Here is a 56854-nt window from a genome sequence, read left to right on the forward strand (position 1 = left end):
GGGATTCCCGAAAGGACGAGTTCACCCGTACCGTCATCGATTCGTTGGCGCGGTACGCCCCGAACCTGGCGGACAGCATCGTGGGCACTTACACCATCACGCCGCTCGATCTGGAGCGCGACTACGGGCTCACCGGCGGAAACATCTTCCAGGGCGCCATGTCGCTGAACCAGCTGTTCTCCTCGCGGCCCGCTCCCGGGCTCGGCGGCTATGAGACACCCGTGCCGGGTCTGTACCTGTGCGGAGCGGCGACGCATCCCGGTGGCGCGGTCATGGGGGCGTGCGGGCACAACGCCGCCCAAGCCGTCATCGCCGATCTGGCCGGCACGCCCAGGCCCCGGGTCACCGCCCGAAACGCGGGCGGGCGCCTCGACATCGTCGACCGCCTCGCCAGCCACCCCGGCCTCAAGCGCCTCCGCAACTGGGCGATGCGGCAGAAGTCGCTGCGTGGCGTCGTCAAGGTCGGCAAACGGATGTAAGAAGCCGCCGACCAGAACAACGTGGCCGCCGCCATTCGCTGCGGTGTCCGGAAACCCGGACGGTGTCGTGAACCCAGGCGGCATGCCTCCCACTTCAACGAACTCCGATTCCTACTGCCCACAATCCAGTGCGCGAACGAGGTGCAGATCAATGTGGCTGCGAGAAAAGAGCTCGTCCGGCGCGGCCGGTGCGTCCGTTACACCACCCGGCGACAGTGTCGCCGTCGACCGCGGGAAGTTGCGCGGGAACACCATCGGGGCAGGGCACATCGTCTTCTTCGTGGTGTCCGCGGCCGCCCCGCTTTCGGGGATCGTGCTCGGGGTCCCCGTCATCGTGGGGCAGGGGAACGGGACAGGCGCCGCCGGCACCTTCGTCCTCGTCACCGCCGTCCTGCTGCTCTTCGCCGTCGGCTACAGCGCGATGAGCCGCCACATCGTCAACGCGGGCGCCTTCTACACGTACGTGGCGCATGGCCTCGGCCGTATCCCCGGGCTGGGCGCGGCGACGCTCGCCCTGTTCGCCTACACGGCCATCCAGGCCGGGATGTTCGGCGCGCTGGGCGCATACGTCGACCGGTTCGTGCAGCGATATCTCGGCGCGGGCCTGCCGTGGTGGCTCTACTCACTGGCGGGGACGGCGCTGTGCCTGGCGCTGGGCGTCCGCAAGGTCGAGGTCGGCGCTCGCGCCTTGGGGGTGATGCTATTGCTGGAAAGCGCACTGATCATCGTCCTCGACGTGGCCATCTTCGCCACGGGCGGGGCCAGTGAAGGCGGTCCGGCGGGCCTGTCGTGGGAGCCCTTCTCACCGGCCGCCGTGTTCAGCGGCGCGCTCGGCATCGCGCTGGTGTTCGCCTACACCTCGTTCATCGGTTTCGAGGCCACCGTCATCTACGGAGAGGAGGCGCGCGATCCCCGGCGGACGGTGCCGAAGGCGACCTATATCGCTCTTATCGGCATGGGCGTGTTCTACTCGATCTCGGCGTGGTTGCTGACGAACTCGTTCCGGGCCGACAGCGTCGTCGCGGAAGCGGGCGACGACCCCGAGTCGTTCGCCGCGAAGGCGCTGCGGTCGCAGCTCGGCGCGATCAGCAACGACATCATGTCCGTGCTGATCATCACCAGCATCTTCGCCGCGGTCCTGGCGTTCCACAACACGCTGGCCCGGTACCTGTTCGCCCTCGGCAGGCAGGGGCTCGTCTGGGGACGGCTCGGACGCACGCACCGGACCCGCCAGTCGCCGCACGTCGCGTGCCTGGTGCAGGCGGCGACGGCCACCGTCGTGATCGGCGTGTTCGCGGTGTCCGGCGCGGATCCCTACGGGGGCCTCTACGTGTGGGCGACCGGGCTGGGCGCCATCGGCGTGATCATCCTGCAGTCGATCGCGTCCGTGGCGGTCTTCGTGTTCTTCCGCCGGCGGAGTGCCGACAAGCGGGTCTGGCACACCGTCCTCGCGCCGGCACTGAGCATGCTCGGTCTGCTGGGTCTGGCCGCCGTCAGCTTGAGCAACTTCGGGCTGCTGATCGGCGATCCCGGTGCGGTCGCGACGGTCGGGATGGCGGCGACGCTGCCCTGCGCCGCGCTGGTGGGCATGGGCCGGGCCGCGTGGCTGCGCCGGCGTGACCCGGTGAAGTACGCGCGAATCGGCGATCTCCCCGACGACACGACGTCCCCGGCCCGCCCCGGGTGAGCCGGCCGGTTGACGGCGCCAAAGCCGTCCCGTACAACTGGAACGTTAAAGCTTCCAAGCCGCCGCTCCCGGAACACCACGACGGCCGGCACCTTTCCCGTACCGCTCCCCTTCCTCTAGGAGTTTCGATGCCCAAGTCCCCCGAGGGGGTCCTGCCCGTGCTGGCCACGCCCTTCACCGCCGATGGCGACATCGATGCGGCCGCGCTCGCGGATGAGATCGAGTGGGTCCTGGCCCAGAAAGTCGACGGCGTCGTCCTCGGCATGGTGTCGGAGGTGTTGCGCCTGTCCAGCGAGGAACGGGACCGGCTCACCGAGGCCACCTGTGCGGCGGTCGACGGCCGGGCCACGGTCACCGCCAGCGTCGGGGCGGAGAGCCTGCACACCGCCGTCCGGCATGCCCGGCACGCCGAGGCGAGCGGGGCGACGGCGCTGATGGCGATCCCGCCGCTGGCCACCGCTTGCGACGACGACGAACTCTTCCGCTACTACGCGGGAATCTTCGACGCGGTCGGCATTCCCGTGGTCGTCCAGGACGCCAGCGGGTACCTCGGCCGGCCGCTGTCCATCGAGTTGCAGGCGCGGCTGCTGCGCGACTACGGCGACAGGGCCTTGTTCAAGCCGGAGGCCCAGCCCATCGGCCCGCGACTGAGCGCGCTGCGGGACGCCACGGACGGCAGCGCCCGCGTCTACGAGGGCACGGGCGGGCTGGCGCTCGTGGACAGTTTCACCCGGGGCATCGCGGGCACGATGCCGGGACCGGACATCTGCTGGGCGCTGGTCGCGCTGTGGAAGGCCCTCGAAACGGGGGACGCCGCGCTGGTCGACGCGCTCAACGGGCCGCTCAGCGCGCTCGTGTCGATCCAGAACAGCCTGGACTCGTTCGTCTCGGTGCAGAAGCACCTGCTGCGCAGGCAGGGGGTGCTTACGCACACGTACTCTCGCGGCCCGGTCGGATACCTGGTCGATCCGGAGACCGAGCGCGAGGTGGACCGGCGGTTCGATGTCCTGGCCGAGGCCTATGGGGCAGGTGTCGTCATCTGATGGTTCTGCGTAGTTCCCGGTGGTTCGCCCGGGACGACGAGGTGGGGCTCGAGCATCGTGCGGCCATGCGCGCGGCCGGGCGTCCCGTCTCCCGGCACGAGGACCGCCCGGTCATCGGCATCCTGAACTCGACCAGCGACCTGAACCCCTGCAACCTCCCCCTTCGCGGTCTCGCCGCCGCGGTGCGGTCGGCGGTCGAGACGGCCGGAGGAATCGCGGTGGAGCTGCCCACGATCTCGCTCGGCGAAGATCTGATGAAGCCCACGGCGATGCTGTACCGGAACCTGATGGCCATGGAGGTGGAGGAGACGATCCGCGCCCACCCTCTCGACGGGGTGGTGCTGCTGGGGAACTGCGACAAGACGATTCCGGCGCAGCTCATGGGCGCGGCCAGCGCCAATCTCCCGGCCCTCCAGCTGAGCGGCGGCTACCGCAGGACCGGCCGCTTCCACGGCGCCGAGGTGGGTGCCGGCACCGATCTGTGGAAGTACTGGGAGGAGCGGCGGAACGGCAGGATCGACGACCGGGACTGGCAGGGCCTGGAAGCCGCGCTGGGCTGTTCGCAGGGCGCGTGCAACGTCATGGGGACGGCGCTGACGATGTCGATGATGGCCGAGGTCCTCGGCATGATGGTCCCGGGCGCGAGCACCCTGCCGTTCGACGATCCCCGGCTTGAGGCGAAGGCCGGGGAAACCGGCTCCCTGATCGTCGAGATGGTGCGCCGCGGCGCCGCGCCGGACCAGGTCCTCACCCCGGACTCGTTTCGAAACGCGTTGATGGCGCTCGCCGCCGTGGGCGGGTCGACGAACGCGGTCATCCACCTGTGCGCATTGGCGGGCCGGCGGATGATCCCCCTCGGCCTCGAAGAGTTCGACAAGGCGGCCGCCGCCACACCGGTGCTGGCCGACGTCGCGCCGATCGGCCGCCATACCATCGCCGCGTTCGACCGGGCCGGCGGGATCCAGGCGGTGCTGGCGAACCTTCGTCGACACCGATCGGGGCTCCCCGGGGACGGCGCGAAAGGCGATCGGGCCATCCGTACGGTGGACGACCCTGTCACCGACTCCCCCGCGCTGGTCGTCCTGCGCGGCAATCTGGCGCCCGATGGGGCCGTCCTCAAGACGGCCGCGGCGAGTCGAAGGCTCGTCCGGCACACAGGGCCGGCCGTCGTCTTCCACGGCCACGCGGACATGATGCGACGCATCGACGATCCCGGCCTCGGGGCCACGGCGGATTCCGTCCTCGTCCTCACCGGCTGCGGCCCGCGCGGCGGCGACGGCTTCCCGGAGTGGGGGATGATCCCCATTCCACGCCGGCTCGCGGCCGAGGGCGTGACGGACATGGTCCGGGTCAGTGACGCGAGGATGAGCGGCACCAGCTTCGGCACCTGCGTGCTGCACGTGGCGCCGGAAGCGGCCGCCGGGGGACCTCTCGCGGCGGTGCGGGACGGCGACATCGTCACATTGGACGTGTCACGGCGTCTACTCGAAGTGGATCTCCCCCCGGAGGTCGTTGCGGAGCGGATCGCGGCACGGGAGCCACAGCCGATACGGCATCACCGCGGCTGGCCCGCGCTCTACCAGGAGCACGTTCTGCAAGCGCCCGAAGGCGCGGACTTCGACTTCCTGGTTCCACGGACGGCTGAGGCCCTGCCCTTCGTCGATCCCGTCGTGGGCAGAAGCTGAAATCGCCGGCGCTGTCACCTGCCCAGATTCCTGTGAGGAAAGGACTTCCATGACCGAGTCTTCCGTGCGCGGCCGAGCGCTGGTCGTTCGCAGTCCGGGCGATGTGGTGCTTCAGGAACGCGTCGTCCCGCCGCCCGGTTCGGGCGAGGTTCTCGTCGAGCCGCATTTCGTCGGCCTGTGCGGAACCGATCTGGAGATCATCGACGGGGACCTCGACCCGGCCTATGTCCGGTACCCCCTGGTCCTCGGGCACGAGTGGTCGGGCAAGGTGCTGGCCACGGGTGAGCAGGTGGACGGTCTGGCCGCCGATGACCCCGTCGTCGTCGAGGGCATCGTGCCGTGCTCGTTCTGTCACGCCTGCCGCAGCGGCAGGACCAATCTGTGCGAGAACTACGACGAACTCGGATTCACTTTGGACGGAGCCGCGGGGCCCGCCGTCCGAGTACCCGCATATTTGGTCCACCGCCTTTCCGGCGGCATTCCTCTCGACAGCGGGGCGCTCGTGGAGCCGGCGGCGGTCGTGCTGCGCGCGCTGAGCGAGACCGACCTCGTTCCAGGTATGAGCGTCCTGGTCATCGGGGACGGCACGGTCGCGTTGCTGGCCGCGCATCTGGTCCGGCTGTGGTCCCCTTCGGGCGTGACCGTGTCGGGGAGGCGACCCGAACAAGAGGATCTCGCCGTCTCCATGGGCGCGGACCGGTTCACGGTGAAGCCGCCCCAGGAACGGGCGTACGACATCGTGATCGAGGCGGCCGGGAGCACGGAGGCCTGCGAGACCGCGTTCCGCTCCGCTCGGCGCGGCGGCCAGGTCCTGCTGCTGGGCATCTCGGGCCATGGTGAGACGGCTCGGCTGCCGGTCGATGACGTCGTCAACAACGACCTGCGGATCCGCGGCAGCTTCAGCTACACGGCCGCGGCGTGGGCGCAGACGGTTCGGCTGCTCAACAGCGGGATCTTCCAGCCGTCGCGGCTGGTGACGCATCGCTTCCGCCTCGATCGGTTCGCATCGGCCCTGAGCGTGCTGGCCGATCCGAGCAGCGGTGAACCCCGCGGCAAGGTCCTCATCGAAATGCGCGGCGAAGGGTGACACCGATGGACCCACTGGACGCCGGCACCCTTCGTGACCACGGCTGTATCGCCATTCTCCGGGCGAACAACGCTGAGCATTTTCCCGCCGTGACCCGGACGCTCGTGGACTCCGGCATCCACATCATCGAATTCTCGCTGACGACTCGGGGGGCGTTGACCGCCGTCCAGGAGCTTGCCGGTACCCTGCCCGCCCACGTGCAGCTCGGTGCCGGAACGGTGACCACCGTCGCGGAAGCCAAGGCCGCTGCCGACGCCGGCGCCCGGTTCCTCGTCACTCCGGCAGTGAGCGTGCCCGTCATCGAGTACGCGGGCACTGTCCCGTTGCCCATCGTGGTCGGAGCGTTCACTCCGACGGAAATCCTTACCGCGTGGACGTCGGGCGCCACGGCGATAAAGATCTTCCCGGCCGCGCTGGGAGGACCGGTGTATCTCCGGTCGCTGCGCGATCCATTCCCCGAGATTCCTCTGGTACCTACCGGCGGTGTCGATCTCTCCGCGGCTTCCGCCTATATCGCCGCGGGCGCGACGGCACTCGGCATGGGAAGCCCGTTGCTGGGATCGGCGCCCGAAGGCGGCTCGCTTGCCGAGCTCTCTGCCCGAGCCCGCCAACTCCGGTCGGCGTTGTCCGCCGTCCAGTGACAGTCCATCGTTTTCAGCGCTCCGGCGAAAGAAAAGTTCCCATGGCAACCCTGCTCACCTTCGGTGAAACCCTCGGCGTGGCGTCCACCGCCGCCGGGACTCCGTTGAAGAACGCCGTCAACCTTCACCTGTCGACGGCGGGAGCGGAATCGACCGTCGCCATCGGGATGCGGCGGCTGGGCCATGCCGCTTCTTGGGTGGGCGTGCTGGGCTCGGACGAGATCGGCGCGCGGGTCCATCGCGACCTGACCGCGGAGGGAGTCGATACCCGGTTCGCCAGATTCGCGCCGGACGTGCCCACCGGTTTCATGTTGCGCGACCACCGGACCAGGGATTACGTGTCGGTGCTGTACTACCGCAAGCACGGTTCCGGCGCGCGACTGGACACAGATGACGTCGAAGCCGCTTTCGCGGCACTCGACAGGGTCGACCTCCTCCACGTCACCGGCATAACGCTCGCCCTGAGCCCGAGCTGCCGAACCGCCGTGTTCCGCGCCCTGCAACTGGCGCGAGAACGGGACACGGTCGTGTCCTTCGACGTCAACTACCGCCGGGCTCTGTCCGGACCGACGCCGGCCGATATGCGCGAGGTCCTGCCGCACATCGATGTGCTCTTCGTCGGCCACGACGAGCTCCATCTCGTCACAGACGAGACCGAGCCCGGGCGCGCGGCACGGGAACTCCTGCAACGCGGTCCCGCAGAGGTGGTCGTCAAGCAGGGGAAGAACGGCGCCTGCGCGGCGGCCGACGGCGAACTCTTCGAGATCGCGGGGATGGACGTCACGGTATTGGACGTGATCGGGGCGGGTGACAGCTTCGTGGCGGGTTATCTCGCGGCGCGGGGCCATGGCTTGCCGATCCCCGAAAGGCTCCGGTGGGGCACGATCTGCGCTGCCTGCACCGTCGGCACGCGGGGCGACTGGGAAGGTCTGCCGACCCTATCCGAATTGGAAAGTCGCATGGAAATTCACACTACGGTTCGTTGAACTCTCTGCGATAGAGGATCGCTATATCCACGATGACCGGGAAGGGCGGGAAATGAAGGAGTATGTGGCCGAAGTCGCCTCAGTCGACGCCTATCAGCTAGCGGAAGGGCCGGTCTGGGACGATACAGGTGAACGCGTGCTCTGGGTCGACATCGCCGGGGGCAACGTGTATATCGGGACGCTGGACGGCGATAGCGTCACCGTGACGGCATCCCATCACGTCGATGACACGGTCGGCGCGGTGGCACCCACCGATTCGGGAGATCTGCTCGTCGCCGGCCACCATGCCGTTCACCTGTTGACCGGCGAGGGGCACCTGACCGAGGTCAGCCGCCCCCTGCGTCCAAGCGAGCGGCGCCGGTTCAACGACGGGGCATGCGACCCGGGCGGCAGGTTCCTGGTCGGCACCCTGTCACTTGGCGAGCCCGCACGCAGGGAGTCGCTGTACCAGATCGATCCCGTCGCCGGAGTTTCAGTTCTCGACGACGATCTGGCCCTGTCGAACGGCATCGCGTGGTCACCGGACGGGGCCGTCCTTTACACGGTCGACACCACGCCGGGCACCATATGGGCCCGTTCCTATGACGCGACCTCCGGAAAATGCGGAGAACGCCACGTGGCCTTCAGTGTCCGGGACGGGTCGCCCGACGGAATCTGCGTCGACACCGACGGCAACCTCTGGGTGGCGATCTGGGGCCGCGGAGAGGTCAGGTGCTTCTCCCCTCGGGGGCAACTCCTGGCCACCGTGCTGGTGAAGGCACCGCACGTGTCGAGCGTCGCCTTCGTGGGCCCCGGTCGTGACCGGCTGCTGATCACGACCGCCAGGGACGAACTGTCGGCCGACGACCTCGCCGCACATCCCGCCTCCGGCCACCTGTTCCTTGCGGACGTCCCCGCCCGAGGGGCGACCACCTTCGCCTGGTCCTGACAACCGACCGAACGACCAACGACCTTGTGCCCGCTGCTGGAAGGAACGAAATGACCTGGAACAACACCGCACAGGTGAACGGCTTCGACATCGACGTCATCACATTGGAGAACGACTTCTGCAGGGTCGTGCTGACCAACTTGGGTGCCCGGCTGCTCGAACTTCACGTTCCAGATAGGAACGGCAGTCTCGCCGATGTCGTGCTGGGCCGCGCCACTCTTGATGAGACCGCGGCGGATCCCAACTACATGGGGTCGACAGCGGGGCGGTATGCCAACCGGATCCGTGCGGGCAGGTTCTCCCTCGACGAGAAGGTCTGCGAGGTCACCAGGAACGAAGGAAACAACCATCTACACGGCGGCAAGCGCGGATTCGACCGGCAGATCTGGAGCACGCAGCACATGGACGGAAACCACGTGCGTTTCTGGCGGGTGTCGCCCGACGGCGAGGAGGGGTTCCCCGGGACACTGACAACGCAGGTCACCTATCGACTGGAAGGCCGCAAACTCGAAATCGACATCGAGGCCATCACGGATCGGACCACCGTCGCGAACATCGTGAACCACGCTTACTTCAACCTCGCCGGCCATTCCTCCGGCTCCGTCCTCGACCACATCATGCAGCTGAACAGCACGTACTACGTCCCGGTCGATGAGGAGCTGCTTCCCACCGGCGAAGTGCGAGCCGTCGAGGGCACGCCGTTCGATTTCCGCGCACCCACGCCGATCGGGAAGAACATCGATAAGGTCTCCCATTCCGGGGCCGGACGTGCCATCACCGACGCAGGGGCGGGTTACGACCACAACTGGGTTCTGGACGGCCACGGCCTGCGCGAGGTCGCGTCCATCATCGACCCGAACAGCGGCCGGCGCCTTACCCTGTCGACGAACCAGCCGGGCGTCCAGATCTACACCGGCGGCTACCTCCAGGGCGTCAGTGCGAAGGCACCGGCAGGGCGATACAACGCCTTCGCCGGCTTCACCCTGGAGACGCAGACCTTTCCGGACTCGGTGAACCACTCGCACTTCCCGGACCCGGTGCTGCGCCCCGACGAAAGGTACCTGAACAGCATCCGCCTGGAGTTCTCGACGGCCTGATACCAGGCTGCCGACCGTCATGATGCTGTAACCTTAAAGTGACGCAGGCATCATGCAGAGGATCGCCAAGTGACGACTAAGCCGCCAGCGAAACGATCAGGGCTCAAGGCCGTGGCCGCCCTAGCGGGAGTCTCGGTTCAGACCGTGTCGAACGTCGTCAATGCACGCGTTGGCGAAATGAGCACGGAGACAAGGCTCCGCGTGGAGAAGGCCATGCGGGACCTGAACTACACGCCGAACTCCCAGGCGCGCGGTCTCCGCATCCAGAAGACGAACACGCTGGCGTTCTTGCTGCTGGATCCCGACGAACGCTATCTCGCCGACCCGATGACCGACCTCATCATCTCCGGGGTCGGCGCGGTGGCACGGGAACGCGGGTACATGGTGCTCGTCCACGCCGCCAAACCGGGGGATTTCGATTCGGGCCTGCTCCTGCCGATCCGCCAGAACCGGGTGGACGGCGCGTTGCTGCTGCTGTGCGGCGACGCGGCCGTGCGCCGCAGATACACCGAAGAGACCAAACAGCTCACCTCGAACCTGGTGGTCTTCGAGGACCTGGTTGACCCCTCGGTGAACACCGTGACCGCCCAGAACCGTGTCGGCGCGTACGACATGACGATGCATCTGATCGACAAGGGACACCGGCGCATCGCCTTCCTCGGCACGGCGACCCCCTGGCCCATGATCGAGCAAAGGTTCGCCGGCTACCAGGAGGCCCTGAAGAAGAGAGGGATCGCCTTCGACCCGGGCCTGACCCTGTTCGAAGGTGAATGGAACGCGGACACCGGAGCCCAGATGGCCGCCCGGATCCGCGCTCGCCCCCAGCCTCCGACGGCCATTATCGCCGGCAATGACCTGCTCGCCATCGGCGCCATCGCGAAACTGAAAGCGGCGGGCCTGCGCGTACCCGAGGACGTCAGCGTGATCGGGTTCAACGACTTCGAATTCGCCCAGCACACCGACCCGCCGCTCACGACCGTCCGGGTACCGGGCTTCGAAATGGGCCACCGGGCCGCCACCATCCTCATCGAACAAATCGACGGAAAGCAATCCGACGCCACGTCCGAACACCTCCCAGTAGAACAGGTAATCCGCGCCTCGGCGTAAATCGTGGCCGGTCACGTGTCGGTGAAGAAGGTTCGGAGATGGTGGTCGACCAGGGTCGGGCAGTCCAGCTGAGGTACGTGGCCGTGCCTCGATCGCGTCCTGGACGGCGTGGTCGAACGTGCGGAGCACGCCGTGGAGGTCGCACAGCACCGCGCCGAAAGGGAAGACGCCCGTACAACATGGCGCTCCAGCATCCGTCATCACGGTCGAAAGCACCGCTCACCCTAGCGAGTGGTCTGTGCCCGGAATCCCAGGACGGCTCGGGCGATCTGCTCGGGCTGCTCATCGACCATGTTGTGGCTGGCGGCCAGTTCGAGCACCCGCAGGTGCGGCCGGTCGGCGGTGAGGGCGAGCAGGTCGCGGCGGATGCCGGCGCGCAACGCCGGCATGAGCTCGCCGACCCGGCCCGGCAGGCCGGGCAAGTTGCCGGTGGCCAGGACGAACAGGGCGGGGCACCGGATGCCGGCCACCGCCGCGACGGCGTCCTGGAAGTGGGGGTCGTACCTGATCTGCCCGGCCAGCGCGGCGTCCGGCCGCATGAAGACGCCCTCGTCGGTCGTGCGCAACGCCCGCTGGGGATACATCGCGGCGTGGGCCTCGGGCAGCGGCCTCGCCATCGCCTCGGCCTGGGCGTCGAAGACGGCCTTCATCTCCCCCAGCAGCGCGCCGAGGTCGTCTTGGCCGATGCCCGCGTAGTGCCGTGGTGCGGTCTCCGCCGAGCGCAGGCCGTCGAGGTTGACGATGCCGGGGCCGTCCGGGTGGCGCAGCGCCCACCGCACCGCGAGCATGCCGCCGAGGGAGTGGCCGACCACGAGGGGGGCGTCCAGGTCGAGGCGGTCGATGACGGCCTGCACGTCGTCCAGGACCGCGTCCCACTCCCACGGTCCGTCGCCGGACAGCCCGTGGCCGCGCAGGTCCATGGCGACGACCCGGTGCGCGCCGGTCAGCAGCGGCGCGACCGCGTCCCAGTGCAGCAGGGTGCCGCCCAGGCCGTGCAGGAGCAGGACGGGGGTTCCGTGGCCGCCGTGGTCGCGGACGGCGAGGCGGACTGGACGGTCATCGATGGTCATGTCGTGCGGTGCCACGGGCACTCTCCAGACGGTTGAGCCGATCTCGGATGGAGGAGGTCGTGACGCCACCGTCGGAGTGCCTGTCGAGCTTGCCGCGTTTGATCAGGTCGGCGACGCCCTGCCGGGTGATGCCGAGCATCGCCCCCGCCGTGGAGTAGGACACGGCCGCCACGGCGGGGTGGCCGGCCGTGCGGGCCACGGCCCGTCCCAGCGCGGTGCGCCACCACGACGCGGGCGGGTCGAAGGGCCCGTCGCCGGGGAACAGCACCGCGATGATCCGCACGGCGGTCAGCGTGGCCCGCCGGCGGTCGGGGCCGAGCAGCTGGGCGGCCCAGACCTCGGCCTCCACGCGCAGCCGCGCCCTGATCGGGCCGAGGAGCTCGTCGGACGCCAGCAGGATCTCCAGCGGGTCGAGGATCCGCGTCTCCAGCACTCGGACCAGCTCGTTCACCAGCTCGACATGGTCGCTCGTGGTCGTCACTTGACAGACACTAGCAAGTACTTGCCCCCAAGCGTCAAGTACCGGCGTCCCTCACGGTCTTGGCCGTCGGCGGTGCAGAGGCCGGGAGAGTAGCCGCCCTTGATGATCGGGAACACGAAGTGGGAGATGCCGTTGAGCAGCCCGGTGCCCAGGGCGTACCACCACGGAAAGAAGCTCGCCGCGCGGATCTGGTAAAGCGAGCCCGCCCCGGCGAAGCCGGCCGCGTCCGTCGCAAGCTCCGGCTCAGGCCCCGGTGGGGAGTGGCTCCTTGGTGAGGCGGACGGTGCCGTCCTTGCCGGGGAGAGGGGCCGGGCGGTATCCCTCGCTCCGGTAGAGCGCGATGTTGTTCCGGCTGCCCGCCCCAGTGGACAGCACGAACCGACGGCAGGCCGGGTCGGCGGCGGCCTCCGCCGTCTGGAGCAGCCAGCGTCCGAGGCCGCGCCCCCGCAGGTCGGGGACGACGCCGAGCCGTCCCACATGCCACTCGGCGCCGACGCGGCGGGTCCGCACCATGCCGAGGAGCCGGCCGTCCCGCCACAGTCCGACCGCGTGCCAGTCCGCGAGCCAGTCGCGCACCTGCTCCACGGACTCGTGCAGCGCTGGGACGGTCAACGGGTCGTTGACGAGGGCCTCGTCCACCCAGCAGCACCGCTGCAGGACGGTCACGTCGGGGGCGTCGTCAGGCGTCAGCCGCCGCAGGTAGGACCCCTGCTCCGGCCCGGCCACCGATGCGGGCCGCGCCCGCTCGCGCATGGGCCGGAGCGCGTGCGCGACCCGGACCAGCTCCTCCAGGACGCCGATCGCGGCCTTGCCGGCAGCGGCGGCGGGCCGCACCTCCCCGTCGCGCACGGCGTCGGCGACGCGGAGCGCGACCGTGGACCCCAGCGGCACCAGCCGCAGCGTGGTCACCACCTGCTTGGCGTGCTGGACGGCCCTCGTTCCCGCCGAGGTGTTGCCGTAGCTGACGAAACCGACCGGCTTCCACGCCCACTCCCGGGACAGGTAGTCCAGCGCGTTCTTCAGGGTCGCCGGCATCCCGTAGTTGTACTCCGGCGTCACGACGATGAAGCCGTCCGCGGCGTCCACGAGCGCGCTCCACCGTCGGGTGTGCTCGTTCCGGTACACGCCCGACGACGGATGCTCCTCCTCGTCGAGGAACGGGAGGCCGAGGTCGGCGAGGGCCAGCGGCACCAGCTCGGCGCCGAGGTCGGCGGCACGGGGCGTGATCGTCTCGGTCAGCCACGCCCCCACCGCGGGGCCGAGGGCGCCGGGACGGGTGCTGCACACCAGCACGAGGACGCGCGCCTGTTTCATTGACATGTAAACGAAAGTAGCCGATAGGTTGTTTACATGTCAAAGAAACCGCCGGGCGGCCCCGTGCGCTGGCTGAGCCCGGACGAGGAACGGGCGTGGCGGGCCTTCCGCCGCATGATGATCGCCGTCCAGACCGGCACGGCACGCGACCTCTCCCGCGCCGGCCTCTCCGAGCCCGACTACGAGGTGCTGAGCACGCTGTCGGAACGTCCGGACCACGCGGGCACCCTGCACGAGCAGGCGGCGAAGATGGGCTGGTCGCGCAGCCGGCTCTCCCGGCACGCCACCCGCATGGAGGCGCGCGGCCTCATCCGGCGCGAACCCGACCCGGCCGACGGCAGGGGCTGCGTCCTCGTGCTCACCGAACACGGCCTGGACACTCTGACGGACGCCGCCCCCGCGCACCTGGAGTCGGTGCGCCACCACTTCATCGACCGCCTCGCGCCGGAAGACCTCACCGCCCTGGAACACATCGCCGGGAAGGTTGAATCCCCGGACGAGACGCACCAGTCCTAAAGGGCCGCTCCACAGCGGCGCTACCCGGGCGGGTGGTGCCGACGGTGCGGCGGAACGCGCCGAGGAAGGCGCTGGCCCACCGCAGCAAGAGCCCTCACCGCTGAGGGGCTGCCCGAGGTCGGCACGCTTCGGCGGCGGGCAGGGGGTTCGGCCCTGCCCGCCGCCGGTGGCTACACCTTCTTGAGCAGGGTCTTCATCTTCTCGATCTCAGCGGTCTGGGACGAGATGATGTCGGCGGCCATCTGCTTGGCCTCGGGAGACCGGCCCGAGCTCTGCTCGGTCCTGGCCATCGCCACGGCGCCCTGGTGATGTTCGATCATCATGTCCAGGAAGGCCGTGTCGAAGGGCTTCCCCTTGGCGGCCTTCAGGTCCTTCATGTCCTTCTCGGTCATCATGCCGTGCATGCCGCCGTGGTTCATGCCGCCCATCTCGGGAGAGGCGCCCCAGGCGGTCAGCCATCCGGTCATCTTCTTGATCTCCGGTCCCTGGGCGTTCTTGATCTCCGCGGCCAGCTTCTCGACCTCGGGCGACGAGGCGCGGGCGGTGGCGAGATCGGCCATCTCGATCGCCTGCCGGTGATGCGGGATCATCATCCGGGCGAACGTGACGTCCTGGTCGTTGTGCCGCCCCGCCTGGGAACCGCTGGGCGAGGCGGACATCGAGTGACCTGACATCGAGTGGTCCGGCGACGAGCCGCCGGAGTCCTTGTCGTCGCCGCACGCCGCCAAGGCGATCGCCAGGGCAGGGACGACGGCAAGCGCGAATGCACGCTTCATGAGGGAATGGACCCTTTCGTGGTGAGTTCTGTGTTCAGGACCGCCGGCGCATGCGAGATGCGCCGAGGGCCCGTCACAGCCTCAGCACGCTCAACCGGTGCAGGGACGGCCTGGGCGGCGGCCGTCCGACCAGGAGAATCAGCGCCCTGACCAAGCTCTGCGCGGCCACGGCCGTCGATCCGCGCCGGTACAGAACGAGGAGGGCGCCGAGCAGGACGAGCATCGTCAGCATCGCCAGGCAGACCTGGCCGCCCGGATGGTCACCGTGGTGGTCGTCCGGCTGATCCTTGGCGGGGGACGGATGCTCGATGCCGGTCGCCATCGCGTGGCCGGCGCTCACCGAGAGAGGGACACCGGGCATCTCGACCGGGCTGGGCGACGCCTGGAAGCCGTGCATCGCCAGGACGCCGAGCAGGACCAGCAAGCCGAGCGGCAGCCTCGGGAGGGGCTGACGCCGGCACCGCCGCGGTGTCCTCCTCAGCCGTCCCACCTGCCGTTCCGCGCTTCCACCGAGAGGCTGGCCACCGGCGAGCCCTTGATCGGGGTGTTCGTCGTGTAACACAGGGTAGCGGGGCGCCTCGCGCCGGCACGTCCCGTTCGGCCTCCCGTGGAGAGCGAGGTTGACGTTTCTCATATACCCCCCTAGGGTAATCCGCGCTGTGATGTATACCCCCTAGGGGTAAATAAGGAGGGGTCATGTCCGCACGTTCCGCACCGCCGGCCGCCCGCCGGTGGTGGGCGCTCGCGCTCATCGCGGCCGCCCAGTTCATGGTGATCATGGACACTTCGATCATCGGGGTGGCACTGCCGCGCATCCAGGAGGACCTGGGCTTCTCGCAGGAGAACCTGTCCTGGGTGTTCAACGCCTACGTCGTCGCCTTCGGCGGCCTGCTCCTGCTCGGCGGGCGGCTGTCGGACCTGCTCGGCGCCCGGCGGCTGTTCTCCGCCGGTTGGGCCGTCCTGCTCGCCGGATCCGCGGTGGCCGGCGCCGCCGGCACCGTCCCCGTCGAGCTGACCGGCCGCGCCCTGCAGGGCGTCGGCGCCGCCCTCATCGCGCCCGCCGCGCTGACCCTGCTGATGATGCTGTTCGGCTCCGAGCCGCGCGAGCTGACCAAGGCGCTGGCGCTGTACGGCGCCGCCGCCCCCGCGGGCGGCACCGCGGGAGTGTTCCTCGGCGGCGTCATCACCGAATACGTGTCCTGGCCGTGGGTCTTCTACATCAACATCCCCATCGCCGTCCTGGCGCTGGCCGCCGCGCCGGCGCTGATGCCCGGCGGCCGGGGCGGGGCCCGCGGCTCGGTGGACGTGATCGGCGCGCTGACCGTCACCGCGGGGCTCGGCGCGATCGTGTTCGCCGTCGTCCGCGCACCCGAGGTCGGCTGGGATGCGGGCGCGACCTGGGCGGTCCTGGCGGGTGGGCTCGTCCTGCTCGGGGTGTTCCTGGCCGTGCAGGCGTCCCGCCGCGTCCCGCTGATGCCGCTCTCGATCTTCCGCGCGCCGAACCTCGGCGCCGCCAACCTCGCGCAGCTCCTGCTCGGCGGCGCGTGGATTCCGATGTGGTTCTTCCTAAACCTCTACCTGCAGCAGGTCCTCGGCTACAGCGCGTTCCCCTCGGGCGCCGCGCTGGTCCCGATGACCGCGCTGATCATGCTCGGGATGATCGTCCTCGCGCCGCGGACCCTCGGACGCCTCGGCCCGAAGCGCTCCATCGTCGCCGGGCTGCTGGTGCTGGCCGCCGGGATGGGCTGGCTGTCACTGATCCGCCCGGACGGCGACTACTGGGTGGACGTCCTGCCCGCCTCGCTGGTGGCGGCGCTCGGCATGTCCCTGGCCTTCATCCCCTCCCTGGGCACCGCGCTGTCGGCCGCCCGTCCGGAGGAGGGCGGCCTGGCCTCCGGGATCGTCAACACCAGCTACCAGGTCGGCTCGGCACTGGGGCTGGCCGCGATGACCGCCATCGCCGCGTCCTCCGGCGCCGGGCGGCTCGGCGACCTGCCCGCGCTCACCGACGGGTTCTCCGCCGCCTTCGTCGGCGCGGCGCTGATCGCACTCGCCGGCGCGGTCCTGGCCGCCGTCACCCTGCGCACCCCGCGCCCGGCCTCCGCTGCCGTCCCGGAAGCGGAACACGAGAAGGCTCCAAGCCACTGACCGGCACCTCCGGGCGCCGCGACCGGCGGCCCCCGGGACTCCGGAGCGGAGAATGCCCACGCCCTGAGCGGGCCAGCCGGGTGCTTGCGGGGGTTGGTCAGTCGGTCACGGTGAGAACGAGCTTCCCGCGGCTGCGGCCGGTCTCGCCGCGGGCGTGGGCCGCGCCGGCCTGCTCTAGCGGGAAGGTTTCCTCCACCTCGACCGCGACATCGCCGGCGTCGATCAGCCCGGCGATCGTGGTCAGCGCGGCCCCGTCCGGCTCCACAAGGAACGGAGTGACCCGGACGCCGGCCGTCTCGGCGGCCTGCGCCAGCTCCGGGGAGACACCGCCCGGGACGGCCACCAGCAGACCACCGGGGCGCAGGACCTTGAGCGAGCGGGTGCCTGTCCGGTCATGCGCGTCGCCCACCAGGTCGATGACGATGTCGACATCGGCGGCGGCGTCCTCGAAGCGGGTGGTGGTGTAGTCGATGGTCTCGTCGGCGCCGAGCTCCTTGAGCCAGGGGTGGCGGGCGGCGCCGGCGGTGCCGATCACATGGGCGCCCAGGTGGCGGGCGAACTGGACCGCGAAGTGGCCCACCCCGCCGGCCGCCGCCGTGACCAGGACGCGCTGCCCGGCCCGCACCTGGACGGTGTCGACCACGATCTGCCAGGCGGTCAGCGCCGCCAGCGGCACTGCGGCGGCGTGCGCATGGTCGAGGGTGGCCGGCTTGCGGGCCCACTGGCGGGCCGGTGCGGTCACGTACCCGGCGTAGCCTCCGGCGGCACGCGGGAACCAGGGCATGCCGTACACCTCGTCGCCGGGCGCGAGCGCGGTGACGCCGAAGCCGACCTCCTCGACGACGCCGGAGACGTCCCAGCCCAGGATCAGCGGGAACGTCTGCAGCCCCGCCATGCCCTGGCCCTCGCGGGTCTTCCAGTCCACCGGGTTGACGCCGGCGGCGTGCACCCGCACCAGGACTTCGGTCGGCAGCGGCTCGGGGCGCGCGGCCTCCTCGACGGTCAGGACCTCCGGTCCGCCGAACTCCCTGATGGTGACCGCCCGCATGGAGTGCTCGCTCATGTCGTCCTCGCTCATGTCCGTCTCGCTCTGCTCCGGGACTAGGCCCCGGCACGAGAAAGCGTGGCGTTTGGTCATGGGCGCGGGTGAGTGGCCGGAAGGCCATCTGTCGTACCATTCCGGCCATGCCGCATCGCGTCGCCGTCCTCGCTCTCGACGGAGTCCTGCCGCTGGACCTGGGCATCCCGGCCCGGGTGTTCAACGAGGCCTGCGAACCGGACGGGACCCGCCTGTACTCCGTCAGCACCTGCTCCCTCGGCGGCCGGCCGGTGCGCACGCACGAGGACTACCGGATCGTCGTCGACCACGACGAGTCGCTGCTGGAGACCGCGGACACCGTCGTGATCGCCACGCAGGAGCCCGGCGAGGAACTGCTCGCGTCCGGCGCGCTCCCCGCGGAACTCGCCGCCGCGCTGGCCCGGATAGGGCCGCGGACCCGCATCGTCAGCCTGTGCACCTCGGCCTTCCTGCTCGCGGCGGCGGGTCTGCTGGACGGTCGGCGGGCCACCACGCACTGGATGCTGTGCGACGCGCTGGCGCGGCTGTTCCCCGACGTCGAGGTCGATCCGGACGTGCTGTTCGTCGACAACGGACGCATCCTGACGTCCGCCGGCGGAGCGGCCGGCATCGACCTGTGCCTGTACCTGGTCCGGCTGGACCACGGGGCGGCGGTGGCCTCGGCCGCCGCGCGGCGCTGCGTGGTGGCGCCGTGGCGCGAGGGCGGGCAGGCGCAGTTCATCGAGCACCCCGTTCCGGAGGACGCCGACCGCTCCACCTCGGCGACCCGGCAGTGGGCGCTGGACCGGCTGGCCGACCCGATCACCCTGGAGGACATGGCCCGGCACGCGCACATGAGCGTGCGCACCTTCACCCGGCGGTTCCGCGGCGAGGTGGGCAGCAGCCCGTTGAAGTGGCTGGCGCAGCGGCGGCTGGCACACGCGCGCCTGCTGCTGGAGTCCACCGACCTGACCGTCGCGCGGATCGCCACCGCCTGCGGCTTCGGCGACCCCGTCGCCCTGCGCAAGCACTTCCACGCGCACGTGGGCCTGTCGCCCCTGGCCTACCGCCGCGCCCACAACGCGCCGCAGCCGGTGACGACGCGGTGACCACCCGGCCGTGGAGCGCCGGAGACGGGTTCCGGCGTTGGCCTTCGGGTGTCGGTCGCGATCGCTACGCTCACGCTCCATGCGCATTGATCGTCATGACATTTCCGAAGAGTCTGTTGCGTCCGCTCTGGCGGACGTCCCCGAGCAGTTAGACCGGGACACCAAGCTCGCCGAGAACGGCGGCCCGTACGGCATCAAGATGCTCGCCGACATGCTGCTGGACTACGCGGCGGCGCGCACCGTCGAGATCGACCCGCTCGTCGAGACCCGCGAGACCTGGCTCGCGCTGACCTCCGCCGCGGAGCTGTACAGGGACTATGTGCTCGCCCAGACCGTCCCGGCCGGCGGGGAGGTCCGCGCCTTCGTCGAATACCTGGGCGTCGGGTTCGGCTTCCGGCAGGAGGATGACGAGAGCCTCAGCACGCGCGACTGGATCTGGGCTTACCAGGTCGCGCTCGCCGTCGGGGAGGAGCGCGCCATGCTCGACCTGAGCCGATTCATGCGGTCCCTGCCCGAGGATGACGACCTTCTAGGCCTTCGCGCCTTCTTCGGGAAACAGCCCGCCGAGACCTACCCGGACTCCCCCGAGGGCCGGATGCTGCGCGCGATCGCCCAAGGCGACGCCGCCGCGTTCAACGCCGCCCTGGGCGCGGCCCTGGAGCAGCACCGCGAGCGGGCCGGGAGGCACCCGCGCGATCTGATCGCCTGGGGGCCGCTGGCCATGACCGCGCTCGCGCGCGAGGCCGAGCTGCCGATCGAGGTCGAGTCGGGCTATCTTCCCGAGCGGCTGCTCACGCAGGCGGGGCCCAGGAAACCGAGCGCGGACGGCCCGGTCGCCCGCCCCGAGTTCGACGCCGACCGCGCCGCCGAATGGCTGGAGGACGACAGCGAGGTCTCCGAGCAGGATGTGGAGCACGCGTTCAGCCCGAAAGTGCTCGTCCGGTTCCGGTTCTCGGCGATGGCCGGTCCCGCGAAGCACAAGATGCTGGCGCTGTCGTTCCGCTCCGTCCTGGACCCGCGAGCCGAGACCTCCGCGTACATCGACGGGCTGCTGATGGCGAGCGAGTCGTTCGCGTCGGCGTTCCGGCTGGCCTCGGTCCCGCGCGGCACGGCGATCGCCGTCACGCTGCGGGGACGCACCGAGGAACTGCCCGCGTCCGGGCCGAACGGCGACGTCTCCGACTGGAACTACGCGAGGGCCGCCGCGCTCGCCTGGACGTCCCGCAGGGAGGCGGATCTGGCGATCCTGGCCGCGTTCGACGCCGACGACCTCGACGTCTCGCTTCCGGACACCAACTCTTACGCGCGCGCGTGCCACGCCGTCCTACGCGGAGAGGACCCGTGTCCGCATCTGCGGAACGCCCTCGCCAAGACGTCCGGTGACGGGCACTGGGAATGCCTGCGCAATCCCCGTGCCCGGCTGCTGGAGCGCATCGCCGAGGACGACGCGGACGGCTTCAACGCCGTCCTCGCCGACGCGCTCGGCCTCTACCGCGACTACTACAGCGCGGGCGAGAACATCGACGACCCGGACGGGCAGCTCTCCTTCGACGCGCTCGGACTGGCCTGCCTCGCCCACGACCGGGGCATCCCGGTGCGGGTCGAGTCCGACTACCTGCCCCGCGCGGTGATCGACGGGCTCAGCCCACGCTGAAGACCGGCCCGCCCGCTTGGTCAAGGGGTGGGGGTGTCGTCGTGGTGGGAGCCGGTGGTGCGCCACCACTCGGCGGCGCGGTCGTAGGCGGGGCCGGTCGTCCACAGGTCGGCGGGGTCCTCGGGCATCAGGACCTCGCGGAGTTCGCGGTCGAGCCGGTAGGACCGCTGGGTCTTGTGGCCGCGCTCACCGGTGCCGGGATCGGCGTAGAGGTCGAGGATCTCCGCCGGATAGCGCTCCAGTTCGGCCTCGTCGCCCGCCATGAACGGGTAGCCGAAGGCCGCTGAGGCGACCTCGGGAAGAGGGAGTCCGGTGCGTGCGGCCAGGTCGCGGACGCCGGCGACGTCGTAGGGCGCCGGCCCGCGCTCGGCGAGCAGCCGGACGAACTCCGTGATCCGGGCGCCGCCCCAACCCTGCGGGACGGCGGGATTCAGCTCGGTGTGACCGGGCAGGTCGAGGGGCTCGAAGCGGCCGTCCGGCGAGTGTTCGACGGCCCAGGCTCCCCGGTGGCGACCGATCTGGGCGGGCTGCAGGAAAAGGGAACCGGACGGCGTCCGCCACAGCTCGCCGTCCCGATCGCGGTTCCCGCCGGTGAACGCGAGTTGGTGCAGCCGCCATCGCCCGCTGCCATCACCCCAGGGGATGTCGCCCCAGGTCCGCAGAGTGATCAGCGACCGGTCGCGGTCTCGGGCGGGCGTCCAGGGCCAGGCGGCCGTCAGCGCCTCGGCTCCGAGCTTGCCGAAGGTGAACAGGACGGGGTCGAAGCCGGGCGGCAGCGCCATCGCGCGAAGGAGGTGCGGCGTGCCCGGGTCGGCGGCGTCCGCCAGCGCCCTGGCCACGATGCGCGCCGCGATGACCGTGGCGTCGTCGCGTGCGCCGGACGGTCCGGATTCCCTGCGGATCAGGGAGGGCGCCCGCTCGGGACGGTCGATGCCGAGCCGGTCGCGGAGCCGCATCGCGCCGGGGAGCACCTCGGCCGCGCGTCGCACGAGGTCGTCGATCGCGCTCCTGAGCCGCGGCTCGGTGACGGTGGGGAGCAGGCGGTCGAGTGCGGCGGCGCGTTCGGCCGGGCCGTGCAGCGCCGCGTCCACCAGCTGCTCGGCGACCTCGCGTGTCAGCCCGCGCAGGGCCTGCGACCCGGCGACGTCGGCCGGGACGAGTCGGGGCCACCAGCCGGGCGGCGGCACCAGCGGTTCCTCGATGCTCTGGGAATCGCGGTAGCGGACCCGGGCGGTCAGCGACCCGTCCGGGGCGATGATATGGATCATCGCCCCGTGAAGCCGGACGGAGGCGGGCTCGGCGGCGCCGGGGAAGGTCACCTCGACGCTGGACGGGGCGTCCGGCCAGCGGTCGCGGGCCTCCGGGTCGTAGGCGAGCTCCTCCGCGTTCACCACGCGCAGGGTCCGGCGCGTTCCAGTGGACACGTCGCTGCTGGAGACGTAGAAGGACTCGCCGTCGTACCAGGGGCGTCCGGCGGCCGAGGCCACCTTGCCGCGGTGGACGACGCCGTCCGGGCCGTGCACTTCGACGCTGCTCCCGATCGCCACGGTGAGCAGGTCGAGGTGCTGGGTCGCGACCACCCGCGCCTTGCCGGGCCGCGGGGCGACGGGCGGGGCCAGCTCTTCGGGAAGGCCGGTGCGAAGCGCCCGGTACACGACGTCGACGGGGTCGCTGATGTCGAGGCCGGCGAACGCGTCCGGATCGATGCCGGTGTGCCCGGCGTCGGCGAGCGGCACCAGGTGGGGCAGCGCGATCTCCAGGCCGAGGAGGTCACCGGCCGAGACCTGCGCGGTCCATTCCCGGACGCGCCCCGCGAGTGCCTCCCCGAGCTCGCGCACCCCGCAGAAGCGGCCCAGGTAGGTCGCGTTGGAGGCGTAGTAGGTCACGGTGCGGACGAACCAGTCGAGTTCGTCGCGGAACCCGGCGGGGTCGTCCCGCAGGCGCCTGGCCGGCTCGTCGAGATCGTCTCTCCGGACCCAGGCCGGCCCGCCCTCGGGACGATTCTTGTCGAGGTTGCGAAACGCCAGCGGCTCCGCGCTCCTGACCGGTCCCCCGCCCGCGGACGGGGCGAAGAGGCGGTCGGTGGCCTGGTCGACGAGAGAGGCGAGCGGTTCCGCAGGCGCCGGGCCCAGGGAGACGAACCATTCCGGAGACAGGTGGGCGCCCGCCCTGCTCCAGGCCAGCAGGCGCAGCCATTCGAGGCGGACCTGCTCCAGGGCGTCCCCCCGGCCCGGGTCGGCGGCGATCAGAAGGTCGCGCAGGTCGGCGGAGTCGTAGCACACCCGCCGCATCGCGCTTCGCACGGCCTCCCAGACGGGCCGCGCCGAACGCCGCAGCAGGTCGTGCCGGAGCAGCCGTTCGGCGACCCAGTCCTCCTCGGCCGTGCCCTCCGTCCCGGCCGCGTCCGCCACCGCGACCAGGTCGGTGATCAAGCCGGGATCGGGGACGGCGCCGAGGGCGAAGACCGCGTCCGCGACCTCACGCGCCTCGGCATGCGCGGCGGCGTCGGGACGAGCGGACAACCGGGCCAGATACTCGCGTACCAGGTCCGGTGCGAACGCCCCGGCCGGCAGCAGTTCCAGCACCGTGCGGTGCGACCGGGCCGTGTCGGGGGCAAGTCCGAACAGGTCGGCGAAGGAGTCCTCGGCCTCCCAGGCCTTGCGCAAGAACGCCGAGCCCAGGGCCCCGTGCCCGGCCACGTGGAACGTCCGGCAGGCGTGCTCGAAGAACGCCGGAACGAGCCACGCGGGCAGGTCGACGGCGGACCCGACGACCCGCCGCCGCGCCTCCGGCGGATCGTCGGCGGCGCTCGCCAGCGCCTCGCCGAGGTCCGGAAATTCTGGGGGCGGGGCATCCGCGGGAAGGAAGCGGCGCACCTCCCTTGTCTCGTACGGCAGGACGCGCACGCGCCGGCTGTCCGGGGTCAGCCCGGCTTCCTCGGCGCACGCCAGCGCCGCGGCGAGGTCGTACCGCCGCGCGCCGAACCGTTCGAACACCCTGGACAGGACAGCCTCGTCCACCGAGCATTCCTCGGCGGCGGCGATCAGGTCGTCGAGGGCGTCCAGGGCCTCGTCGTCCCAGTCGCCATCGCTGAACAGGTCGTGGACGGAGTCGTCACTGCTGAACTTCTTGGCGATGGCGCTCCCGTCGTCCCCGGCCGTCTCCGGATAGGGGCTGCGGTCCCAGCCGCCGCCGTCCCACCAGAAGACGAATCCGAGCGCCCCGTCGTCGACCTCCCGGAACCAGGCGTGCGGGAACCAGTCCGGCGCGTCCGCCAGGAAGTCGATCGGAGGGTCGTGCCAGGCCGTCCGGCTGAACTCGTGGTCGGCGCCGACGAGGACGGCGCGCTCGTCATCGACCCAGGTCAGCGTCCACCGGTTGCCACCGCCGTCGTCGAAGTCCAGGCCCGAGGCGCCGACCCGGCAGGAGGCGATCCCCATCCCTCCCCTGACCAGGGCCGCCACCACGCCGCCATAGGTCCAGATGTCCTCGGGTGACGGTAACTCCGATACCGGTTCAGAGGGCGACATGGCAGGTGCGATTCCTTCCGGTGGGCGGAGAGGCCGTGATCCGTTCTAGGACGCCACAATGCCCCGCCGGGGGTGCCGCGGGATGCCCAATCGTGATCTCGGACGGTCTATCGCTGCTCGGCGAGCCACTGGTCGAAGGTGGTGGGCATGATGCGGGCGTCCGGGCCGGGCAGGAGCACGTCGCCGGCGGCCTCCGCACTGAAAATGGCCGACCACGTGGGAACCAGCTTCACCGTGCGGCCGAGCGCCTGGTTGGTGCGCCGGGCCATGTCGACCAGGTCCTGCGGTTCGGGCCCGGCGACGTCGCCGTAGCGCCCCCGCGGCCGTCCCGTCGCGATCTCGGCGAGCACGCCGGCCACGTCCGCGGGCGCGACCGGCTGGACCAGCAGCGGCGCGATCGTGGCGGCGCCGTCCTGCTCGGTCCAGCTCGCCACCATCGCGGCGAAGTCGTGGAACTGCGTGGCCGGGACGATCGTCCAGGGCACCGGACCGGCGGCCACCAGGCGCTCCTGCTCGCGCTTGCCGGCGTAGTGCGCGTTGCCTTCGATGCGGTCGACCCCCGCGATCGACAGCAGCACATGGTGCGCGACACCGGCCCGGTCCTCGGCGGCGAGCAGGTTCCGTGTGACGGCACCGAAGTAGGCCACCGTCTCGGCCGGGTCGGCCGCGGTGCTGTTGGTGGCGTCGATGACCGCGTCCACGCCGGCCAGCGCGTCGTCGAGGCCGTCGCCGGTGGTCAGGTCCACGCCCAGCGAGCGGCTGATGCGCACTGCCTCGTGGCCGTCCCGCTCGAGAGCGGCGACGGTGAGCGTTCCGATGTTCCCGGTCGCGCCGGCGACGGCGATCCGCATGGTGGTCTCCCTTGTTCTGGCGAGCGACCTGAAGGCTATCATGGATAATATAGATCCACGATATCTACGATAGACTCCTGGGTGTGAAGCTGCCTGTAAGCACCGAATGGGTTCTGCACTGCGCGACCACGCTGGCCCAGCTGGAGCCGGGAGCCAGCGCGTCGACGGCGCAGCTGGCGCAGTACTACGACCTGCCGGCGCCCTATCTCGCCAAGCAGCTGAAGGCCCTCGTCAGAGCCGGTCTGCTCGCCGCGACGGCGGGCCCGCGCGGCGGGTTCCGGCTCGCGCGCCCCGCCTCCGAGATCACGCTCCTGCAGATCGTCGAGGCCGTCGACGGCGCGTCCTCGCCGTACGAGTGCCGCGAGATCCGTCAGCAGGGCCGGGGCGCGCTGCCGCCCGAGGACTGCCGGAACACCTGCGTCCTCGCCGCGAAGATGGCCGAGGCGCACCAGGCCTGGCGGGACAGCCTCTCCGGCGTCACCCTGGCCGGCGTCCTCGACACCCTCCCGCCCTCGGCACCGGCCCGCACCCGTGCGCGCCTGGCGGAGTCGACCTAGCCCGCGTCGGGCGGGACGGCCGGGAGGAGGCGGTCGAGGAGGTGGGACGCGGTGATGACGCCGATCATCGGGGCGTCGGTGCGGTCGGGCTCGCCGGAGACCGCCACCACGGGGCTGCGGGCCGCCGCCATGACGCTGGCGATCTCCATGGCGGTGGCGTCCGCGTCGACCACGGGGAGCCGCATGCGCTCCTCGGCCAGCAGATCGGCGACGTGCTTGCCGGCGAGCCGGCCGCAGAGCTGGTCGGCGTGCCGCTCGTCGTAGACGCGGGCGAGGGTGGGGTCGTCCCGGACGTGTTGCGGGATGGTGTACCGCAGCAGCTGGGAGCCCGGAATGACGGCGACCGGGCGGTTTTCGGCGTCGACGACGAGAAGGCCGGGGAGGCGGTGTCCGGCCAGCAGCCGGGCCGCGTCCAGCGCACTGCTTTCGGGCGTCACGGTGGGGTACTCGACGGCGAGGTCTCGGGCGCGCACACCTGCAACGTATCCGACACCGGCGCTCCGACCGCGGGGGGCGGGCGTAGCGGATGTCCCCGGATCCCGTTAGGGTCTGTCCCTGGTGAGCCGGGAAGTCTGGTCGGCATGTGGTATCCGCCTTCCTGAAGGAACCCCGGCATGACGAGCCTCCTGCTGTGCTTCGCCGCCATGTTGCTGCTGGCGGTGCTGGTGTCCAGCCTCGCGCACCGCACCGTGCTGTCCACGGCGGCGCTGTTCCTGGTCGGCGGCTTCCTGCTGGGTGACGGCGTCACGGACGTGATCTCGCTCCAGCCCGGGGACGAGCTGGTGGGCGGGCTGGCGGAGCTGGCGCTGTTCGCGGTGCTGTTCACCGACGGTATGCACGCCGGCTGGCAGGACCTGCGCAGCGCGTGGCGCCTGCCGGGTCGTGCCCTTGGCTGGGGGCTGCCGCTGACGTTGCTGGTCACGGCGGTTCTCGCGCGGTACGTGGTGGGGCTGGGCTGGGTGGAGTCGCTGCTGATAGCGGCGATCCTCACCCCCACCGACCCGGTGTTCGCCGCCGCGCTGGTCGGCAACGACAAGGTGCCGCCCCGGCTGCGCCATCTCCTCAATGTGGAGTCGGGCGTCAACGACGGGCTCGTCCTGCCGTTCGTCGTGCTGTTCCTCGCCATCGCCCAGGGTGAAGAAGACCTGCACCTGGGCGAGCTGGGCGTCGAGCTGGCCGGCGGGGTGGCCATCGGCGTGGTGATCCCGTGGGCCGCGATCATGTTGGAGCGGACCCGCTGGTTCGCGATCGCCCCCAAGTACGAACCGCTGAACGCGGTCGCGATCGGGCTGCTGGTGCTGGCGACGGCGCAGGCCACCCACGGCAACCTGTTCCTGGCCGCCTTCGCCGCCGGGGTCACCGTCGCGACGATGGGACGCGGCCACCGGGAGGCGTTCGAGGAGTTCGGCGAGCTGGTCGCCGAGCTGCTCAAGCTCGCCGCGCTGCTGGTGTTCGGCGCGCTGCTGTCGCCCGCGTTCCTCGGTGACGTCGGCTGGACGGGCTGGGTCTTCGCGGTCCTGGCCCTGGTGGTCGCGCGCCCGGTGGCGATCTGGGTGTCGTTCCTGGGTTCCCGGTTGACCATGCGGGAACAGGTGGCCGTGATGTGGTTCGGCCCCAAGGGGTTCGCCTCCGTCGTATACGGGCTGCTCGTCCTTGAGGCGGGGATCGCCGCCGGCGAGGAGATCTTCCACCTCGTCGGCGTGACGATCATGCTGTCGATCCTGGCCCACTCCTCCACCGACATCGTCGTCGCCCGCGGCTTCGACGACGAGCGGGAGGTGCCGGCCTGGTTCGGCAGGGCCCGCACCCTGGTCCGGCGGCCGGCCCGGACCGCACCGCCGGACGACACAGCCGACCCGAAGCACCCGGAATGATCAGGAGCTGACCTTTGGCCGCTGCCGCCGCCATCGCCATATTCGCCGCCGCCTACGTCCTGATCGCCACGGAGAAGATCCACCGCACCGCGGTCGCGCTCGGCGGCGCCGGGCTGATGCTGCTGTTCCACATCACCGACGCGGAGAAGGCGTTCTTCTCCACCGAGTCGGGCGTGGACTGGAACGTCATCTTCCTGCTGCTCGGGATGATGGTGATCGTCTCGGTGCTCCGGCAGACCGGCGTGTTCGAGTACGTGGCGATCTGGGCGGCCAAGCGCGCTCGCGGCAGGCCCTACCGGCTGATGGTGATGCTGACGGTCATCACCGCGGTCGCCTCGGCGCTGCTGGACAACGTCACCACCGTGCTGCTCATCGCCCCCGTCACCTTCCTGGTGTGCGAGCGGCTCGCGCTGAACGTCGTCCCGTACCTGATCGCCGAGGTGATGGCGTCGAACATCGGCGGCACCGCCACTCTGGTCGGCGACCCGCCCAACATCATCATCGCCAGCCGCGCCGGCCTGTCCTTCAACGACTTCCTGGTCCACCTCGCCCCGCTGGTCGTGGTGCTCATGGTGGTGTTCTGCCTGCTGTGCCGCTGGCTGTTCCGGGGGGCGTTCGTCTACGACCCCAAGCGCGCCGCCGACGTCATGACCCTGCAGGAGAAGGAGGCGATCACCGACCGGCGGCTGCTGTGGCAGAGCCTGATCATCCTCGGGCTCGTGGTCGCCGCGTTCGTGCTCCACCCCGTGCTGCACTACGAACCGTCCGTCGTCGCCCTGCTGGGCGCGGGCATCCTGGTGGCCGCGACCAAGGTCACCACCGAGCAGGCGCTGGAAGAGGTCGAATGGCCCACCCTCGTCTTCTTCGCGGGCCTGTTCGTCATGGTCGGCGGGCTGGTGGAGACCGGGGTCATCGGCGACGTCTCCCGCGCCGCCGCGGACGCCACCGAGGGCCGTCTCGGGTTCGCGACGATGCTGCTGCTGTGGGCCTCGGCGGGGCTCTCGGCGATCGTGGACAACATCCCCTACGTCGCCACGATGAGCCCGATCGTCGCCGACCTCGTCCAGCAGCAGCCCAGCGGTGACGGCGACGTGCTGTGGTGGGCCCTCGCCCTCGGCGCCGACCTGGGCGGCAACGCCACCGCCATCGGCGCCAGCGCCAACGTCGTCGTCCTCGGCATCGCCGCCCGCAACGGGACGCCGATCAGCTTCTGGCACTTCACCAAGTACGGCCTGATCGTCACCGTCATCACGGTGGCTCTCGCGACCCCGTACCTCTGGCTCCGCTACCTCTGACCGCGGCGCGGCGGCCCACCGCCCGGTGGGCCGCCGCGCACATCATGATGGGACGACGCCGGCGCTCAGGCCTTGCCGGCGTCGGCGGGCTCCTCTTCCTTCGGACGTTCCTGGAAGTAGGCGCGGGTCTCCCGCCAGACCAGCGGGCTCAGGATCAGCAGGCCGACGAGGTTGGGAAGCGCCATCAGCCCGTTCATCACGTCCGAGAACGTCCACACCGCGGTCAGCGTCGAGACCGAGCCGATGTAGACCGCCACGATGAACACCAGCCGGTACGGCAGGACGGCACGCCGCCCGAACAGGTACTCCATGCAGCGCTCGCCGTAGTAGGACCAGCCCAGCAGCGTGGAGAAGGCGAAGAACAGCACGCCGAGGGTGACGATGACGCTGCCCCAGTCGCCGGGGAGCCCCTCGTCGAAGGCGCGTGCGGTGAAGGTGGCGGCCTCGTCCTCGCCACCGATCTTCCAGGAGTCGGTCACGATGATCGTCAGGGCGGTGAAGCTCACCACGACCAGGGTGTCGATGAAGGTCTGCGTCATCGACACCAGCGCCTGCCGCACCGGGTGGGTCGTCTTGGCGGCGGCCGCGGCGATGCCGCCGGTGCCGAGCCCGGACTCGTTGGAGAAGATCCCCCGCGCCACGCCGTAGCGGATGGCGGCGGCCACCCCGGCGCCCACGAACCCGCCGGTCGCCGACGTCCCCGAGAAGGCGTCGGTGAAGATGAGCCCGATCGCCCCGGGCAGTTCCTCGATCTTGAACGCCAGGACCGCGGCGGCGCCCACGATGTAGAAGACGATCATGATCGGGACGAAGGCGCTGGTGATCCGGCCGATGCTCTTGATGCCGCCCAGGATGACCGCGCCGGCCAGCACCGTCACGATCAGGCCGGTCGCCCACGGCGCCAGCCCCCACTCGTCCTCGACGTTCTCGGCGACGGTGTTGGCCTGCACCATGTTCCCGATCCCGAAGGCCGCGATGGCGCCGGCGATCGCGAAGAACCCGCCCAGGAACCAGCCGAGACGGCCCTGGATGCCCTCCCGCAGGTAGTGCATGGGGCCGCCGCTCTGCTCCCCGGCGGCGTCGGTGCGCCGGAACCGCACGCCGAGGAAGGCCTCGCTGTACTTGGTCGCCATGCCGACCAGGCCCGTGAACCACATCCAGAACACGGCGCCGGGCCCGCCGAGCGCGATGGCGGTCGCCACACCCGCGATGTTGCCGACGCCCACGGTGGCGGCCAGCGCCGTCGTCAGCGCCTGGTAATGCGCGATGTCGCCGTCGACATCGTCGTCTTCCTTGCGCTTGAAGAACGCCAGCCAGAAGGCCAGGCGGAAATGCCGGAACTGCAGGCCGCGCAGAAGGATGGTGAGGTACAGGCCGGTCAGCAGCAGTAGCGGGATCAGCAGCCACGGACCCCAGACGAAACTGCTGACATCCGCCAAAAAGTTCTCGAGCGACTCCATGGGACCACCACAGGGCGAGGGGCTGAAGGAACTCCCCGGACCGTAACGCGAGACGGCGCCCGTGTGAAGATCCACATTCGCGGATCATTCGCCCTATATCGGGGCAAATCGGCCATGTTTACTTCGGCTGCCAGGCGGTAGCGATGGGACCGGCCCTGTCGATGCCGCAGGAGATGTCTCATGCCACACCCTGAACAGCCGTACGACCGCACGCTGGACGATCGACACCCCGTGCCTGGATGTGCGCGCCACGCCCCCCTCGCGGTCGAGCACCTGGTGCCTCGCGACTGCCCCTATGGCTCGTTCACCGCGTCCACCCCGGTTCGTGGCGCCGATGTCATCGTCCTGCGATACCTGGCCCCGACGACCTTCTGACACCGCACCGCTCCGGGTGGCTCAGCGCGAAGCAATGACCTGGTCATCGCCGGCTCAAGGATGGTGCCGGGCCGCTGTGGGGGTGAGGCGGCAGGGTAGCCGTAGGCCATGAGCCGGCTTCGGGGACGTTGACGCCGTGCACATCCGTGCGTCCGTCGCCCCGATGCTGGCGACCGCCGTCGACCGCGTCCCCGAGGAACGGGCGTGTCCGGGTGGTTGCCGCTACGAACCCAAGTGGGACGGGTTCCGTACGCTGGCGATCGTGGACGAGGACGGCGGCGTGCATCTGTGGTCGCGCCGCCGCAAACGGTTGAACGGCGCCTTTCCCGATGTGGTGACGGCGGTCTTCGAGGCCGTCCCGCCCGGCACCGTCGTCGACGGCGAGATCGTCCGGTGGGGAGGCGACGGGCGCCTGGATTTCGGTGCGCTGCAGCGCCGCCACGCGGCCGGCCGCCGGCGCGCCGACCTGGCGGTCGCCGAGCCGTGCCACTACGTGGTGTTCGACGTCCTGGAGACCGGTGGGGTGGACCACCGTCCCCGGCCCCTGTCACGGCGGCGGGCGGTACTGGAGGAGTTGCTGGCCGAGCTCCCTGGGACGTCCCGGGTCGTGCTCTGCCCGCAACTGCGCGACGTCGGCGAGGCGCGGTTGTGGTTCGAGGTGCTGACCGCCCAAGGGATCGAGGGCCTGGTGGTCAAGGCCGCGGACGGTGTGTACCGGGAGGGCAGGCGCGGGTGGTGGAAGGTGAAGCACCGCCTCACCACCGAGGCGATCATCGGCGGCGTCACCGGGACGGTGACCGCCCCGCAGACCCTGGTCCTCGGCCGGTACGAACCGGACGGCCGGCTGCGCGTGGTCGCCCGGTCCACCCCGCTGCCGCCCGCCGCCCGAGCGGACCTGGGCGGCGTCCTGACGGCGGCGGGCCAGGACCATCCCTGGCCCGCCGAGCTGCCCCCGGGCTGGGCGGGCGGCCTGCCCGGCGCCGAGCGGCCGGCCGCCTACACGCGCGTCGTCCCGGACGTCGTGGTGGAGATCAGCGTGGACGCGGCCGTCGAGCACCGCCGGTGGCGCCACGCGGTCCGGTACGTCCGGGTCAGGTCGGACGTACCGCCCGATGACGTCCCGGGCGGTACAGACATCGAGTGAGCCGTCCTACGGCGAGTCATGCCCGGCCACCCACATCGCACCAGGGGTCCGCGCGCACTAGATCCGCCCGTCGCCCTGCGGGGCGATGACGAGGGTGACGCCCGCGGCGGCCGCACCCGCGGCGTACTCGCCGACGGCGAGCCGCATCAGACCGTTGTGGTTGCCGTATTCCTCGCTGCCGACCACGACCGACGCGGCGCCGGGCATGCGGTAGGTGAGCTTGGAGGTGCCGTGCTCGCCCTGCTGCCAGACACGCACCGCGTCCCCCTGGACCTGGATCGTGCCGGGAGTGCGTCCGTCGTGGGAGAGCACCGGTGCCACGCGCCGCACCGGCCCGTCGTAGCCGCGGAGGATCGTGGTGACCCGGGTTTCCCGCGGGGTGACCGCGAAGCGCTCCTCGACCATCGTGACGCCGCCGCCGAAATCACCCTCGTACCGGACGGTGAACCTGACGTCGTCGCCGCGCAGCCGGGTCGGGCGTACGACGGCGTCCCGCGTCAGGTCCGGTTCGAGCTCGCCGAAGTGGCGCCACTGGCCGGGGCCGACCTCCCACGCCACGCCCATCCCGGTCGTCGGCGGCCTGGGGCCGTCCGGTATCCGGTAGCTCGGCGCGGCCAGCAGCGAGTCGCTCGACCCGAGCTGCGGTGAGTGGCCCGCGAAGTGCGCGCGGATGAACCCCGTCGCGTCGTAGTGGTGGTCGCCGGCGGTGTCGATCTCCACGTAGCCGCCACCGGCGTTCGCGAAGACCTTGTGCAGCGGCTCGATGTGCAGGACGTAGCCACCGGTGTCCGCGGGGGCGGGCCGTTCGCTGACGCGCTCGGTCGTGGCCGCGTGTTCGTACGCGATGGCCAGCATCGACATCGGCAGCAGGTTGTACTGCGAGTGGCCCGAATAGGACTCGTATCCGAAGCTCTGCGCCGGGTCCATCCAGTTCTTGACGATCTGCATTTCGCCGCTCGGACGCACCCAGCGGAACATGGAGCGCAGCGCGAGGTGCGCGCCCCGCTTGAAGTAGGCGGCCAGTTCCCTGTCGCCTGCGGCCAGCGCGCGTGCCGCGAAGACCTCGTAGGTCACGCACTGCTCCGCCTCATTCCACTGGTGGTGCGCGGACCTGCCACCGGCGGGCAGCTCGCCGTTCGGCGACTGCATGAAGAGGCTGGTGATGGCCGCACGGCGGAGGGCCTCGGTCAGCTCGGCCCGGTACGGGCCGGTGTACCCCCGCGCGATGAGATCTCCGAGCCAGAGGCGCGGGAAGTGGTCATAGGGCATCGGGCCTTCCAGATAGAGCCCGTAGGAGGTGTCGAAGTGCCTGCCCTGCGCGGCGAAGCTCACCTCGGGGTAGCGGTCGGACGCCGCCCGCAGGCCCATCCTCTGGAACAGCGCCTCACCGCTGGCGGCGACGATGTTCCAGTTGTTGGCACCGATGCCCGAACGGTAGGTGGCGAACGGGTCGAATCGGCCGATGTCGTTCTTCCAGGCCGCGGAGCGCGCCGTGGGGACATGCGGTTCCAGCAGCCGGATCGCATGGGCGAGCATCGGCGCGAAGAAGTCCTCGTGGCCGTCCGCGGCTGTGCGCTCGGCGAGTTCCCGGGCCGACCAGTCCAGCGCGAGCGCGGCCTGTTTCAGGAGGTCCTTCCGTCCGGCGTACACGACCAGGGCCGCGGCGGCGTGGGCGAAGGCGGGCGTGCTGTACTGGAACTCACGGTTCCGGTAGGGATCGATGATCGCGCCGTCGGCGTCCTGCCCGGCCTTCCAGAAGTCCACCTCGCTCGCGATCAGCCGCAGATAGTCGCCCCGCCCGAGGCCGGTGGGCCGGACCCGGCCGCCCGCCGACCGCGACCGGTGGCCGTCGAGCAGCGGCGCCGTCGGATCCGGTGTGGTCAGGATCGGCCCCCAGGTGCTGGTGACCGGGGCATCGGTGAAGGTGACCCGGACCGGCTCGGGAGCTGCCGCAGGCTCGATGACCAGCGCGTTGACGACCCAGTTGTCCGCGGGCGAGTCCACGGTGACGTCGACCCCCGTGCCGCCCTCCGGGACGACGAGCGTCGCAGTCAGCTCGGCGAACTGCGCGTAGCTCGGATGCAGCACCGGCAGCGGCTCGCCGCCGTCCACCCCCGGCACCCGCAGCCGGGTGAAGTGGTCGGCGAACGTCAGGTCGCCGGACAGGACGCGCAGGCGGTAGCGGCCCGGCGCCAGACTCCCGATCCGGAACACATGGGCCGCTTTGCCGAACACGAAGTCGCGCTGCGGAGCATCACCGCCCCGGTCACGGATGCTGAGCCCGTCCGCCGAGACCCAGCCGTATCCCCGCGCCTCGGTGTAGGCCTCCGTCCCGACCCGCACGTAGCCCGGCGCCGGCTCCGGCGTCGCGCCGCCGAAGTCCAGACGGAGAGTCCCGGCCTCCAGCCCTTGCGCCGCCCATGCGGGAGCCGCCCATCCGGGCATCGTGCCCGCCAGTGCCGCCCCCAGCGTCCCCGCGAGAAACGCGCGCCGTCCTGTCTCCATGCCCTCGCTCCTTTACGAAGATCAGCGGTCAGTGGTGCAGGTCATCGGGCCCGGCCCCTGATCGGACCGGACGCCGAAACGGACAACCGTCGAAGCGGCCAGACGTCAAGGCAGCCAGCCCCCGGAAGCCCCGGCCCCGCGAGGCGCCGGGCCGCGCGGCGTCGGCGCCGGGGCCGGGGCGGGCGGCCTCCCGAGCGCGACGCCGAGCCGCCGCGCTGCCACGGGCTGCCGCGCAGGCGCCGCCGCCTCAGACGTGAAAGCGCTTTCTCGATGGCATGGCGAACAGCCGGGAACCGCACAGCGGATGCGGCCGATGCGTCTGGACTGCCGCATAGGCGCCCGTTTAGGCATGCGTGGCAACCGTGTCGGAAGGGAGACCGCCTTGATCCGGGCCTCGGGTCTCCGGGACGAGGTCGGGCGGCGTGACCCCGGGACCGGGATCGGCATCTTGGCGGGTGACGCCGCTCTGGCCGTCCGGGAACCTGCCGAGCCCCGTCGGCCCGGCGGCCGTTCCGTGGACGGCGAGCAGGCGCCGGCGGCTGGCAGAGCCCTTCATCGACCCTCCTCAGAAAGCGCTTTCTGGAGCGTAAATTGCCCCACCGGCACCGTCAACCCCTCAAATCGACGCCGCTCGAAGCCCCCAACACTCGTTGAGCTCGCACTTCTGGGAAGGGGCGGTGATACACATCGGCGGGTCCCTCGGCTCGGTGCCGTCAACGGCTGGGCGTGAGCGAGAGGACCGCGTACGTGCCCGCGCCCACCAGCGAAGTGAGGAAAGTGGATGCGAGCGCGGCCGGAGCGACACGGGCGATGGGCATACCGCGGCCCACCAGGATGGGGCCGAGGATGGAGCCGCCGCCGATCCCGTATATGCCTCCGACGGTGCCGACCGCCAGCGCGAACACGGTGATGAAGCGTGTGGACGGCTGACCGGTTTGGTGCTTGGGCGGACGCACGGCGCGGACGCACAGCCACAGGCCCAACGGCAGCAGGAGCAGGGCGACCAGAACGCGGAAGACCGTGGGGCCAGGGACCACGAACACTCTGATGGACGCTCCGAGCATCACGCCGGGCAGCGTCCCGGCAATCAGCAGCCGGGTCAGCGGGCCCGCGAGATCCCCCTGGCGGTGATGGCGGGCCAGGGCGGCCGGACCGGCGACCACGTTGAACAGCAGGTTGGTCGGCGTGACGGCGGGGCTCGGAACCCCCAGCACGCTGAGCTGCGCCGGAAGCAGGAATACCGCTCCCGACACCCCGACGGGGCGGTGACCACGGCGATCAGCGCGCCGATGGTGAAGCCGACCAGTTCCGCCTGCACCGCCATGCCCTCAGCCAAGCAGATGCCCGCAGTCGTCCACTCCGCGCCCTGGTCGTTGGCGCTGATCAGGTGTCGCAGGGTGCGGCGGTGGTCGGTCGCGACGCCATAGACACCGTCGAGCTCGGCACCCATGCACGACCGGCCTCCCGGACGCGGGTGACGGCCGCCGCACTAGCACCCTGCCGCCCCAGTCACCCGGCACCCACCGTGAGCAGACCGGGTCATGTGCCAGGGCGGAATCGGATGTGGTGGACGCCCCGATGTGCTGAACAACGGCCTGCCGGTCCGCCGGGGGACGAAGGATCGAGCTGTTCCGCCAGCGTGCCGGGGTGCGTGCATGATGACCGGGGTCGGCTCGGCAGGGCCGTAGCACGGCCATTTCTGCGGGCACGATGCACGCGGTGGTGGGCAACCTGTCCGTTGGTACCGCGTCGGCCGCTCGGCGACGGTGGCGATCGGGCGGTCAGGGGCTACTCGTTGACCCCTTGCATCAGGTAGAAGGCCTGCGCGGCGACGAGATAGGCCAGCACCATGAGGCACAGGATGAGTTTCAGCAGGGGCCATAGGGGATGGCGGATTCTCGTTTCGCCGGTGACTTCCGAGTTGGACGGGTTGCCGGGGTCATAGCTCACCGGAACGGACGAGCCGACGATCCATTGGCGGCTGCTCGGGGTACGGCCGGCGAACGTCACGGGAGTACCGTCCTGGGTCTCGAAACGCACCACCGGCCGGAAGACGGCGCCACCGGCGTTCGAGCTCACGGCGATGGCGGAGTCCAAGGCCATCACGCTGGTGTGGCCCTGGAGCCATTCCGCCTGGTTGTCGACCACGATCCCGTGTGCGGCCTGCGCCGTCCGGCGGAAGCTCCGTAACCGGCTCCGGTCGCGTACACGCCGGGTGGCGCGCAAGGCGTACCTCGCCGAAAGTGACAGGAACACCAGCTCGCCGACGGCGACGCCGATGTTCGCCCACACGAATTCGTTGCTGTCCAACGTCGAAACCCTTTGCTGGCAGGACAACGCTCTGGGAATAGCCGTTGGGCGTGATTGTCAGCCTGCCGCGGGACGGGTGCCTATTACCCATATGGGTGCCCCTGCCTTGGTGGCGTGGGAGGTGGGAGCGGGCGCATCGGTCGGGGGATGCGCCCGCTCTCCGCTCAAGGGGTGAGGAATCGGTCGATGAGCCAGGTGGTCACGGCTCTGACGGCGCCGGCGGCGGCGCCGCGCACTGCGGCGGCGGCCAGCAGGAGCCGTTCGGTGCGGGTGAGTTCGATGCGGGTCATCGCGGTCTCCCTGTCTGGGCGGATCGGGCGTGCCGGCCGGCGGTTTCAGGTTGCATCCGCCCGGCGGCCCGGTTCCGAGTCGCGACGGCGACGCGGCGCGTCGGGACGTCGGGCCTTTTCAGGCACGTGATCGGGAGGAGGCGCGATGATGGGTTGCGATGAGTGGCGATCAGAGGAGCGGGCCGGTGCGCCGGCCGCGGCCGATCCCGCGGCCGCAGGTGGCGCCCGGGCCGCTGCGGGATCTCAAGGATCTGCTGTACGAGCTCTATCTCCAGGCGGGGGCACCGTCGCTGGACGAGATCACCGCGTTGATCGCCGCCGATGACGACCTGGCCGGAGCGCCGGGCCGCGACACCGTGCGCCGGATCGTGGGCGAACCCGTGCCGCCGCCCGCGCAGGCCGATGTGGTGGCGGTCGCGACGGTGCTGGCCCGGTCCGGCGGATGGGCCGCGGAGGACGCCGTCCAGCGGGTCCGAGAGCTGTGGGTGAAGTCCCGGATGGACGTGCCCGCCGGCACGCCGGTCGGCGAGCTGACCGATCCCTTCGCGCTGGAGGTGCACCGGCCGATCGTGATCGAGTCCGCCGCCGGAGCGCCGGAACTCCCCGCCCTTCCCCCGTACCTGGCCCGCGAGCACGACCGGCGGCTCGCGGAGATCACGGCCCGGGCGGTGGACGGGCGGAGCGCGATCGTGTCGCTGGTGGGCGGGTCGTCGACCGGCAAGACCCGGGCGTGCTGGGAGGCCGTCCAGGGGCTGCCGGCCGGATGGCGGTTGTGGCACCCGATCTTCCCGGACCGGGCGGCGGCCTTCCTGTCCGAGCTGGAGCGGGTCAGGCCGCGCACCGTGGTGTGGCTGAACGACGCGCAGCACTACCTGCGGACGGCCCAGCCCGCGGTGGGCGAGCAGGTCGCGGCCGGCCTGCGGGATCTGCTGCGCGCTCCGGGGAGGGGGCCGGTGCTGGTGCTGGCCACCCTGTGGCCCGAACACTGGGACCTGCTCACCGTGCCCACCTCCGCCGACCCGTACGCGCAGGCCAGAGCGTTGCTGGCGGGGAGCCTCGTCCGGGTGCCCGAGTCGTTCGGCGGGACGCGGCCGGCGGAGCTCGCCGAGGCGGCGCAGCGGGACCCGCGGCTTGCGCAGGCCGTCAAGGAAGCCCGGGACGGGCACATCGCCCAATACCTGGCGGGAGTCCCCGCCCTGCTGGAGCGCCACCAGGCCGCGCCCCCGCCGGCGCGCGCGTTGATCGACGCGGCGATCGACGCCCGCCGGCTGGGGCACGGCCCCGCCCTGCCGCACGCGCTGCTGGAAGTGGCGGCACCGGGGTACCTGACCGACCAGGAATGGGCGCAGACGCGGGACGACTGGTTCGAGGAGGCGCTGGCCTACACCGCCCAGCCATGCAGGGGCGCACTCGGCCCGCTGACTCGGTCCAAGCCCCGGCCCGCTCCCGTCCCCCGCGGCGCGGACGCTGCTCCGCGCGCGCGGACGGAGGCGCCGCGGTACCGGCTGGCCGACTACCTGGAGCAGGCGGGACGCAGGGAACGTGCCGATGCGCTCCCGCCCCGGTCACTGTGGGAGGCCCTGGCCGCCTCCGCGGACGTCGACGACCTCGCCGTGATCGCGGACCAGGCCGATGCCCGTGGGCTGTACCGGGACGCGGCCCAGATGCGCAAATACGCCGTGGCGGCCGGCCATTCGGCCGCGGCCCTCCGGCTCGTCTCCAGGGCCCGCACCATCGACCCCCGGCTGGCCGGGCACGCCGCGGAATGGGTCGCCGCGCGCCAGTCCCTCGGTGACCCGCGCGACGTCGCCCGGCTGGTGCGAGCGCTGTGGAAAGCCGGTGCCGGCCAGAGCGTCGGCCTGCTCGCCGATCGGGCCGCCGCGCACATGCCCGTCGACGATCCGCAGGGCATCGGTGAGCTGCTGCTGGAATTGTGGAAGGCGGGCGCGGAGCAGGCGATCTCCACGCTGGCCGGACGCGCCGCCGCCCACGCGCCGCTCGATCAGGTGGGAGGCGTCGCGCACCTGCTGAAGGAACTGCGTCGGGTGAACGCCGAACAGGCCGTCACCGACCTGGCCGGACGCGCGGCGGCGCACGCGCCCGTCGACGAGCCGGGTGCCGTCGCCGCACTGCTGCGGAACGTGCACGAGGCCGGCTGCGGGCAGGCGGTGGCCACGCTGCTTTCCCGCGATCCCGCGGAGCGGGTCGCGCTCGATGACACGAGCGGGGTCGCCCGCCTGCTGAAGGCCCTGCGGCAGGTCGACGCCGGGCAGGGCGTCACCGTGCTGGCCGGACGCATCGCCGACCGTGCCCCCCTCGACAACGCGTACCGCCTCGCCGACCTGCTCAAGGGGATGCAGAAGGCGGGCGCCGAGCAGGCCCTCACCCTGCTGGCCGACCGCGCCGCCGCCCACGCGCCGCTCAGCAACGTGTTGGAGACGGCCCACCTGTTGCATGCGCTGCACGAGGTCGGCTCAGGAACGGCGGTGACCGCGCTGGCCGGACACGTCGCCGGTGGCGCTCCGCTCGACCGTCCGGGCGACGTGGCCAACCTGCTGCGAGCGCTGTGGAAGGTGGGCGCGGGCGATGCCGTGACCGCACTGGCCGGACGCGCCGCCGCCGATGTTCCGCTCGGTCATCCAGGCGAGATCGCTCGGCTGCTCCGGGCGCTGCATGACGCGAACGCCGAGGAGAGCGCCGCGGTCCTGACCCGTCGGGCCTGTGACCACGTCACCCTCGGTTCCCCTGGCGATGTCGCCCGGTTGATACGCGCACTGCGGGAACTCCCGGGGGACGATGGGGCGATCGACTCGCTGCTGGCCCGCGCCCCCGCCGACCAGGTCGCTCTCACGGATCCCGGAGGCGTCGCCTACCTGCTGGAGGAGCTACGGGCCGTGGACGCCGCTCCAACGATCGCTTCGCTACTGGCCCGTAAGCCCGCCGTCCAGGTCGCTCTCGACGTCCCGGGCGATATCGCCCGCCTCGTGCGAGCGCTCAAGGCTGCGGGCGCGGTGGAGGCCGCCGCGCGGCTGGCCGACCGCGCCGCCCAGGTGCCTCTCGACGAACCGGCCGGCATCGCGCGCCTGATACGCGCACTCGGGGAGGGCGGCACCGCGCATGCCGCCGCGGCCTTGGCCGAGCGCGCCGCCCTCATCCCCCTCGACAGGCCCCATCACGCTGACGCCCTGTCGCAGGCCCTGCAGAAGCTCGGTGCCGAGCATGCCGTCGCCACGCTGGCCGAGCGGGCGGCCACCGCGGGCGCGTTCACGATCTTTCTGGACGCCGCCCCCGGCCGAGCCGAACGGTTCAGGTTCGGCCGCGCCCATGACGGCACCCCCGAACCCGCATGGCAGTGGCATGACCTGCTCTGACCTCTGAACGGCCCGCGTCACCCCGCGGGCGGCCGGTCGCCGGCGATCGCTGTGACGCAGCGCTGGAGCAGGTCGGCGAGCTGCCTGCGTTGATGATCGTCGAGGCCGGCGACCATGCGGTCCTCGATGCCCCGGGCGACGACGTCGGCCTTGTCGAGGAGCGTGCGTCCGGCTTCGGTGAGCGCGGCGCCGAGGATGCGGCCGTGTCCGGGACGGGGACTCAGTTCGAGCAGGTCGCGGCGGCCGAGCTCGGCGACGATCTTGTGCATCGTCTGCGGGGTGACGTGCGTGCGCCGCGCCAGCTCGGCCGACGAGATGCCGGGCGTGGCCGCGATGAGGTGCAGCACCGTGCTCTGCACCGGCGTGAGGTCCAGATCGGTCAGGGCGTCCCGTAGCTCCACCCGGACCAGGTGCTGGAGCTGCATGAACGGCGGAAGCGGACGGCTCATGGTTGACATCTTATCAGCTTGGCTGATACCACTTATATCAGCCAAGCTGATAACAGAGGAGATCCGCGGATGCGCACCCCTGCACACACACCGAGCCCGATCGGCGACCGCCGCCGATGGTGGGCCCTGGCCGTCATCGCGCTGGGCCAGCTCATGGTGGTCTTCGACGTCACGATCGTGAACGTCGCCCTGCCCACGATCGGACGGGACCTCGGCGTCTCCGAGTCCGGCCGCTCCTGGGTGATCAGCGCCTACACCCTGGCCTTCGCCGGGCTGCTGTTGGCGGGCGGCAAGATCGCCGACAATCTGGGCGCCCGGAAGGCCTTCCTCATCGCGCTCGCCGGCTTCGCCGCCGCGTCCGCCGCGGGCGGCGCCGCGACCGGCCTCGCGACGCTGCTGGCCGCCCGCGCCGGCCAGGGCGCGTTCGCCGCCCTGCTCGCGCCCGCGGCGATGTCGATGGTCGCCGCCACGTTCCCCGGCCCCCGCGAACGCGGTCGTGCATTCGCCGTGTTCGGCGTCGTGATGGGCGGTGGCGCGGGGGTCGGGCTGGTCCTGGGCGGCGTGCTGACCGAGCACCTGAGCTGGCATTGGACGCTCTACATCAACGTCCCGTTGGCCCTGTTCGCAGGGCTGGCAGCCGTCCTCGTGCTGCCCGCGAGCCCCGCGCACCGGGCGCGGGTGGACATGGTGGGCGCCGTTCTGGCCACCGCCGGGCTGGTGGCACTGATCTACGGGTCCAGCACCGCCATCGCCCATGGCTGGGCGGCACCGGTCACGCTCAGCGCGCTCGGCGCCGGGATCGTTCTGCTGACCGCCTTCGCCACTGTCCAGACGCGCGTCCGGCACCCGCTGCTGCCGCCGCGGATCGTGACCGACCGCAACCGGGGCGGCGCCTACCTGGCCTTCGTCCTGGTCATGATCGGCATGTCCGGGATGTTCCTGCTGGTGTCCTACTACCTGCAGACCATCGCCGGGTACACCGCCGTCCGCGCCGGCGCGGCCTTCCTGCCGTTCGCCGCGACCACCCTGCTCGCCTCCACCGCCGCCGGGCGCGTGATGACCCGCCTGCGGACGGGCACGCTGCTGGCCATAGGCCTGCTGCTGGCCGCCGCGGGCCTGGCGTGGCTGACCCGCCTCGACGTCGGCACCGGCTACGCCTCCGGGGTCCTGCCCGCGCTGCTGCTCATCGGCGCCGGGGTCGGCGCCCTGTCCCCGGTCGCCGCCAACCTCGCCACCCTGGACGTCCCCGCCCACCAGGCCGGCATCGCCGGCGCCGCCTTCAACGTCTCCGAACAGGTCGGCGCGTCGGCCGGGGTGGCCGTCCTCAACACCATCGCGGTCACCGGCACCGCCGCCCACCCCGCGGCCTCGCTCGCCGCCGGCACCGTCCACGGCTACACGGTCGCCGCCGCCGGCGCGGCCGCCCTCCTGGCGGTCGGAGCGGTCGCCGTCATGGCCCTGGTCAACGCCCGACTCGGGACCGACGCGGCCGACACCACCCCGCCCACGGAAATGGACGCCGGGCAACGCACGCCCGTCCTCGCTTCGAGCACCCGCTGAATCCCCGAAAGGAACGTGTCATGACCGCCACCGCTCCTCAGATTCCCGGCTACATCCCCGGTACCTGGCAGATCGACCCGATCCACTCCGACGCCACGTTCTCCGTCCGCCACCTGGTCACCAAGGTCCGCGGCAGGTTCCGCACCCTCGACGGGGAGATCAACGCGGCCGAGAACGTGCTCGACTCCTCCGTCCGCGTCACCATCGCCGCCGACTCGATCGACACCAACAACGAGATGCGCGACGACCATCTGCGTTCCGCCGACTTCCTGGAGACCGGCACCTACCCGACCCTGACCTTCGCCTCCACCCGCATCCGGCCCCACGGCGACGCCTTCCTGGTCGACGGCGACCTCACGATCAAGGACGTCACCCGGCAGATCACCGCCGACGTCGAGATCGGCGGCTTCACGCCCGGCCACGACGGGGTCCCCAGGGCGGGCTGCACCGCGACCTTCGAGATCGACCGCAACGACTACAACGTCAACTTCAGCAAGGTCCTCGAAACCGGTGGCGTCATGGTCGGTGACCGCGTCTCCGTCCAACTCGAAATCCTGGCCGTCCTCCAGCAGGACTAGACGAGCGGCGCGGTGAGGGCGGTGACCCGCTGGCGCCCAGGGACGAAGCATCCGTGCATTCCGGGCCCCTATTCGATGGGAATCACGCAGCCTGCCGGTCATTCGCCCGCCTCGTTGCAGACTGAACGCCGCTCCGAGACCCCGTCCGAAGGAGGAATCCGTGCGCATGCCCCCGGTCGAGCCCAGCGTCCTGACGGGAGAGCAACGGCAGCTCGACGAACACGTGCGGAAGATGATGAGCGGGCTGCACATGCCGTTCACCTCGACGGACGAGAACGGCGCGCTGATCGGACCGTTTCCCGTGATGCTGCGTTTCCCCGGTCTTGCCCGCCCCCTACTGGAGTGGTTCACGAGCGTCACGAGCGGCGGCGTGCTTCCGGCGCGTGTGCGGGAGGTCGCCATCCTCACCACCGGATCCAGGTACGGCGCGGCGTACGAGCTCTACTCCCACAGCAGGGTCGCGGCGGCGGTCGGGCTGCCGAGCGGCGTCATCGCGGGTCTGGCCGCCGGGCGGCGGCCCTCCGAGCTGACGTCCGAGGAGGCCGTCGCGCATGATGTGGCCGCCCGGCTCCACTCCGGCGCGCCGCTGCCCGAAGCCCTGTACCGCGCCGCGGTCGACTGCTTCGGGGAGACCGGCACCGCGGAACTCGTCTTCCTGATCGCTCAGTACGCCAGCGTCGCGATGGTGCTCAACGCCTACGACGTGCCTGTACCGGCGGACGCCGGCTGACGAGCGCACGGGTGATCGTCAGCCCGGCGTCTCCCCCGCGGAGTGGTTCTCCCGCAGCCAGCGGGAGAACCGGTGCGTGATCGAGACGGGGTCGATGAGGAGCTTGGCGATGCCCTGCGCGTTGCCCACCTCGATGCGGCCGTGCAGGAAGGCCGGGCCCGTCACCGCGAGCAGGTCCTCGAAGGCGTCTTTCAACCCGTCGGCCGTGTCGACCGTGCGGGTCGTCCACCCGGACGCCTCGGCCAGCCGAGCGAGGTCGATCGTGGACGAGTAGGTCGGCAGGGCGCCGGTCGACCCGTACACGCCGTTGTCGAGCAGGACGAGCAGGAGGTTGTCCGGGGCGAGGTACCCGCCCGTGGGGAGGACGTTCGGGTTCATGAGCAGCGAGCCGTCGCCCTCGATGGCGACGACCTTGGGAAAGGCGGAGTCGAGGCTGAGCGCGAGGCCCGTGGCCACCGAGCCGGCGAGGCCCATGGAGTCGAGCAGGTAGAGGTGGTTGTCACCGTCCTTGACCGAGGCGAGCTCGCGGCTCGTCGCCGCGCAGGTGACGACGACGGGATGCCGGTCCGTCAGCTCCGCGAGGACGCGGAGCGCTTCGATCCGCTTCATCACGCGACCTTTCCGTCGGTGTTCCAGAACGACCCCAGGACGACGACGGGCCGGTAGGTCATGACGGCGTGGACACCGGCCTCCTGGACCGTGTCGCGCCAGTCGCCCGCGCCGCTGCGCCGGTCGAGCTCGATGACGGGCAGCCCGACGGTCCGCAGGACCGCGGGCGTGGGCTGGCTGATGGAGTGGATCATCGAGTTGTACTCGCCGAGGCCCCCGCGCGTGTTCGCGAAGACCAGGAGCGGGAGGTGGTAGGAGAGCGCGAACGTCGTCAGGGCCGTGAGGGCGTTGCCGAAGCCGTTGTCCTGCATCACCACGGCGCCGAGGCGGCCGGTGAAGGCGACCGCCCCCATCACGCCGACGGCCTCTTCCTCCCGCGACAGCGGGGTGACCCGCGGGGAGACCCCGTCCGCGCCGCCGCCGCGTGCGACCAGCGCCGCGATGACGGGCGCCACCGTCACGGAGGGGATGTACCCGACCCGCACGGCTCCGGCCGCCCAGATGCCGTCGGCGACGGCCTCTGCGTAGGTCATGTGCGTGCGACTCCTTTCACAAGGGCGCGGCGGTCCGTCTTCGGACCGTCAGAACAGTTTGCGGGCCTCGGAGTCGTTGAACAGATCCGGGTCGGGGACGACCCTCTTGCTCGCCAGGGTGGCGAGCATCTGGTGCGGCATGTGGAAGCCGAGGTCCTCGGCCACGGCCTTCTTCAGCGGCCGGGACAGGATGTTGTGCGCGGCCCAGCGCGCGAAGCGCGGACGCCGCATGATGAACCGCGCGATCTCCCAGGCGCGGTCGAGCAGCCGCTCGCGCGGGAGGACGTCGCTCACGATGCCCCATTCGAGCGCCTTGTCGGCGGGGATCGGTTTGGCGCAGTAGATGTGGTAGGCGGCGCGCTTAGGCCCCATGAGCGCCTGGAGCGCCAGCGCCTGGCCGTCGCCGGGCGCGGTGCCGAGCCAGAAGTGCGGGTCCATGAAGTCGGCGTCGGGCGCGGCGAGGGTGATGTCGGAGAGGGTCGCGAACTCGGTGTGCACGCCGGGGCCGTTGACGGCGGCGATCGTCGGGATGTCGATGTTGGCGACGAAGCTCTCGACGACCTTCCAGCCGTCGTAGACGCGCTGGTAGTAGAGGTCGGGGTCCAGGTCGGAGGCCGGCGCGGGGTTGTGGCCCTTGGGGTCGCCGGTCATCCACCGGTCGCCGGTGCCCGTGATGATCAGGACCTGGTTCTCCTGGTCGTTGCCGATCTCCTGCCAGACGCGCGGCCAGACGTTGTGCGCGGCGTGCGTGTGCACGTACGGCCCGCCGCCGGTGTGCAGGCGGACCTCGATGATGCCGTCCTCGCGCCGCATCTCGAAGAAGTCGGCGTACTTCCTGGAGTACTCCTCGAACGGGGAGGGGGGAAGGTGCCCCTCCCAGCGCTCGGCGAGATCGACTGCCATCGGACCTCCATGTCGTGATCGGTCGGCTCGGGCGTCCCGGGCCCGCCCAGTAAAGCACACTAGCCAGTGTGCTTTTCGGTGGCTACGCTACCGGCATGCCCAGAGCCATCGCCGAGGTCCAGACGCCGGGACGGCGCCGGCGGTCCGAGGCGAAGCGCGCCGCGATCCTCGACGCGGCCGAGGACCGCTTCCTCGCGGACGGGTACGAGCGGGCGAGCATGGACGTGATCGCGGCCCGGGCCGGGGTCTCCAAGCGCACCGTGTACGACCACTTCGGCGAGAAGAGCGCCGTCTACCTCCGCGTGGTCGAGCGCGTCCACGCGTCCCTGGTCCGCACCGTCGGCGCCGCGATCGAGGAGGAGCTGCGGCCCGGACGCGACCTGCGGGAGGGCCTGTCGGCCTTCGCGCGGCGCATCGTCACCGGCACCTTCCCCTCGTCGGACTACGTGACGTTCCGCAGGCTCGCGTCCGAGCGCGCCGCCCCGCGGCTCGCGCTGTCCACCGGCGACCGCCCCGAGCGGATGCTCGCCGCCCGGTTCGCCGAGCTCGCCGCCGGCGGCGGGCTGCGCGCCGACGAGCCGGAGCTCGCGGCGCGCCACTTCACCGCGCTCACGGTCGAGCTCGCCCTGCACGCGCTCGACGCCGGCGCCGAGACCGGGGCCGACGAGACCGAGATCCTCCGCCTCGTGGACCGCGGGGTCGACGCGTTCCTACGCGCCTACGGCTGAGGGTCGTCCGGCAGCAGCGGCACGATCCCGACGGCCCGGCCGTCGGCGTCGAGCACGTGCCCGATCAGCTTCGTCATCTGCAGGACGACCGAGCGGTCCTGGACGCGCAGCTCCGGCAGTTCACGGCTCATGCGCCACTCCAGATCGTGCACCTCGGCGACGGACCGCAGCCACGCGTCGACCACGACGTTGAACGGCCCCGCCACGAAGCTCGCCGCCCGCACGCCCGGGAGGGTGCGGACGCGCCGCTCGGCCGAGCGCAGGTCCTGCACGTCGAGGGAACCGAAGTACATCGCCCAGACCGACCGGCCGGACAGCTCGTGCGACACGTCGCAGCGCAGGGTCACCAGTCCGCCGTTGCGCATGCGCGCCAGCCGGCGCCGCACGGCGAGCGCGCCGACGCCGGCGTGCTCCGCGATGCGCTCCAGCGGCATCCGCCCGTCCGCGTGCAGCGCGGCGAGGATCAGGCGGTCGGTCCCGTCCAGCACGCCGGCCCTCGCGGCGCCGGCCGCCGGCGGCGGGTCGAGCCGCCGCCGCTGCTCGGGGTCGAGGGTGCCGTCCCGCCACCGGCTGACCTCCAGGGTCGAGCGGGTGAGGAGGTGGCTGCGGACGCGGGCGATGCCCGGGACGCGCGGCACCAGGCCGAGCAGGTAGTCCGACAGCGCCTGGAGGCTCGCCGTCTGCACGAGCACCACCACGTCGCGGGGGCCGCTGGTCACCTTGATCGACGCCGCCTCCCGGTCCGGGACGAGGTCGCGCGCCACGGCGACCGCCCTGCCGGGCTCGCAGTCGAGCTCGACGAGGGCGCACACGGGCATCGCTCCGCCCGACGGATGCGCCGTGACCCAGGCGGCGCCCGACGACTCCATGCGCGCCCACCGCCGGCTCACGGTCGACGGGTTGACGCCGAGCGCCGAGCCGAGATCGCGCCAGCTGGCGCGCGGTGCGGTGCGCACCGCGTCGACGATCGCCAGGTCGAGCTCGTCGAAGCCGGTGGCGGCCACGAGGTGTCCTTTCCTGCGCGGGAGGTACCCCCGCGAGAGATTTCATGCAATGTGCGGCCACGTTCCATCGGCAACTCTAGCGTCGCCGCCATGCAGACCTCCGAAGCCGCCGCCCTGCGGATCCATCGGGTCCGCCTCATCGACGGCGTGAGCGACGAGGTCGTCGAGGACGCGGTGCTCGAATCCGACGACGCGGGCCGCATCACCTACGCCGGCCCCGCCGCGGGAGCCCCGCCGGCGCGGCCCGGCGCGACCGAGATCGACGGCGAGGGCGGCACTCTGCTGCCCGGCCTCTTCGACTGCCACACCCATCTCGGCATGCCCTCGGACCGGTCGGTCTTCGAGGCGGCGCTGATGAGCGACCCGGTGCTCACCGCCCTGGACACCGTCGACCGCCTGGAGCGCACGCTGCGGGCGGGCATCACGTCGGTCCGCGACCTCGGCGCGCTCCCGGCCGGGTACCGCGAGGCGGTCGCCCGCGGGCGCGTCGCCGGACCGCGGATCCAGACCTCGATCGCCGTCATCGGCCACACCGGCGGCCACGCGGACCCCACGCTGCCGAACGGCAGGAGCCTCGACCTCGACGCCTGCGTCATCGCGGACGACGCGACCGGGGCGCGGGTCGCGGTGCGCGAGCTGGTGCGCGCCGGCGCCGACGTGCTCAAGATCTGCACGAGCGGCGGCATCACCAGCGCCGCCGACGACCCCGACGACCAGGACCTGCTGGACGAGGAGATCCGGGCCGTCGTCGACGAGGCGGAGCGGCACGGCGGCCGGGCCGTCGCCTCGCACGCCCAGGGCCGGGCGGGCATCCTGTCCGCCCTCCGCGGCGGCGTCCGCTCGGTCGAGCACGGCTTCGGGATCGACGACGAGGGCTGCGACCTCCTCGGCGAGCGCGGCGCGTTCCTCGTGCCGACCCTCTCCGCGGTCTTCCAGCCGCTCGACCCCGCGACCACCACGCCGTGGCGCTACCAGAAGAAGCTGCGCTGGAACGCGATCGCCAAGGAGAACATCGCCCGCGCGATCGAGCGGAAGGTGCCGATCGCGGCGGGCACCGACGCCGGGATCACGCCGCACGGCGAGAACCCGTTCGAGCTGTGGTGCCTGGTCGAGCTCGGGATGGCGCCCATGGACGCCGTCCGCGCCGCCACCGCGGCCGGCGCCCGCCTGCTCGGCGTCGACGACCGGCTGGGCGTTCTGCGGCCGGGCCACCTCGCCGACGTCGTGCTGTGCGCGGACGATCCGCTCCGCGACATCCGGGCGCTCGGCGACCCCTCCCGCATCACCCTCGTCGCCCAGCAGGGCGTCGTCCGCGCCACCCGTCTCGGCGACGGTCTCCAAGCGGAGGGACAGCACTCATGACCGATCTCGGCTCCACCGCCACGGACGGCAGGCGCACGGCAGCGCTCCACAACGGATGGACGCCCAAGGTCGCCTCCTATGTCGCGATCCTCATCCTCGTCAACGTCATGGTCGACAGCGTCGTCACGGCGCCGACCTTCGTCCTCCCCCATCTGGCGCGGGCCTTCGACACCACCCAGTTCGCCTGGATCGGGTCGAGCGCCATGCTCGCGGGCGCCATGTGGGCGCCGCTGCTGGGCAAGAGCGCGGACATCCACGGCAAGCGCCGGGTGCTCGTGATCACGCTGCTCGTCGCCGCGGCCGGCGGGCTCGTGTGCCTGTCCGCGCCGCACCTCACCGTGTTCGTGCTGGGACGGCTCCTCCAGGGCGCGGCCGTGGCGGCGCTCTTCCTCTCGATCGCCATCATCCGCGACATCTGCGCCAGGAAGTTCTCGATGGTGGTCACGGGCGTCGTCACGGCCGGGTCGGCCGTGTTCGGCATCGTGACCCCGTTCGTCCTGGAGCCGGCGATCGACGTCTTCGGCTGGCGGTCCGTCTTCGTGATCTCCGCGTCGTTCGCGGCGGCCGCCGCGCTGCTGACCCGCCTCGTCGTCCCCGACACGCGGCAGCGGACGCCCGGCACGGTCGACGTCGCGGGCGCGCTCGTCCTCGGCGGCGGCATCGCGGGCGTCCTCGGCTACATCAGCCTCGGGCAGGTCCTCGGCTGGGCGGGCCCGGTTCCGCTCCTGGTGCTCGCGGCCGGGGCCGCCGCCCTGGTGTACTGGCGCGCCGTTCTCAGCCGCAAACCGGAACCCATCATCGACATCCGCGGCATCTCTCTCACGCTCGGGCTCGGGCTGCTCGTGGTCGTCATGGGCACGGGCGCCTACCAGAGCAAGCTGCAGCTGATCAGCATGCTCGTGGAGACCTCGCCCGACGAGGGGCTGGGATACGGGCTCGCCAGCCCCCTCGCCCTCGGGCTGATGTTCGGCGTCCCGTCCATCGGCATCGCGCTGGGCGGCGTCGGCTCCGGCGCCATCGCCACCCGCGTCGGCCCGGCGTGGTGCCTCGCGGTGGCCATCCTGACCGGAACGACCGGCACCGCGCTGATGTACTTCGGTGACGGCCCGAGCCACCTCGCCGTCGCCGTGCCGGCCTCGTTCCTGCTCAGCCTGACCGCCGGCAATCTCGTGACCTCCGGGTTCAACCTGGCATCGATCCTCGCCCCGCGGGAACGGCAGGCCACGGTCTCCGGACTGGTCATGGTCATGGTCGCCATCGGATCGGTGACGATGAACTTCGTCGGATCCGCCATCCTCGGCGAGACGGCCGTCGTCGTCGACGGCGAGAAGGTGAACTCGGTGACCGGCATCTACGTCTACATCGCCACGATCGGCGGCGTGTTCGTCCTGGCCGCGATCCCGGCGCTGTTCCTGGTCCGCGCGATGCGCGGCCGGACCGGCGCCGGCACGGAGACCTCCTCCGTCGGCCACCTCTGATCGGACCCGCGTCCCCTGGAGGGCGTGCGGCGTCCAATGGCAATGACAAAGAGTGTTCGATCAGTAGCTCAACGTCATACCATCAGGTCGTGGAGGGCGTTCGCTACGAGTTCAGGCTCCTCGGGCCGCTGGAGGTCCGGCGGGACGGGGTCCCGGTGCCGATCGGCGCGGCCAAGCTCCGGCTGCTGCTGGCGTCGCTGCTCGTCGACGCCGGCCGCGTCGTCACCCTCGACACGCTGGTGTACCGGCTGTGGGGGGAGGCGCCCCCCGGCCGGCCCCGCAATGCTCTGCAGAACTACGTCCTGCGCCTGCGCCGTGCGTTCGGAGAGGACGGCGGCCGGGTGGTGGTGTCCCATGCGCTGGGCTATTCGATCGCGGTCGATCCGGACGCGATGGACCTGCACCGGTTCGCGGCGCTGGTGAGCCGTGGCCGCGCCGCGTTGCAGGACGGATTCCCAGAGCGGGCGGCGGGCCCGCTGCGAGAGGCACTGGACCTGTGCCAGGGCGAACCGCTTTCGGACCTGCCCCCCGGCCTGCTGCCCGATGTCGTCGCGATGCTGGCCGAGCAGCGCCTGGACGCGCTGGAGCTGAGGATCGACGCCGATCTGGCGCTGGGCCGGTTCCACGAGGTGGTGCCGGAGCTGCGGGCGCTGGTCGGGGCGCACCCGCTGCGGGAGCGGTTCTGGGCGCAGCGGATGCGGGCGCTGTACCTGTCCGGGCGCCGGGGAGAAGCGCTGGAGTGCTACCGCACCGTCGCCTCCCTGCTCGCCGACGAGCTGGGCGTCGATCCTGGGGCCGACCTCCAGGCCCTGCATCTGGCCATGCTGGCGGAGCGTCCCGGGCCGGACCTGACCCCGGTGCGTCGACGGCCGGCGCGGGGAAACCTTCCCGCCGAGACGAACTCCTTCGTCGGACGCGAAGACCAGCTCGCGCGGACGCTGCGGACACTGGAGGAGGCCCGGCTGGTCACCCTGACCGGGGTCGGCGGTGTCGGCAAGACCCGGCTCGCGTTGCGGGTGGCGGCCGAAGCCGCTCCCGCCTTCGCCGACGGCGCCTGGCTCGCGGACCTGGCGCAGCTGGTGCCGCGCACCGAGGCCGAGCAGCTCTACCGGACGATCGCCGAGTCGCTGGGCCTGCACGACCATTCGCCCCGGTCCCCCGCCGACGCCGTCGCCGACCATCTGCGGGACCGGCGCCTGCTGCTCGTCCTGGATAACTGCGAGCACCTGGTCGAGGAGGTCGCCGCACTGGCACAGCGGCTGCTGTGCGCGGCCCCGGCACTGCGGATCCTCGCCACCAGCCGGGAACGGCTCGCCGTGCCGGGCGAGCACGTCCTGCTGGTCCCCGGCCTCGCGTTGCCGCCCGGAACAGGCGAATCGGACGAGGGCCGCTCGGAGGCGCTGCGCCTCCTGCTGGACCGCGCCGCCGCGTCCGCCCCGGAGTTCGGCGTCACCGACCGCAACCGCGGCGCGATCGTGCGGCTGTGCCGGCTCCTTGACGGCATCCCCCTGGCCATCGAACTGGCCGCGGTGCGGCTGAGCTCGATGGCGGTCGAGGAGATCCTGGACCGCCTGGACGACCGGTTCCAGCCGCTGTCGGCGTCCCCCGCCCGCGCCCGCGGCCGCTACCGGCGGACCCTGCGGGCGGTGATCGGCTGGAGCCACGGGCTGTGCACCGAGGGCGAGCGCCTGCTGTGGGCGCGGCTCTCGATCTTCTCCGGCGGGTTCGACCTGGAGGCGGCGGAGGCGGTGTGCGCGGGCGGCGGCGTCACCCCCGCCGAGGTGGCGGACCTGCTCGCCGGCCTCGTGCACAAGTCGATCGTCATGGCCGACGGCACCGAGGGCAGGACCCGCTACCGCCTGCTGGAGACCATCCGCCGGTACGGTCGCCAGCAGCTGCGCGAGGCGGGGGCCATCGACGAGTTCCGTCTCCGGCACACCCGTCACTACCGGGACCTGACGCTCCGCGCGGCGGCCCACTGGTGCGGCCCGGACGAGGTCGACTGGCTGTGCCGGCTGCGCCGCGACCTGCCCGACCTGCGCGGGGCGCTGGAGTCGTGCGCCACAGGCCCGGGTCCGGCCGCCGCCGGCCTGGACATCGTGATCAATCTGCTCCGGACGCGGTTCTGGTTCTTCAGCGGCACGCTGGGAGAGGCGCGCCACTGGCTGGACCAGCTGTCCACGGCCCGGCCCGGGGACGCGCCGGACGAGCGGGAGACGGCCGCGGCGGCGATGCGGGCCTTCCTGATCATCGTCCAGGGCGACCGCCGCGCGGTGCCGGAGGCGATCGCGGCGTGCCGGGCGGCCGCGGCGGCGCACCCCTGCGCGCCCGCCGTCTACGTCGAGGGCGTCCACGCCCTGCTCCGCGGCAACGACGCGCGCTCCATCGCCCTGCTCGCCCGTGCCCGTGCGGAGTTCCTCGCCGCCGGCCAGGCCGGCGACGCCCACATGGCCACCATGTTCTGGGCCATGGCCGCCGCCTACCTGGGCGACCGGGACACCGCCGTCCACGCTCGCGACGTCTACGGCACCGAAGCCGAGACGACGGGAGCGGCCTGGGCCGCCTCCTGGGCCCTGTGGACGGCCGGTCTCGCCGAACTCCGGCACGGCGAGCCGTCGCGCGCGCTGGCTCCGCTGCGCGAGGCGCTGGTACGCCAGCACGCCATAGGCGATGACTGGGGACCTGTCTGGGACGTGGAGGCCCTGGCGTGGACGGCCGCCGCCATCGGACAGCACCACCGGGCCGCCGTCCTGCTGGGCGCAGCGCATCGGCTACGGCAGGCGACCGGGGTCACGCTGACCGGCCTCAAGCCGTTCCAGGCCGCCCACGCCGAGGCCGCGCGGCTGATCCGCGGCGCGCTGACGCGGGAGGCCTACGCGCAAGCCTGGCACCGGGGATCGGCCGACGACGACGGCGTCGGGCTGGCGCTGACGATGGTGGACGAGATCATCGGTTCCCTCTGAACCGCGGCGCACGCGTGGGCGTGCGCCGCGGCCTAGTGCGTCACCACCACTGATTGCAGAAGGTCTTGCCGTCGGTCCGTGAGCAGGCGCGGAATCTCAGCGACGATCCCTTCTCGGTGCGCGCCGCCGGGGTCGAGACTTCCTGGCCGTCCGCGGTGACCACGAACGGGCCGCACTGCAGCCACCGGCCTCCGCCCCGGGTGACGTCCATCCAGACGGCGTCCCCCCGCTTGGTCTCCCGGCCGATGTGCGCCCAGCCGTGCTGGATGCCGTTGATCCTGCCGACGCGCAACTGCACGCGCCGGGCGCTCGTCGTGCCGGCCCGGTGCCAGTGCGCGACGAAGTCGAAGCCGGGCCCGGGCTTCCACCAGTTCGCGCAGTCGGCCGGGGACGCCGGCCGGGCGGAGGACGTGCGGGCGGCCGTTCCGGCGGCGGTCGCGCCACCCGCCGGAACGGCCGCGAGGACCAGCACGGTGCCGGTCAGGAGTGCCGGGGCGACGTACCGGCGGATGCTCCGGCTCCCCCGCCGGGGGGCCGCCGTGAGGGTGGCGACGCTTCCGGAGCGTGTGGTGAGGTCGCGGTCTTTCTCGCGCATCGAGATCTCCGATCTGTGGGTCGGGCGCGGCTCGGACGCTGCCCACGCTCGCTCGATGCGCTATCGCCCCGGTCACTCCCCGGTCACACGCCGCACCGGCGTGAGGTGACGGTGCGGTCAGATGACGCCGGCCTCGGCCAGCCAGCGCCACAGCTCGTCCTGGTGGACGACGGTGACCCCGAGCTTCTCGGCCTTGCCGGTCTTGGCGGCGCCGACGTTGTCGCCGGCGAGCAGGTAGTCGGTCGTGGACGAGACCGACGAGGCGGTCACCGCGGCGGCCTGCTCGACCAGGCGGGTGACGTCCGGCCGGCTGATCTTGGCGCCCGAGCGCGGGTCGGTGAAGGCGCCGGTGATCACGACCGACTTGCCCTTGAGCGGCGAGTCGCCGGCGGCCGCCGCGTCGACCGGGCGGTCCTCGTCCAGGACGTCGAGGTTCACGCCGCGCTCGCGCAGCGCCGCGATCTCCTCCCGCACGTCCGCGCGGGCGAAGAAGGCCACGACGCTCTCGGCGGCCTTCGGCCCGATGTCGCGGATCGCCACCAGGTCGTCGACCGTCGCCGCGGCGACGTCCTCGATGCGCTCGTACCCGGCCAGGCACAGGCGCTTGGCCGTGCCCTCGGACGCCATCGGGATCGCCAGGCCGATCAGCGCGCGGCGCAGCCCCATCCCCTTGGAGGACGCGATCGACTCGACCATGTTCCGGGCGCTGACCTCGCCCATCCGCTCGTAGCCGAGCAACTGCTCGGCCGTCAGGTCGTAGAAGTCGCTGCGCCGCCGGAGCACGCCCTCCTCGGCGAGCTTCTCGATCCAGGTGTCGCCGACGCCCTCCATGTCGGCCGCCGGACGCGAGGCCCAGTGCATCAGCCGGCGCGTCGCCTGGGCAGGGCACTGCAGGTTCACGCACCAGCGCTCCTCGCCGGTGCCGCGGACCTCCAGCTCCGACCCGCACGACGGGCAGTGCTCCGGCGGGACGATCTCGACCTCGCTCCCGTCACGCCGCTCCGGCAGCGACCGGCCGGCGAACGGGATCACGTCGCCGCGCCGCACGACCGCGACCGTGTCGCCGATCCGCAGGTCGCGCTCGCGGATCAGCCGCGGGTTGTGCAGGGTGACGTTCTCCACCGTCACGCCGCCGACGAACACGGGGGCGACCTTCGCGCGCGGCGGGACGCGGCCGATCTTGCCGACCGGCCACTCCACCGACAGCAGCGTCGTCAGCTTCTCCTCCGGCGGGTACTTGAACGCGATCGCCCCGCGCGGCTCGGCGCTGTTGAATCCCGCGGCGTCGAACGCCGCCGGCTCGTGCAGCCGGACGACCGCGCCGTCGATGTCGTAGTCCAGCCCGTCGCGGCGGTCGCCGATCTCGTGGATCGCGTCCAGCACCTCGCCGGCGTCCGCGCACACGTACTGGGCGACCGGCTCGAACCCGGCCGGGATCTCCACGGCGGCGCCGTCGCGGTCGGCGCCGAACGCGTAGAACCGCAGCAGCCGCTTGGCCTTCGCGGCGGCCTCCGGGTCCTTGAGCACCAGCGTCCCGGCGGCGCCCGAGCGGGGGTTGGTCAGCGTGCGTTCGGGGTGCGCCTCGTTGTAGGCCGCCCAGACCGACCGCAGCATGACGGCCTCGCCGCGCACCTCGACCCGGCCGGGAGCCTCGATCTCGGCCGGCAGGCCCGGGATCACGTGGCGCACCTTCTCGGTGACCAGCTCGCCGACCGCGCCGGTGCCGCGGGTGGCGACGTAGTCGAGCTTCCCGCCGGTGTAGACGATGCTGAGGGAGAGCCCGTCGAGCTTCTCCGAGACGCGGAAGACCTGGCCGCCGAACCGCTCGCAGAATGTGCGGATCTGCGCCTCGTCCGTCGCCTTCGCCAGCGAGAGCATCGGACGCGCATGGCGCACGGTCGGCCCGGTGAGCTCCGCCGGCGCGTTGACCTTGTCGAGCGGGCTGTCGGCGGGTTCGAGCCCGGGGTGCTCGGCGACGAGCGCCGCCAGCTCGTCCTTGAGCGCGTCGTAGTCGGCGTCCGGCAGGGGGCTGTCGCCGGCGCCGTAGTACAGGTCGTTCAGCCGCCTGACCTCGGCGGTCAGCTCCAGGATGCGCTTTTCGACGTCCACCCTTCGATTAAACGCGACGGCACCGACAGTCTCCGCCCTCCAGCGGCGCCCGCGCCGGGCCGCCGGGGCCCGCGGGGCTGGATAGCATCTCCGGGTGGACGATGGGGAGACGGCGGCCGGGCTGCCGGTCGCGGACATGGACCCGCGGCGGATCCATACCGCGCTGAGCCTGCTGGCGGACCGGCGGTGGTGGACCCTCGGCGAGCTGGTCCGGGAGACCGGGGCGCCGCGGCGCTCGGTGGAGTCGCTGCTGGCCGGGCTGTCGCTGGAGCGTGCCGGCGGCGACCGGTTCCGCCTCACCCCCGAGCAGAGCGGCGAGATCGCCGGCGTGCTGCGCACCGGCCACCGTCCGCTCGACCCGGCCGATCCCGTGGGGCACCTGCTGGCCGAGCACGCCGGCGTGGTCGAACGCGTGGCCGGGCTGATCGAGCGGGCGCCGCGGGCGCGGCACGTGCTCGACCACGTGTCGGCGACGCCGGAGACGGTGGTGCGGCGCGCGCTGCTGCTGGGCGCGCGGTTCTGGCTGCCGGGCACGCGGCTGCTGTGCGTGGGCGACCACGACCTGACCTCGCTGGCGGTCGGGCTGGTCCACCCCGGCGTGCAGACCACCGTGGTGGACGTAGACGAGCGGATCCTGGCCTACATCGACGCGTGCGCCGCCGAGCTGGGCGTGGACGTCCGCACCCGCTGGGCCGATCTGAGGCTGGGGCTCCCGCCGTCGGCCGCCGCGTCCGCGGACCTGGCGGTGACCGACCCCCCGTACACGCCCGAGGGCGTCGGGCTGTTCGTGGCGCGGGCCGTGCAGGGCCTGCGGGACCAGGGGCGG

50 protein-coding genes (2 of these 50 running past the window's edge) are annotated in these 56854 nt (G+C 71.7%); 28 read left to right on the top strand and 22 right to left on the bottom strand.

Features of this window, described 5'->3' with window-relative positions:
• From BM339_RS17955 to BM339_RS17995, 10 genes are all read left to right on the top strand, one after another.
• Positions 1–479 carry the end of a phytoene desaturase family protein gene (locus tag BM339_RS17955; RefSeq protein ID WP_075021575.1) on the top strand. The gene continues 1210 nt to the left of window position 1, outside the view, so the window shows 479 of its 1689 coding nt (coding positions 1211–1689); its start codon lies beyond the left edge, outside the window; its stop codon occupies positions 477–479.
• Between the two features lie 151 nt (positions 480–630).
• On the top strand, positions 631–2166 hold the full coding sequence (locus BM339_RS17960) for an APC family permease (RefSeq protein WP_177287720.1): 1536 nt from the start codon (positions 631–633) through the stop codon (positions 2164–2166).
• A gap of 128 nt (positions 2167–2294) precedes the next feature.
• Positions 2295–3209 (top strand): dihydrodipicolinate synthase family protein, encoded by a 915-nt coding sequence (locus BM339_RS47735; RefSeq protein WP_083597714.1) that lies wholly within the window; start codon positions 2295–2297, stop codon positions 3207–3209.
• Positions 3209–4894, top strand: coding sequence for a dihydroxy-acid dehydratase (locus tag BM339_RS17965; protein WP_083597715.1), 1686 nt, complete (start codon positions 3209–3211; stop codon positions 4892–4894). The genes BM339_RS47735 and BM339_RS17965 overlap by 1 nt, the downstream gene beginning before the upstream one ends.
• A gap of 49 nt (positions 4895–4943) precedes the next feature.
• The gene (locus BM339_RS17970; protein WP_075021577.1) at positions 4944–5981 is read left to right on the top strand and encodes a zinc-dependent alcohol dehydrogenase; all 1038 of its coding nucleotides are present in this window, start codon (positions 4944–4946) and stop codon (positions 5979–5981) included.
• A gap of 5 nt (positions 5982–5986) precedes the next feature.
• Positions 5987–6622, top strand: coding sequence for a bifunctional 4-hydroxy-2-oxoglutarate aldolase/2-dehydro-3-deoxy-phosphogluconate aldolase (locus BM339_RS17975; protein WP_075021578.1), 636 nt, complete (start codon positions 5987–5989; stop codon positions 6620–6622).
• A 41-nt stretch (positions 6623–6663) separates the two neighbouring features.
• A complete protein-coding gene (locus tag BM339_RS17980; RefSeq protein ID WP_075021579.1) occupies positions 6664–7608 on the top strand; it encodes a sugar kinase in 945 nt (314 codons plus the stop codon).
• 52 nt (positions 7609–7660) lie between these two features.
• The gene (locus BM339_RS17985) at positions 7661–8536 is read left to right on the top strand and encodes an SMP-30/gluconolactonase/LRE family protein (protein ID WP_075021580.1); all 876 of its coding nucleotides are present in this window, start codon (positions 7661–7663) and stop codon (positions 8534–8536) included.
• A 50-nt stretch (positions 8537–8586) separates the two neighbouring features.
• Positions 8587–9633 (top strand): aldose epimerase family protein, encoded by a 1047-nt coding sequence (locus BM339_RS17990; RefSeq protein ID WP_075021581.1) that lies wholly within the window; start codon positions 8587–8589, stop codon positions 9631–9633.
• 111 nt (positions 9634–9744) lie between these two features.
• Positions 9745–10740 (top strand): LacI family DNA-binding transcriptional regulator, encoded by a 996-nt coding sequence (locus BM339_RS17995; RefSeq protein WP_075021582.1) that lies wholly within the window; start codon positions 9745–9747, stop codon positions 10738–10740.
• A 224-nt stretch (positions 10741–10964) separates the two neighbouring features.
• Here the strand turns inward: BM339_RS17995 and BM339_RS18000 are convergent, their stop codons facing one another.
• From BM339_RS18000 to BM339_RS18010, 3 genes are all read right to left on the bottom strand, one after another.
• Positions 10965–11825, bottom strand: coding sequence for an alpha/beta fold hydrolase (locus tag BM339_RS18000; protein ID WP_218163676.1), 861 nt, complete (start codon positions 11823–11825; stop codon positions 10965–10967).
• Positions 11797–12291 carry a hypothetical protein gene (locus tag BM339_RS18005; RefSeq protein ID WP_075021583.1) on the bottom strand — a complete coding sequence of 165 codons (495 nt, stop codon included), beginning with the start codon at positions 12289–12291 and terminating at the stop codon, positions 11797–11799. The genes BM339_RS18000 and BM339_RS18005 overlap by 29 nt, the downstream gene beginning before the upstream one ends.
• Positions 12292–12534: 243 nt before the next feature.
• Entirely contained in the window at positions 12535–13611 is a 1077-nt protein-coding gene (locus BM339_RS18010) for a bifunctional NAD(P)H-dependent oxidoreductase/GNAT family N-acetyltransferase (protein WP_075021584.1), read from the bottom strand.
• A 30-nt stretch (positions 13612–13641) separates the two neighbouring features.
• On the opposite strand from BM339_RS18010, the gene BM339_RS18015 reads away from it, so the two are divergent.
• Positions 13642–14121: a MarR family winged helix-turn-helix transcriptional regulator gene (locus BM339_RS18015; protein WP_024934839.1), complete on the top strand. Its 480-nt coding sequence runs from the start codon at positions 13642–13644 to the stop codon at positions 14119–14121.
• A gap of 170 nt (positions 14122–14291) precedes the next feature.
• Here the strand turns inward: BM339_RS18015 and BM339_RS18020 are convergent, their stop codons facing one another.
• Both BM339_RS18020 and BM339_RS18025 read right to left on the bottom strand, forming a co-directional pair.
• Entirely contained in the window at positions 14292–14897 is a 606-nt protein-coding gene (locus tag BM339_RS18020) for a DUF305 domain-containing protein (RefSeq protein WP_075021585.1), read from the bottom strand.
• Positions 14898–14970: 73 nt separating this feature from the next.
• Positions 14971–15321: a DUF6153 family protein gene (locus tag BM339_RS18025; RefSeq protein ID WP_075021586.1), complete on the bottom strand. Its 351-nt coding sequence runs from the start codon at positions 15319–15321 to the stop codon at positions 14971–14973.
• Positions 15322–15593: 272 nt separating this feature from the next.
• Between BM339_RS18025 and BM339_RS18030 the strand changes: the two genes are divergently transcribed.
• Positions 15594–17045, top strand: coding sequence for an MFS transporter (locus tag BM339_RS18030; RefSeq protein WP_075021587.1), 1452 nt, complete (start codon positions 15594–15596; stop codon positions 17043–17045).
• A gap of 97 nt (positions 17046–17142) precedes the next feature.
• Here BM339_RS18030 and BM339_RS18035 read toward each other — a convergent pair whose 3' ends face one another.
• Entirely contained in the window at positions 17143–18123 is a 981-nt protein-coding gene (locus tag BM339_RS18035; protein WP_218163677.1) for an NADP-dependent oxidoreductase, read from the bottom strand.
• 107 nt (positions 18124–18230) lie between these two features.
• Between BM339_RS18035 and BM339_RS18040 the strand changes: the two genes are divergently transcribed.
• Both BM339_RS18040 and BM339_RS18045 read left to right on the top strand, forming a co-directional pair.
• Positions 18231–19211 (top strand): GlxA family transcriptional regulator, encoded by a 981-nt coding sequence (locus tag BM339_RS18040; protein WP_075021588.1) that lies wholly within the window; start codon positions 18231–18233, stop codon positions 19209–19211.
• A gap of 79 nt (positions 19212–19290) precedes the next feature.
• A complete protein-coding gene (locus BM339_RS18045) occupies positions 19291–20865 on the top strand; it encodes an immunity 49 family protein (RefSeq protein WP_083597717.1) in 1575 nt (524 codons plus the stop codon).
• A gap of 20 nt (positions 20866–20885) precedes the next feature.
• Here BM339_RS18045 and BM339_RS18050 read toward each other — a convergent pair whose 3' ends face one another.
• A complete protein-coding gene (locus BM339_RS18050) occupies positions 20886–24305 on the bottom strand; it encodes a hypothetical protein (protein ID WP_075021590.1) in 3420 nt (1139 codons plus the stop codon).
• A gap of 197 nt (positions 24306–24502) precedes the next feature.
• On the bottom strand, positions 24503–25246 hold the full coding sequence (locus BM339_RS18055) for an SDR family oxidoreductase (RefSeq protein WP_021592797.1): 744 nt from the start codon (positions 25244–25246) through the stop codon (positions 24503–24505).
• Positions 25247–25329: 83 nt separating this feature from the next.
• Between BM339_RS18055 and BM339_RS18060 the strand changes: the two genes are divergently transcribed.
• Positions 25330–25803 (top strand): RrF2 family transcriptional regulator, encoded by a 474-nt coding sequence (locus tag BM339_RS18060; RefSeq protein ID WP_075021591.1) that lies wholly within the window; start codon positions 25330–25332, stop codon positions 25801–25803.
• On the opposite strand, the gene BM339_RS18065 is transcribed toward BM339_RS18060, so the two are convergent.
• Positions 25800–26276, bottom strand: coding sequence for a CBS domain-containing protein (locus BM339_RS18065; RefSeq protein WP_021592795.1), 477 nt, complete (start codon positions 26274–26276; stop codon positions 25800–25802). The two genes, BM339_RS18060 and BM339_RS18065, sit on opposite strands and share 4 nt — an antisense overlap.
• A 141-nt stretch (positions 26277–26417) precedes the next feature.
• Here BM339_RS18065 and BM339_RS18070 point away from each other — a divergent pair, with 141 nt between their 5' ends.
• Together BM339_RS18070 and BM339_RS18075 are read left to right on the top strand one after the other, a co-directional pair.
• Complete coding sequence (locus BM339_RS18070) at positions 26418–27677, top strand: cation:proton antiporter (RefSeq protein ID WP_021592794.1); 1260 nt, start codon at positions 26418–26420, stop codon at positions 27675–27677.
• A gap of 14 nt (positions 27678–27691) precedes the next feature.
• On the top strand, positions 27692–28972 hold the full coding sequence (locus BM339_RS18075; RefSeq protein WP_075021592.1) for an ArsB/NhaD family transporter: 1281 nt from the start codon (positions 27692–27694) through the stop codon (positions 28970–28972).
• Positions 28973–29037: 65 nt separating this feature from the next.
• On the opposite strand, the gene BM339_RS18080 is transcribed toward BM339_RS18075, so the two are convergent.
• Complete coding sequence (locus BM339_RS18080) at positions 29038–30432, bottom strand: alanine/glycine:cation symporter family protein (RefSeq protein WP_021592792.1); 1395 nt, start codon at positions 30430–30432, stop codon at positions 29038–29040.
• Between the two features lie 180 nt (positions 30433–30612).
• Between BM339_RS18080 and BM339_RS48755 the strand changes: the two genes are divergently transcribed.
• Together BM339_RS48755 and BM339_RS18085 are read left to right on the top strand one after the other, a co-directional pair.
• Positions 30613–30807, top strand: coding sequence for a hypothetical protein (locus BM339_RS48755; protein ID WP_143118487.1), 195 nt, complete (start codon positions 30613–30615; stop codon positions 30805–30807).
• 136 nt (positions 30808–30943) lie between these two features.
• Positions 30944–31951 carry an ATP-dependent DNA ligase gene (locus BM339_RS18085; RefSeq protein WP_256255388.1) on the top strand — a complete coding sequence of 336 codons (1008 nt, stop codon included), beginning with the start codon at positions 30944–30946 and terminating at the stop codon, positions 31949–31951.
• 57 nt (positions 31952–32008) lie between these two features.
• Here the strand turns inward: BM339_RS18085 and BM339_RS18090 are convergent, their stop codons facing one another.
• From BM339_RS18090 to BM339_RS51455, 5 genes are all read right to left on the bottom strand, one after another.
• Positions 32009–34456 (bottom strand): hypothetical protein, encoded by a 2448-nt coding sequence (locus BM339_RS18090; protein WP_075021593.1) that lies wholly within the window; start codon positions 34454–34456, stop codon positions 32009–32011.
• 343 nt (positions 34457–34799) lie between these two features.
• Positions 34800–35012, bottom strand: coding sequence for a hypothetical protein (locus tag BM339_RS18095; RefSeq protein ID WP_075021594.1), 213 nt, complete (start codon positions 35010–35012; stop codon positions 34800–34802).
• A gap of 157 nt (positions 35013–35169) precedes the next feature.
• On the bottom strand, positions 35170–35709 hold the full coding sequence (locus tag BM339_RS18100; protein WP_218163678.1) for a TSUP family transporter: 540 nt from the start codon (positions 35707–35709) through the stop codon (positions 35170–35172).
• Between the two features lie 535 nt (positions 35710–36244).
• A complete protein-coding gene (locus BM339_RS18105; protein ID WP_021599263.1) occupies positions 36245–36766 on the bottom strand; it encodes a DUF3592 domain-containing protein in 522 nt (173 codons plus the stop codon).
• A 164-nt stretch (positions 36767–36930) separates the two neighbouring features.
• A complete protein-coding gene (locus BM339_RS51455) occupies positions 36931–37056 on the bottom strand; it encodes a hypothetical protein (protein WP_021599262.1) in 126 nt (41 codons plus the stop codon).
• Between the two features lie 185 nt (positions 37057–37241).
• Here BM339_RS51455 and BM339_RS18110 point away from each other — a divergent pair, with 185 nt between their 5' ends.
• On the top strand, positions 37242–40427 hold the full coding sequence (locus BM339_RS18110; protein WP_075021596.1) for a hypothetical protein: 3186 nt from the start codon (positions 37242–37244) through the stop codon (positions 40425–40427).
• Positions 40428–40444: 17 nt separating this feature from the next.
• Here the strand turns inward: BM339_RS18110 and BM339_RS18115 are convergent, their stop codons facing one another.
• Positions 40445–40876, bottom strand: a complete 432-nt coding sequence (locus BM339_RS18115; RefSeq protein ID WP_021599260.1) for a MarR family winged helix-turn-helix transcriptional regulator — start codon at positions 40874–40876, stop codon at positions 40445–40447.
• Between the two features lie 69 nt (positions 40877–40945).
• On the opposite strand from BM339_RS18115, the gene BM339_RS18120 reads away from it, so the two are divergent.
• The 3 genes from BM339_RS18120 to BM339_RS18130 all read left to right on the top strand — a co-directional run bounded on the left by BM339_RS18120 (position 40946) and on the right by BM339_RS18130 (position 43744).
• The gene (locus tag BM339_RS18120) at positions 40946–42436 is read left to right on the top strand and encodes a DHA2 family efflux MFS transporter permease subunit (protein ID WP_075021597.1); all 1491 of its coding nucleotides are present in this window, start codon (positions 40946–40948) and stop codon (positions 42434–42436) included.
• Between the two features lie 20 nt (positions 42437–42456).
• The gene (locus BM339_RS18125; RefSeq protein ID WP_021599659.1) at positions 42457–43014 is read left to right on the top strand and encodes a YceI family protein; all 558 of its coding nucleotides are present in this window, start codon (positions 42457–42459) and stop codon (positions 43012–43014) included.
• Between the two features lie 160 nt (positions 43015–43174).
• Positions 43175–43744, top strand: a complete 570-nt coding sequence (locus tag BM339_RS18130) for a carboxymuconolactone decarboxylase family protein (protein WP_075021598.1) — start codon at positions 43175–43177, stop codon at positions 43742–43744.
• 18 nt (positions 43745–43762) lie between these two features.
• Here BM339_RS18130 and BM339_RS18135 read toward each other — a convergent pair whose 3' ends face one another.
• The 3 genes from BM339_RS18135 to BM339_RS18145 are packed head-to-tail and all read right to left on the bottom strand — an operon-like array spanning position 43763 to position 45789.
• Complete coding sequence (locus tag BM339_RS18135; RefSeq protein ID WP_021599661.1) at positions 43763–44353, bottom strand: thiamine pyrophosphate-dependent enzyme; 591 nt, start codon at positions 44351–44353, stop codon at positions 43763–43765.
• Positions 44353–44886 (bottom strand): thiamine pyrophosphate-binding protein, encoded by a 534-nt coding sequence (locus BM339_RS18140; RefSeq protein WP_075021599.1) that lies wholly within the window; start codon positions 44884–44886, stop codon positions 44353–44355. The genes BM339_RS18135 and BM339_RS18140 overlap by 1 nt, the downstream gene beginning before the upstream one ends.
• Before the next feature lie 48 nt (positions 44887–44934).
• On the bottom strand, positions 44935–45789 hold the full coding sequence (locus BM339_RS18145; RefSeq protein WP_021599663.1) for an enoyl-CoA hydratase/isomerase family protein: 855 nt from the start codon (positions 45787–45789) through the stop codon (positions 44935–44937).
• Between the two features lie 95 nt (positions 45790–45884).
• On the opposite strand from BM339_RS18145, the gene BM339_RS18150 reads away from it, so the two are divergent.
• Positions 45885–46517: a TetR/AcrR family transcriptional regulator gene (locus BM339_RS18150; RefSeq protein WP_075021600.1), complete on the top strand. Its 633-nt coding sequence runs from the start codon at positions 45885–45887 to the stop codon at positions 46515–46517.
• Here the strand turns inward: BM339_RS18150 and BM339_RS18155 are convergent.
• Positions 46508–47521, bottom strand: a complete 1014-nt coding sequence (locus tag BM339_RS18155) for an Lrp/AsnC family transcriptional regulator (RefSeq protein WP_024934832.1) — start codon at positions 47519–47521, stop codon at positions 46508–46510. The genes BM339_RS18150 and BM339_RS18155 overlap by 10 nt on opposite strands.
• 90 nt (positions 47522–47611) lie before the next feature.
• Between BM339_RS18155 and BM339_RS18160 the strand changes: the two genes are divergently transcribed.
• From BM339_RS18160 to BM339_RS18170, 3 genes are all read left to right on the top strand, one after another.
• Positions 47612–48883 (top strand): metal-dependent hydrolase family protein, encoded by a 1272-nt coding sequence (locus BM339_RS18160; protein WP_021596675.1) that lies wholly within the window; start codon positions 47612–47614, stop codon positions 48881–48883.
• Positions 48880–50361, top strand: coding sequence for an MFS transporter (locus BM339_RS18165; protein WP_021596674.1), 1482 nt, complete (start codon positions 48880–48882; stop codon positions 50359–50361). The genes BM339_RS18160 and BM339_RS18165 overlap by 4 nt, the downstream gene beginning before the upstream one ends.
• A gap of 89 nt (positions 50362–50450) precedes the next feature.
• Positions 50451–53324 (top strand): AfsR/SARP family transcriptional regulator, encoded by a 2874-nt coding sequence (locus BM339_RS18170; protein ID WP_075021601.1) that lies wholly within the window; start codon positions 50451–50453, stop codon positions 53322–53324.
• A 40-nt stretch (positions 53325–53364) separates the two neighbouring features.
• Here the strand turns inward: BM339_RS18170 and BM339_RS18175 are convergent, their stop codons facing one another.
• Together BM339_RS18175 and ligA are read right to left on the bottom strand one after the other, a co-directional pair.
• A complete protein-coding gene (locus BM339_RS18175; RefSeq protein ID WP_021596672.1) occupies positions 53365–53919 on the bottom strand; it encodes a hypothetical protein in 555 nt (184 codons plus the stop codon).
• A gap of 117 nt (positions 53920–54036) precedes the next feature.
• Positions 54037–56028 (bottom strand): NAD-dependent DNA ligase LigA, encoded by a 1992-nt coding sequence (gene ligA, locus BM339_RS18180; RefSeq protein WP_021596671.1) that lies wholly within the window; start codon positions 56026–56028, stop codon positions 54037–54039.
• A 94-nt stretch (positions 56029–56122) separates the two neighbouring features.
• Here ligA and BM339_RS18185 point away from each other — a divergent pair, with 94 nt between their 5' ends.
• Positions 56123–56854, top strand: partial view of a bis-aminopropyl spermidine synthase family protein gene (locus BM339_RS18185; RefSeq protein WP_256255389.1) — the start only. 870 nt of this gene lie beyond the right edge of the window; only the first 732 of its 1602 coding nucleotides appear in the window; it begins with the start codon at positions 56123–56125; the stop codon falls past the right edge of the window.

It is taken from the genome of Actinomadura madurae, from assembly GCF_900115095.1.
Taxonomy (GTDB): Bacteria; Actinomycetota; Actinomycetes; order Streptosporangiales; family Streptosporangiaceae; genus Spirillospora; species Spirillospora madurae.

Excerpts from the sequence above, each read along its gene's own strand:
- BM339_RS17960 (WP_177287720.1), top strand. The coding sequence starts at position 631 with ATGTGGCTGCGAGAAAAGAGCTCGTCCGGCGCGGCCGGTGCGTCCGTT.
- BM339_RS47735 (WP_083597714.1), top strand. The coding sequence starts at position 2,295 with ATGCCCAAGTCCCCCGAGGGGGTCCTGCCCGTGCTGGCCACGCCCTTC.
- BM339_RS17965 (WP_083597715.1), top strand. The coding sequence starts at position 3,209 with ATGGTTCTGCGTAGTTCCCGGTGGTTCGCCCGGGACGACGAGGTGGGG.
- BM339_RS17970 (WP_075021577.1), top strand. The coding sequence starts at position 4,944 with ATGACCGAGTCTTCCGTGCGCGGCCGAGCGCTGGTCGTTCGCAGTCCG.
- BM339_RS17975 (WP_075021578.1), top strand. The coding sequence starts at position 5,987 with ATGGACCCACTGGACGCCGGCACCCTTCGTGACCACGGCTGTATCGCC.
- BM339_RS17980 (WP_075021579.1), top strand. The coding sequence starts at position 6,664 with ATGGCAACCCTGCTCACCTTCGGTGAAACCCTCGGCGTGGCGTCCACC.
- BM339_RS17985 (WP_075021580.1), top strand. The coding sequence starts at position 7,661 with ATGAAGGAGTATGTGGCCGAAGTCGCCTCAGTCGACGCCTATCAGCTA.
- BM339_RS17990 (WP_075021581.1), top strand. The coding sequence starts at position 8,587 with ATGACCTGGAACAACACCGCACAGGTGAACGGCTTCGACATCGACGTC.
- BM339_RS18010 (WP_075021584.1), bottom strand. The coding sequence starts at position 13,611 with ATGTCAATGAAACAGGCGCGCGTCCTCGTGCTGGTGTGCAGCACCCGT.
- BM339_RS18015 (WP_024934839.1), top strand. The coding sequence starts at position 13,642 with ATGTCAAAGAAACCGCCGGGCGGCCCCGTGCGCTGGCTGAGCCCGGAC.
- BM339_RS18020 (WP_075021585.1), bottom strand. The coding sequence starts at position 14,897 with ATGAAGCGTGCATTCGCGCTTGCCGTCGTCCCTGCCCTGGCGATCGCC.
- BM339_RS18030 (WP_075021587.1), top strand. The coding sequence starts at position 15,594 with ATGTCCGCACGTTCCGCACCGCCGGCCGCCCGCCGGTGGTGGGCGCTC.
- BM339_RS18035 (WP_218163677.1), bottom strand. The coding sequence starts at position 18,123 with ATGAGCGAGGACGACATGAGCGAGCACTCCATGCGGGCGGTCACCATC.
- BM339_RS18040 (WP_075021588.1), top strand. The coding sequence starts at position 18,231 with ATGCCGCATCGCGTCGCCGTCCTCGCTCTCGACGGAGTCCTGCCGCTG.
- BM339_RS18045 (WP_083597717.1), top strand. The coding sequence starts at position 19,291 with ATGCGCATTGATCGTCATGACATTTCCGAAGAGTCTGTTGCGTCCGCT.
- BM339_RS18050 (WP_075021590.1), bottom strand. The coding sequence starts at position 24,305 with ATGGGGATCGCCTCCTGCCGGGTCGGCGCCTCGGGCCTGGACTTCGAC.
- BM339_RS18055 (WP_021592797.1), bottom strand. The coding sequence starts at position 25,246 with ATGCGGATCGCCGTCGCCGGCGCGACCGGGAACATCGGAACGCTCACC.
- BM339_RS18070 (WP_021592794.1), top strand. The coding sequence starts at position 26,418 with ATGACGAGCCTCCTGCTGTGCTTCGCCGCCATGTTGCTGCTGGCGGTG.
- BM339_RS18080 (WP_021592792.1), bottom strand. The coding sequence starts at position 30,432 with ATGGAGTCGCTCGAGAACTTTTTGGCGGATGTCAGCAGTTTCGTCTGG.
- BM339_RS48755 (WP_143118487.1), top strand. The coding sequence starts at position 30,613 with ATGCCACACCCTGAACAGCCGTACGACCGCACGCTGGACGATCGACAC.
- BM339_RS18090 (WP_075021593.1), bottom strand. The coding sequence starts at position 34,456 with ATGGAGACAGGACGGCGCGCGTTTCTCGCGGGGACGCTGGGGGCGGCA.
- BM339_RS18095 (WP_075021594.1), bottom strand. The coding sequence starts at position 35,012 with ATGAAGGGCTCTGCCAGCCGCCGGCGCCTGCTCGCCGTCCACGGAACG.
- BM339_RS51455 (WP_021599262.1), bottom strand. The coding sequence starts at position 37,056 with ATGACCCGCATCGAACTCACCCGCACCGAACGGCTCCTGCTGGCCGCC.
- BM339_RS18115 (WP_021599260.1), bottom strand. The coding sequence starts at position 40,876 with ATGAGCCGTCCGCTTCCGCCGTTCATGCAGCTCCAGCACCTGGTCCGG.
- BM339_RS18120 (WP_075021597.1), top strand. The coding sequence starts at position 40,946 with ATGCGCACCCCTGCACACACACCGAGCCCGATCGGCGACCGCCGCCGA.
- BM339_RS18125 (WP_021599659.1), top strand. The coding sequence starts at position 42,457 with ATGACCGCCACCGCTCCTCAGATTCCCGGCTACATCCCCGGTACCTGG.
- BM339_RS18135 (WP_021599661.1), bottom strand. The coding sequence starts at position 44,353 with ATGAAGCGGATCGAAGCGCTCCGCGTCCTCGCGGAGCTGACGGACCGG.
- BM339_RS18140 (WP_075021599.1), bottom strand. The coding sequence starts at position 44,886 with ATGACCTACGCAGAGGCCGTCGCCGACGGCATCTGGGCGGCCGGAGCC.
- BM339_RS18145 (WP_021599663.1), bottom strand. The coding sequence starts at position 45,789 with ATGGCAGTCGATCTCGCCGAGCGCTGGGAGGGGCACCTTCCCCCCTCC.
- BM339_RS18150 (WP_075021600.1), top strand. The coding sequence starts at position 45,885 with ATGCCCAGAGCCATCGCCGAGGTCCAGACGCCGGGACGGCGCCGGCGG.
- BM339_RS18160 (WP_021596675.1), top strand. The coding sequence starts at position 47,612 with ATGCAGACCTCCGAAGCCGCCGCCCTGCGGATCCATCGGGTCCGCCTC.
- BM339_RS18165 (WP_021596674.1), top strand. The coding sequence starts at position 48,880 with ATGACCGATCTCGGCTCCACCGCCACGGACGGCAGGCGCACGGCAGCG.
- BM339_RS18175 (WP_021596672.1), bottom strand. The coding sequence starts at position 53,919 with ATGCGCGAGAAAGACCGCGACCTCACCACACGCTCCGGAAGCGTCGCC.